Here is a 55,014-nt window from a genome sequence, read left to right on the forward strand (position 1 = left end):
TTTCTCTATAAGAGCATCAACGTTAATGGCATGAAAAATACCCGGCACCTCTTTGGCAACACAGGAAGCACCACCAGAACTACCATTAAAGGATATTTTCTTGAGGAGAATACCTCCCCCCTCTGGAGCATTGTGTAAAAGAAAAAAATACTTTCCCGCTATCTATATCCTGATATTTGTAGTCCGTGCAGGAAGTTGGAACGAGATATCCCCAGAGTTTAGTCTCTTTTGTCTCAAATTTTGCACGTTGCACTTTTATCCAGTCGGGATCAAGTTTCACCGTCGCTTTGCGATAACATATATATTCAAACTGAATCATGCCGATAATTCGATCAAAAAACAATACAAAAAATATGCCAAAAAAGACTCCTGCGCGCAAAAGAAATAATTTATTGGGTGACAGCGACCAACCGAAAATCTTGACTAGCCGGTTGCTGATCATCACGGCAATCAAGATGAATCCGCCCAGAATGGCGTATGCAATCATTCCTATCATGCACCGATTCCTTATTTAGATAATATACATATTGGCAAACTTGTTCTGGTTGACGAGCTTTGCTCACGCCAAAGACTCTGCCGCTTCACGTCATGTGGACAACCAGCAACATTGCGATTTGCTCTCAACGGAATGCTTTATACACCCGGTTTTTGCTTCTGCTGGCCCTTATTTCATGAAAAGCGTGAACGATTTCCGCTTTTCAGGCCCAATATCCGATAAGGGGCGACATGGAGATGATGAACGGCATATCCGGCTGATGACGAAGAATTGGCATTGATGCCGGATCGGGCCGCGCCGGTGTATTCAGGCAGTCGCAGTCCCCAAAACGCGCCGCCGCCCTGGGAGAGGTCTTGTTTCAGTCTCTTTCCATGTGCCGCGTCAGAAAAATTTGCGTATTTCTTCCAATGGCGCATGCGGTCTGATAAACGTTTTGTTTTTAATGATCCGCTCGCATGCCTGGTGGCGAAGCTTTCAGTTCTTTCAGTTATGCGGTTCTTGTCTTTGAACCAGCGTTTGCCTGCGCGTCGTTGGCTCACGCGCTGGCCGTCAGGCGCGGCGCGGCGGCCAGCCAGCGAGTACAGTCACGAGTTTTTTGTTCTGCCCGTGCATATGGACACAACTTTTTATTCGTTTGAAAACGCAAGGCCGTGCGCCATGATCGCGGCCCTGGTGGTTGAATGACCCATGTCTGACGCTGACTTTTCTTTTTTGCATTCCTTTCGCGATGCCCAGCCTGCCGCGCCCGCCTTGCCAGCGGGCGCTTTTGATGGGGCGGGCACGCCCATGATTGCGCTGGATGACATCACGCTGGATTACCCCGGCCCCGGCGGGCAGACCGTGCGGGCGCTGCACGGGGTGAGCCTGCGCATCCAGCCTGGGGAAGTGTTCGGCATCATTGGGCGCAGCGGGGCGGGCAAAAGCTCGCTGGTGCGCTGCATCAATTTGCTCAACCGGCCCACGCAGGGGCGGGTGGCCGTGGCGGGCACGGATTTGATGGCGCTGCCGCCAGCCAGCCTGCGCGCGGCGCGGCGTGAGATTGGCATGGTGTTCCAGCATTTCAATTTGCTGTCTTCGCGCACGGTGTTTGACAACGCGGCGCTGCCGCTGGAGCTGGCGGGCATGGGCCGCAGCGAAATCCGCGAGCGCGTGACGCCGCTGCTGGAGCTGGTGGGGCTTTCGGCGCTGGCTGACCGCTATCCGGCGCAGATCAGCGGCGGGCAAAAGCAGCGCGTGGGCATTGCGCGCGCGCTGGCCAGCCGCCCGAAGGTGCTGCTCTCGGACGAGGCGACTTCGGCGCTCGATCCCGAAACCACGCGTTCCATCCTGGCGCTGCTGCAGCAAATCAACCGCGAGCTGGGGCTGACGGTGGTGCTGATCACGCACCAGATGCAAGTCATCCGCCAAATCGCGCACCGCGTGGCAGTGATGGATGCGGGCCGCGTGGTGGAGCAAGGCAGCGTGCTGGACGTGTTCACGCGCCCGCAGCAGCCCATCACGCGCAGCCTGATTGACGAGGTGATGCCGCAGACGCTGCCCGCCAGCGTGCGCGCGCACATGGCCGCGCTGCATGCGGCGCTGCCCGCCGGGCACGCAGGAAGGCTGCTGCGGCTGATTTACGCGGGCGAGCGGGCCGAGCAGCCGGTGCTTTCGCGCCTGATTCGCGAGCACGGGGTAGATGTGAGCATCCTGCACGGGCAGATGGATGAAATCCAGGGCCAGACTTTTGGCTCGCTGGCCATTTACGCCAGCGGCCCCGCTGGCAGCGTGCAGGCGGTGGCTGCCGCGCTGGCAGCCAGCGGCGTGCAGGTGCAGGATGTGACCGATGAAATGAAAGCGGCAAGAGCAAGCGACGAGATGAAAGGCCCGGGCCATGTTTGAACACTTCACCGCTGCCATGCTGGAGCTGTTTGCCACTTCGCTGTGGGAGACGGTGCTGATGGTGGCCATTTCGGGCCTGGCTGGCGCGCTGCTGGGCGTGCCGCTGGGCGTGTTTCTGCGGCTGACGGATCGCGGCGGCGTGCTGGAAAACCGGGCGGTCAATGCCGTCACGGGCGCCATCGTGAACGCGGTGCGCTCCACGCCTTTCATCATCTTGCTGGTGGCCATCATTCCGTTCACGCGCTTTGTCGTCGGCTCGTCCATTGGCACGGCGGCGGCCATCGTGCCGCTGACCATTTCGGCCATTCCCTTTGTGGCGCGGCTGGTGGAGACGGCGCTGCGCGAGGTGGATTCGGGCCTGGTGGAAGCCGCGCAGGCCATGGGCGCCAGCACGCGGCAAATCGTCTTCAAAGTGCTGCTGCCCGAGGCGCTGCCGGGCATCGTGGCGGGGCTGACCATCATGCTGGTGAGCCTGACGGGCTATTCGGCCATGGCGGGCGCCATTGGCGGCGGCGGCCTGGGCGATCTGGGCATCCGCTACGGCTACCAGCGCTTTTTGCCAGACGTGATGCTGGCCGTGGTGGTGATCCTCATCGTCTTTGTGCAGCTGCTGCAAAGCCTGGGCGACTGGGCGGTGCGCAAGCTCAGTCACAAATAACGCGCTGGCTTTCCATCCCATTGATTCAAAAGGAAAACACATGAAAACACGCACTTTTCTCCGCACTCTGCTGGCTGCGGCTTCAACCGCCGCGCTGCTGGCTCACGCGCCGCTGGCGCTGGCTGGCGGCCAAACCACGCTCAAGGTGGGCGTGACCGCCGGCCCGCACGCCGAAATCATGGAGCAGGTGAAAAAGCAGGCCGCCGCGCAAGGGCTGGACATTCAGGTCGTCGAGTTCAGCGACTACGTGCAGCCCAACGCCGCGCTGGCCTCGGGCGACTTGCAGGCCAACAGCTACCAGCACCAGCCCTATCTGGACCAGCAAGTGGCCGACCGGGGCTACAAGATCGTGAGCGTGGCCAAGACGGTGGCCTTTCCGATGGGCGTTTATTCCAAAAAGCACGCCAGCCTGAAAGACCTGCCCGAAGGCGCGCGCATCGGCATTCCCAATGACCCTTCCAATGGCGGCCGCACGCTGCTGCTGCTGGAGGGGCAGGGCCTGATCAAGCTCAAGCCCGGCGCGGGCCTGCGCGCCTCGCCGCTGGACGTAGTGGAAAACCCGAAGAAGTTCAAGTTCGTGGAGCTGGACGCCGCGCAGCTTGCGCGCTCGCTGGCTGACCTGGACGCCGCCTCGGTGCCCACCAACTACGCCCTGCCCGCCGGGCTGGATCCGAAAAAGCAGGCGCTGGCGCTGGAAAAGGCCGACACGCCCTACACCGGCGTGCTGGCCGTGCGCGAGCAAGACAAAAACCAGCCCTGGGTGCAGGCGCTCATCAAGTCTTACCAAAGCGCGCCGGTGCGCGACTTCATCAACGAGCACTTCAAGGGCGCACTGCTGCCCGCGTTTTGAAGGCACTGAATTTGCTCTTTAATCCATAGCAATACGTCCCCGCAAAATGGGCGACAACGCCCTTTTTGAAGGCCCTGAATTTGCTCTTCTTTTTGAAGAGTCTGGCGTCTCTCCCCTCCTTCTTCCACCCTGCCCTTCAAAGGAAACCCCGCCATGATCAAGCTGCAAAAACGCGCTTTCATCCGCACCCTGCTGGCCGCCGCCTGCGCCTTCGCCTTCGCTGGCGCGGCCCAGGCCGAGAACGTCAAGCTCAAAGTCGGCGTCACGCCCGGCTCCCACGCGCTGGTGATGGAGCAAGTCAAGCCCCTGGCCGCCAAGGAAGGCATCGACCTGCAAGTGATCGAATTCAACGACTACGTGCAGCCCAACGCCGCGCTGGCGGCGGGCGATCTGGACCTGAACTCCATGCAGCACAAGCCTTACCTTGACCAGCAAATCAAAGACCGTGGCTACAAGTTCGCCATCGTCGGCACCACGCTGACCGAGCCGATCGGCATCTACTCCAAAAAAGTGAAATCGCTGGCCGAGCTGCAAGAAGGCGCGCGCTTTGGCATTCCCAGCGACCCCTCCAACGGCGGCCGCGTGCTGCTGCTCTTGCAGGAAAAGGGCCTCATCAAAATCAAGCCCGGCACGGGCCTGACGCCCTCGCCGCTGGACGTGGTGGACAACCCAAAAAAGCTCAAGTTCGTGGAGCTGGACGCCCCCCAGCTGCCCCGCTCCCTGCCTGACCTGGACGCCGCCGGCATCAACACCAACTTCGCGCTCGAAGCGGGCCTGAACCCCAAAACCGACGCCATCACGCAAGAAGGCCCCAACGGCCCCTACGCCAACATCCTCGTCGTACGCGCAGAAGACCAAGCCAAACCCTGGGTGGCCAAGCTGCTCAAGGCCTACCAGAACGACACCATCCGCAAATACATCGACGAAAAATTCAAAGGCGCCGTCATCCCCAGCTTCTGAGCGCCTGCCCAGAAGCTGGCCGTGAGGGGCAAAAGCGTGAATTGAAATGGGCGGCAAAGCGCAGACCGCCCGAATCCGCGCCTTGCGCATCCACGGACAAACCTTGAACAGGCCCCAACGCCTCTCCGCACAGGGCATGACCGCGCCGCCATGCCCTGTGCCCCTGCTGCCCCTTGCCTGCCCACAGAAAGCTCTCCCATGCCCAAACTCACCTTCTTGCGCGCCCTCTCGCGCGCGCTCTCGCCCGCCCTGCTGGCCCTGGCCGCCGCGTGCCTGCCCCCTGCCCTGGCGGCTGAAGAAATCAAGGTCGGCGTCACTGCCGGCCCGCACGCGCAAATCATGGAAGCCGTGAAAAAAGCCGCCGCCCAAGACGGCCTGCAAATCAAAATCATCGAATTCGGCGACTACGTGCAGCCCAACGCCGCGCTGGCCTCCGGCGACCTGCACGCCAACAGCTACCAGCACAAACCCTATCTGGAGCAGCAAATCAAAGACCGTGGCTACAAACTCGTCAGCGTGGCCGACACCGTCACCTTCCCCATCGGCCTGTATTCCAAAAAAGTGAAATCGCTAGGCGAGCTGAAAGAAGGCGCGCGCTTTGGCATTCCCAACGACCCCACCAACGGCGGCCGCGCGCTCCTGCTGCTGCAAGAAAAAGGCCTCATCAAGCTCAAGCCCGATGCCGGCCTGAAAGCCACCCCGCTTGACATCACTGAAAACCCGAAAAAACTCAAATTCGTAGAACTGGACGCCGCCCAGCTGCCCCGCTCGCTCGACGACCTGGACGCCTCCGCCATCAACACCAACTTCGCCCTCTCCGCCGGGCTGGACCCCAAGCGCGACGCCATCGCGCAGGAAAGCCCCAAAGGCCCCTACGTGAACATCCTCGTCGTGCGCGAACAAGACCAGAGCCAGCCCTGGGTGCGGCAGCTCATCAGCGCCTACCACAGCAACGCCGTGCGCCAATACATCGACCAGGCATTCAAAGGCTCTGTCACAGCCGGCTTCTGAGCGCCTGCTCAAAGCGCGGCTTTGCTTGGCGGCAGCCGCGTTTCCCCTTCCGGCAGGCGGAAAGCAAAGCGGGCTTTCCGCCAAAAAACCGCGCCCGCCGATAACCCCTTCCTTGCAGGCGGCTCTCCTTGCGAGAGAAAACAAAACGCTCAGACAAGCGAACTGGGCCGGTTCGTGCGCCCCCTTGAAACCGGCCTTTTCCGGCAAGCCAGACGCCCGCGCTGGCAAAGCATGAAAGCAGCCAGAAGGCCTTGCATGCCCTTCATGCCTTCTCGGGAAAATTGCTCCTATATCAATAGCAAGAGGTCCTAGTGGAACCTGCGCAGAGCGGCATTTTCACCCCTTCAAATTTGCTCCGTTTTTGATACGGTTTGGCAGCAGGCCGTCCAGGCCGCGCCTGCTACGGGGGAGGGAGCGCCTGGCTAGCCGCTGCGGCCTGTCAGACCGTTTGTGTAGGCCGGTCGGAGTGCAGGGCGCCGCCCAGCGCCACTTCGATCTTGCTGCGCAGGTCGGCGGCCTTGTCGTCTTTGGGGAAGCGGATGCCAATGCCCTGCGTGCGGTTGGCCGAGGAGCGCGCGGGCGTGATCCAGGCCACTTTGCCGGCGATGGGGTAGCGCTGCGTGTCGTGCGGCAGGGTGATGAGCACGTAGATGTCATCGCCCAGGTGGTATTCGCGCGTGCTGGGAATGAAGATGCCGCCTTCGGCAAAGATGGAGATGTAGGCGGCGTAGAGAGCGGCTTTTTCCTTGATGGCCAGCTGGATGACGCTGGGGCGGGGCGTGTGGAGGGAAGCGGGAACGGTGCTCATGAGATGTGAATGGCGTATCAGTTTGTTGCCTTGGCCGAGTTTAGGGCCTGCCGGGCGCTGCTGGCAAGGTATTCGAGGGTGAGGCCCGCGTTGAGCGGGTGTTCGGCGCTGCGGGCGGCTTGCGCGAGCTGGCCCCACCACTTGGCCAGCGCGGGCAGGGGCAAGGGGCGCGCGGGCAGGTCGGCGGCGGCGAAAAAGCGCGGGGGCGCGCCGGTTTGCGCGGCCATGAGATCGGCGCAAAGCTTTTGCAGGCGGGCCACGATCTCGGCCGTGGGCAGGCTGGCCAGGGCGCTGGCGTCGCCCTGGGCCAGCGCTTTGGGCAGGCGCGCCCATGCGGCGGCGGCTTGCTGGCCGTCGTCGAAGGCGGCCTTGGCTTTTCTGGCCGTGGTCCGGGCTTCAGCCTGGCTTTCGGCGCTGCGGGCCAGTTGCAAGGCTGCGGCGGGGCGCCCGCCTGCGGCTTGCAAGAGGGCGGCTGCGGCGGCTTCGTGCACGCCGCAGGCGGCCAGCCACGGCAGGACTTCGGCGGCATCGGGCCAGCGCAGGGTGTGGGTCAGGCAGCGGCTGCGGATGGTGGGCAGCAGCAGGTGGGCGGCTTCGGTGGCGAGCACAAAGCGCATGTCGCCTGGCGGCTCTTCCAGCGTTTTGAGCAGGGCGTTGGCGGTGACGGCGTTCATGCGCTCGGCCGGGTAGATGAGCATGGCCTTGCCGCGCCCGCGCGCGCTGGTGCGCTGGGCGAATTCGATGGCGTCGCGCATGGCGTCCACACGGATTTCCTTGCTGGGCTTGCGCTTTTTCTCGTCGATTTCGGCCTGCGCTTTTTCGGGCAGGGGCCAGCCGCGCTCCAGCATGTGCGTCTCGGGCATGAGCATGACGAAATCGGCATGGGCATGCACGTGCAGGCTATGGCAGCCGGGGCACTGCCCGCAAGCGCCCTGGGGCGTGGGCGCGTCGCACAGCCAGGCGGCGGCCAGCGCCAGCGCCAGCTCGAACTGCCCCAGGCCGGAAGGGCCTTGCAGCAGCCAGGCGTGGCCGGGGCGGGCCAGCAGTTCAGCGGCCTGGCGGGCAATCCACGGGGGCAGATGGACAGAAGGCATGGGCAGTCAGTTCAACAAAAGGAGCGGATTTGAGGGGGTGCAAAGCGGCGCCCGCGCAGTTTCCACTAGGACCTATTGCTATTGGAAAAGGAGCGAAAATCAAGGTGCTAGACCCTAGCCGCAAGGCGCAAAAGGCGGGTCAGCCCGCTGGCCCGATCCACCCGCGCTCTTGCAGGGCGGCCAGGGCGGCGCGGCGCACGGCGGGCGCGGGCTGGGCGGCGTCAATGCGGACAAAGCGGCGGGCGTCTTCGGCCATGCGGCGGGCGTAGGCGCTGCGCACGGCTTCAAAAAAGGCCAGGGGCTGGGCTTCAAAGCGGTCGGGCAGGCGCGCGCCTTGCAGGCGGCGGGCGGCTTGCGGCGGGGGCAGGTCAAACCAGAGGGTGAGGTCGGGCCGGGGCGCCTGCCCGCAATCGGCCGGTTCGGCGCCCCTTTCGTTGTTTGCTTTGTGGCTTGCCCCGTTGTTCATCTCGCCGTGGATGAGGTCATGGCCCAGCGCGATTTGCTCCAGCTGCGCCAGCGCCTGCCATGAAACGCCCCGGCCGCCGCCCTGATAGGCGAAGGTGGCGTCGGTGAAGCGGTCGCACAGCACGGTGCGGCCTTGTGCCAGCGCGGGGGCGATGACGGCGCGCACATGGTCGCGCCGGGCGGCAAACATGAGCAGCGCCTCGGTCATGCCGTCCATTTCTTGCCCTTGCTCGAGCGCCAGGCCGCGCAGGCGCTCGGCCAGCGGCGTGCCGCCCGGCTCGCGCGTGCGCACCAGCGCGTGGCCTGCGGCCTGCAAGGCTTCGGCCAGGGCTTGGGCGTGGGTGGATTTGCCCGCGCCGTCGATGCCTTCCAGCGTGATGAACAGCCCTTGTTTCATGGCGCGGTGTTTGCCGGAATGGATGCAGGCGCGGCTGCGGGCGGGCGGGCCGCCGCGTCCTTGCCCTTGTCTTTACCGTTTCCATCGCTGTTGCGGGAGCCTGGGCGCTGGTATTGATGGACCGCGCGGTTGTGCTCGCCCAGCGTCTGGCTGAAGTGGCTGCTGCCGTCGCCGCGCGCTACGAAATACAGCGCCTGCGTGCTGGCCGGCTGCACGGCGGCCATGAGAGCGGCGCGCCCCGGCATGGCGATGGGCGTGGGCGGCAGGCCCTCGCGGGTGTAGGTGTTGTAGGGGGTGTCGGTGAGCAAATCGCGCTTTTTCAGATCGCCGTCAAAGGCTTCGCCCAGGCCGTAGATGACGGTGGGGTCGGTTTGCAGCTTCATGCCCGCTTTGAGGCGGTTGATGAACACGCCGGCCACTTGCGCGCGGTCGTCGGCATGGCCGGTTTCTTTTTCAACGATGCTGGCCAAAATGAGCGCTTCGTCTGCCGATTGCAGCGGCAGGCCCGGCGCGCGCGCGGCCCAGGCGGCTTGCAGGCGCTCGTCCATCAGCTTCAGCGCCTGACGCAGCACGTCCAGATCGCTGCTGCCGCGCGCGTAGTGGTAGGTGTCGGGGAAAAAACGCCCTTCCGCCGCCACGCCGGGCTGGCCCAGCGCGGCCATGATGGCCTCGGGCGTCATGGCGCGCGTGTCGCCCTTCAGGTACGCGGCCTTGGCCAGCGCGGCGCGCATCTGGCGGAAAGTCCAGCCTTCAACGAAGGTGATGCTTTGCACGATGCGCTCGCCGCGCAGCAGCTTGCCCAGCAGCTGTCCGGGCGTCATGCCTTGCGTGATGGCGTAGTCGCCCGGCTTGATCACGCCGCGCGGCTCTTGCGGGCGTTGCCACTGCCGCCACAGCAGCGCCGCGCGGAAAAAGCCGTGCAGCAAAGGCGCCGGGGCGCGCACGCCCGCCGCCTGCGCCTGCTGCGCCGCCACTTTCAGCGAAGCGCCGGGCGGCACGCTCATCTCCACCCGGGGCGCAGCCAGCGCCAGCGGCTGCTGCGCCCACCAGGCCAGCGCGCCTGCTGCCGATGCGGCCAGCGCGGCCAGCAGCAGCAGCCATTTCAGCAGTTTCTTCAATGCCCGCACTGGCCCTACCCGAATCCTGAATCAAAACGGGCCATGATAATTCAGCGCATGACCGCCCCAGCCCCCCAGATTCCCTCTGCGCCGCCCGCCCGCCTGNGATCACCTGGCGCAAGCGCTGCAAAGGCCGCCCATTGCCATTTACGGGCCGCCTGCGCCCATTCGCAAGCTGGCCTGGTGCAGCGGCGGCGCGCAAGGCTTTTTTGAAGGCGCCATTGCGGCGGGGGGCGATGCCCTCATCACGGGGGAAATCTCCCAACCCCAGGCCCATCTGGCGCGCGAGGGCGGCGGGGCCCTTTTCGCCCGCGGGCCCCCCCCCCCCCCGCGCCACGGCGCCCCCCCCCCCCCCGTCCACGGCGTGCTGCGCGCCAGCGGCGAAGACGCCGCCAAATTCCTGCAAGCGCAACTCACGCAAGACGTGCTTGAAATGCGCCCCGGCGGCCCCGCCCGCCTGGCTGCCTTCTGCACCCCGAAGGGGCGCATGAGCGCCAGCTTCATCATCACCCGCCCCGCCGAAAACGAATTCCTGCTGGTCTGCTCGCGCGAACTCATCGCGGGCCTGGTCAAGCGCCTGTCGCTGTTCGTGATGCGCGCCAAGGTGAAGATCACCGACGCCAGCAGCGCCATCGCCTGCCACGGCCTGATTGGCGCGGCCGCCATCGCCGCCGCCCAAACAACGATTCAGGCTGCCGCGCCTGCCGATGCGGCTTCGCCCGAAGGCCAGGCGGCAAGCGGCCTGCCGCCCTTGCCCCAGCTGGCCGAGCTGCCCCCTGCATGCGGCCTGCCCCGCGCCCTCTGGCTGGCCCCCGCTGGCGCGAGCGCCCCGGCTGCCTCGGCCCTGTCTGAAAACGACTGGCTGGCCGCCGAAGTGCTGGCGGGCGTGGCCCGCATCACCAGCGCCACGGCAGGCGCTTTCGTGCCGCAAATGCTCAATTACGAAAGCGTGGGCGGCGTGCACTTTCACAAAGGCTGCTACCCGGGGCAGGAAGTGGTGGCCCGCAGCCAGTTTCGCGGCGTCATCAAGCGCCGCGCCTTCGTCGCCCATTGCGCCGCCGCCGTGCAGACGGGGCAGGAAATCTTCGTCGGCAGCGACGATCAGCCCGCCGGCCTGATCGCCCTGGCCGCTGCCGCGCCTGGCGGCGGCAGCCTCGTCATCGCGGGCCTGCAAATCGCCGCCGCCCTGGGCAGCGAGCCGCTGCACGCCGGCAGCCCCGGCGGCCCCCGGCTCGAGGGCCTGCACATTCCCTATGAGCTGGCGCACGATATTTGATTGAGGGAAGGGAGCCAGCCCCGGCCAGCCCATGAGCAGCCGCAGGCGCACCTGAACGGATAAAACCGCGCCTTCGGGTTGGCCCCACCAGCCAGAACGCATTAAAAGAGGAGCAAATCCAAAGGGGTTGGAATGCCTCTCTGCGCAGTTTCCACTAGGACGCAGCGCTATGGATTAAGGAGCGAAATTGCTGAACGCCCGGTTTTGGTTTTATTAACGTTCGGCCCGCGTGCAAGGTCCATGGCGGCGTCTGAAATCGGCAGGGCGCTCGGGTTCAGCGGCGTGGGCGAAAACACCCTGGCGCGCTTGGCGTGCGGCGGCTTCTTGCTCGGCATAGGGGCCTCGGCCTCGTCCATAAGACCAGGCCCAGCCTTGGCGCGCCATGCGGGCGGCCACGTCTTCACCGCCTTTGTCGCGCAGGCGCACGGTGGCAAGCGAGCGGCCCCAGCCATCGCGCGCATGGGTTTGCACGCTCACGCGCTGGTTCAGCGCCAGGGCGATGAGCGCCTGCCGTGCTTGCGCACCACCGCTTTGGCAGCTTTCGGGCGCATCTACGCCTTGCAGGCGCAGCTTTCGAGCACGTTCGCCCGCATCGGGGCGCACCCAAAGCGTGTCGCCATCCGTCACCCACATGACCGTGCCTTGCCAGACATCGGCTCGGGCGCAAGTGGCAGCCAGCAGCAGAAAGGCAGCGGCAAGAAAGCGAGGGAGAGAAAAAGGCAAGAGGAAAGGGCGCGGCAAAAGCATCATGGCGTGAGGCGGGCAATGAAAACATGCGCTGCGAACAACGCCCCCGCATTGTCTGAGGCCATGAGGCGCTTGCGCCCTTTGGCTCATATCCGCGCCGCCCCTTTTGAAACGCTCTTCAAGAACCTGTTCGCAATCTGTCCGTGGGCGCAAACAGCGCGGACTCGGGTGGGCTGCGGCGTTGCAAACGCCTCGCCGGGCTGCAAGACCCGCCTGCGGTTTGCGCCTGACAGTTCATCCCGGTTCCCGATCTTGTGCTCCTCACGGCCAGATCATGAACAGGTTCTAACCACTCGCCACGCTCCGCCACGCAGACAGTGGCCTTCAGACTGGCTCCTTCTGCATCAGAAACAGAAGCAAATTTGAGGGGGATCAAAATGCCGTTTCCGCTGGTTTTACCAGGACATCCTGCTATTGATACAGAAGCAAGAAAACGCCCTGCCCTCTTTTCCCTGTGCAGTCCGGCCTTGTGCATCGCTCCCTTCGTTTAGTGCGGAATCCACAGTCATCGCGGCAAGTGCGTCAGCGGCAGGTAAAAAAAGCGGGCGCCTGCTGCGCCCGCGTGTCACTTTTCAGGCGGCCCGGAATCTGCGGCGGGCCGCCGTTTGCCGTTTCAGTGCCGCAAATCGGCTGGCAGCAGGCGCACGCCAGGCAGCTCGGGCCGCTGGAAGTCCATATCGATGCCGCCTGCCGCAGCTTGCGGCAGCGGCTCTTGTGCGGCTTCGGCAGATTTGGCCGGGCAGCTTCCGGTCTGGATGTGGTGCAGCGCGGCGGCCAGCAGGCCCTCTGCCGCGTCGCCCCGCTCATGGCTCAAGTCATCCGCCACGGCGCAGGTGGGCGCAAAGCCGTCGGTGTAGCCGCCATAGCCCACTTCGTTGGCCATTTCGACTTCGATGGCGGCGATGGCCTTGCCGCAGTTCTTGCGTTCAATGAAGCCATAGGGCTTGCCGCAGGTGGTGGAGCCGATGAGCACCACTTCCACGCCAGCGCCGCGCAGGCCGTTGATGGTGGCTTCGCTGGCCGAACACGTCCAGCCCGTGGCCAGCACGTACACGCGCGGCAGGCTCAGCTGCGGCAGGGCGCTGCCAACAGCGTGAGTGCCGCCATCCGAATTGGCGCCCACTTGGGTGGTGAAGGGCACCACGCCCTGACGCGTGGCTTCCTGGCGCTTGTCGTTGTATTTCATGCGCACGAATGCCTTGCCTTGCACGCGGCTGCCGCCCAGCATGGAAGCCAGCGACCAGGCCTGATACATCCACCCGCCACCGTTGTAGCGCAGATCCAGCACCACGTCGCTGATGCCTTGCCGCTGCAAGGCTGAGAGGGTGTCGATGAGGCGGTCCTGCCCGTTGTCAATCTCATAGGTGTTGAACTGCACGTAGCCCACCTGGCGGCCGCCCGCCTGCACCACTTTGGATAGCGGCAGCGGGTCTTCCACAACGTTTGCGGCGCGCAGCGTGATTTCGCGCTCGGCAGACGTTGGCGTATCGCGCACGGTGAAGGTCACGCTCGCTCCTGTGGGCGGCCTGTACCAGGAAAGGTAAGTGGCCGCCAGCACGTTCACCAGCTGCGCCCCACGCTTGAGGCCCGCGCGCTCGGCAGGCGAATCTTTGAGCACGTAGGCCACGCGCCGGGGCTGGCTCTCCGTCCAGTACACGCCGTAAGAAGGGCCGGAAGGAGAGCGCTTTTCGTTATCTTGCAGCGTGCGGATGTAGCTGAAGCGGTCCTTGGGCTTGCCGCTGTGGTCAAGCGTTGCGATCCGCAGGCTGTTGAAATAGTCTTCCACCGTGCCGGTGACGTTGGCAGCGCTGTCACGGATTTCGCTGTACCACAGATAAATCTCGTCCATGTGCGAGCGGATGAACCGGCGCTCGCCGTCGGCCGTGCATACGTTGGCCAAGGTTTCGGAGGGCGGAAATTGCTGCGTGCCGGGCGTCGGCGTTGTCGTGGGGGTTGGCGTCGGCGTAGGCCTTGGCGTTGGTGTTGGCCTTGGTGTAGGCGTGGATGTAGGGCCTGGCGCGGGGGCGTCGCCATCGCCGCCGCCACAGGCGGCCAGCGCCAAAGCCAGCACCAGCGGGCTTGCGAATCGCAATTGCATCTTCTTCTCCTTGAGTGCAAAAAAAGCGACTTTAACGGCAGATTTGCCGCTTTTCATGCCAAATGCATTGATTTCGCCAAGATTTGCAAATCATCAATCATCGTTACGAGGCGCCCTCACACTCGCCGCGCCTAGCTGCAGCAGCGCCAAATAAGTGAAACCGCTCAGATACGTGATGACAAGAAAGGTCTGCGCGCACATGCTGGTCAGTCGTTCTCATGCGCCAGACTGCGCGGAGCTGATCCGTTGCGCTACGGCTCTGTAGAGGATTTCATCGATCAGCATCAACCACGACACCAGCAGCTCCACGCTAAAAGCCCGCTCCCGGCCGCTGGCGCAAAAGCTCGCGCTCTCTGCCCCAAAGCCCGGTTCCGGGCAAAAAAATGCCCCGGCCAAAGGCGCGGGGCACAAGCAGAAAAACAGAGACGCAGGCTTCACGCGCGCTTTTTGCGCCGCCGCCAGGCTGCCGCACCGCCCAGCAGGCCGCCCAGCGCCGCCAGGCCCCAGCCGTGCAGCGTGGGCACAGGCGTGGCAGCGGCAGCAGGCGCGGGACGCCAGTCGCAGACCGATTGCGTCACGGACTGCACGCCCAGCCACATGCCGCCGCCGCCCGTGTCGTAAACAGCAAAAGCCAGTTCGTTTTCGCCCGTTTTCCACTGTTCATTCACATGGGCACCGCCGCCCAGCGTAAAGTCCCCGGCAGGCGTCACCATCATGCGCTTGCCGTTGAGATACACGCCCACCACCCTGTCGTCCGCCCGCAGATTGGTCTGGCCATGCCCAATAGCAGGGAACTGCAACTGGTAAGTAGCCGGATTCACCGTGGCGTCCAGCTTGAAGCGATAACGCATGTAGTACAGATGGTTGGCGGGCAGTTGCGGCTGGGCTGCTGGCAGATAGCTGCCAATGAAGATGCCCGGATAGTTCGCGTGCGGGGGAGAAAAAGTCAGGTAGCGGTCAATCTCGTGTCCATTAAAAAAGGCCCAGGTCAATGTGCTGGGTAGCGGATCGGAACCCGTTGACTGCAATGCAAAAGAAGCCGTCGCGCGCTCCCAGCGCGGCTGGTTGCCCCGGTCGGCATCTGTCGCGCTGCCATTTTTGGCTCGGGTATTGAGCTGCGCTTCAACCGTATCGGCGTTGGCGGGTCGGTTGGCGTCGCAATAAAAAGTGGGCGGCGTGCCAGGGGGCGTGATGGCGCTGGCTGGCGCTGCGACGAACAGACCGGCTAGCGCGCCCAGCGCCAGGGCGGTCTGGCATGAAATTCGGTGTTTCATGTCAATCTCCTGAAGCAAATAAAAAACAAGAGGGAATATTACCTGCGTTTACCTATGTTGATCAAGCCGCAAACGCAAGGTGCGCCGCCGTTTCCCCAAAATGTTTCTCAAAACCTGTTCATGATTTGGCCGTGAGGGCGCAAGTGTGTGGATCGGAATAAGCGGCAAAGCGCAAACAGCTCTTGCGACCCAGCGAGAATTTGCAGCGCCCACGAGCGCCCCAAGCCGCTTCCACGGACAGATTGCAAACAGGCTCTCAATAGTCCGGCTGCCAATCCACGGTGATGCGGCCTGCTGCCAGGTCCACCTCGTCCACATAGGCGGAGACGAAAGGAATCAGGCGCTCTTGCGGTTTGCCGTCTGCGCCCTCAAAGGCCAGCGCCAGCGTGGTTTGCGGCCCGGCAGGCAGCAGCTCGCACACCTGGCCCAGCGGCACGCCTTCGCGGTTGAAAACGGCCAGCCCGATCAGATCAACCCAGTAGTACTCGCCCTCGGCAGGCGTGGGAAAGGATGAGCGGGCAATGAAAATGCGCGCGCCCTTGAGCAAATCGGCGGCATCGCGGTCATCCACGCCCTGCGCGCTGGCCACCACGGCATCGCCATGCGCCTTGACTTGCCGCACGGGCAGGCGCTGCGGGCCGTCGAAATGGCGCGCGCCGCGCGCGGGCGGCAGCAAAAACCAGCGTTTGGATGAAAAAAGCGCCTCTGGCGAGGCGCTGTAGGGCTGGACCTTGAACCAGCCTTTGATGCCCCAGGCGTCCTGCACGCGGCCCACTTCCACCGCGTCATCAGGCAGCTCGGCTGCTTGCAGGGGCCAGGTGGCGCCAGGCACGGCTTGCAGGCCTGTGCTCAGGCGGCGGGCTGGGCCTTGGCAGCCTGGCGGGCCAGGCGCTCGACGGTGGGAGAAGCCTGCGCGCCCACGCTCTTCCAGTACGTCAGACGGTCTTGCGCCAGACGCAAGCCCTCTTCGCCTTCAACGGCGCGGGGGTTGTAAAAGCCAATGCGCTCGATGAAGCGGCCATCGCGGCGCACGCGCTTGTCAGCCACGACGATGCTGTAGAAGGGGCGGGCCTTGGAGCCACCACGGGAAAGACGGATAACGACCATTGAAAATTTGCCTTGAAAAGGTGTTGCGGCGCGCGGCCCGTGGGGTCATTGGGCCAGGCTCCGCGAGGGGACTTCTCCGGCCCGCGAGACACACGACATGACCACCCGGCCAGCGGCGAACCGAAAAACGGCGGATTATATGAGGCGCGCCTCTCCTTCGCGCGGGCTGCTGCCATCGCGGCGCAGTCACAATTCGGGCTTTTGCTTTTGCCCTTCGCTTCAGGCTTTCGCGCCTCTCCCCTTTCTTTTCTTTCACATCCGCCATGCAGCGCGACTACGCTCCCGCACCGCCTCCGCAAGACATCACCGTCCACACCGCCTCCCGCGTGCTGGAGTTGCGCTACGCCAGCGGCCAGACGCTGCGCATTCCCTTTGAGCTGCTGCGCGTGTATTCGCCTTCGGCGCAAGTCAAGGGCCACGGGCCGGGGCAGGAGGTGCTGCAAACCGGCAAGCGCGACGTGCTCGTCACCGGCATGGCCCCCGTGGGCCACTACGCCATCCAGCCCACGTTTTCAGACGGGCACGACAGCGGCATCTACACCTGGGACTACCTCTACTTTCTTGGCTCGCGCCAGCAGGCGCTGTGGCAGGAATACGAGCAGCGCCTGGCCGCCGCTGGCGCGCACCGCGACGACGCCATGCCCGAAACAGCGGGCCGCAGCTGCGGCAGCCACTGAAATTCCTCTTCACTCCAACAGAAAGCCCCTCATGGCCAGCACCCATTTCGGTTACGAATCCGTTGATGAAGCCGACAAGGCCCGCCGCGTGCGCGGCGTCTTTGACTCCGTCGCCAGCAAATACGACCTCATGAACGACCTCATGTCCGGCGGCCTGCACCGGCTCTGGAAGGCTTACGCCGTCATGGTGGCCAACGTGCAGCCCGGCCAGCGCGTGCTCGACATCGCGGGCGGCACGGGCGATCTGGCGCGCGCCTTCGCCAAAAAGGCCGGTGATGGCGGGCAAGTCGTGCTCACCGACATCAACGAAGCCATGCTCCGCACGGGGCGCGACCGCCTGCTCGACGCCGGTCTGGCCCTGCCCACCGTGGCGTGCGACGCCGAAGCGCTGCCTTTTGCCAGCGGCCAGTTCGACCTCGTCAGCGTCGCTTTCGGGCTGCGCAACATGACGCACAAAGACCGCGCCCTGCGCGAAATGGCCCGCGTGCTCAAGCCCGGCGGGCGGCTGCTCGTGCTGGAGTTCTCGCAAGTGGCCCCGCCGCTGCGCAAGCTCTATGACCTGTACTCCTTCAACGTGCTGCCCCGCCTGGGCAAGCTCGTCACGGGCGATGAAGCCAGCTACCGCTACCTGGCCGAATCCATCCGCATGCACCCCGCGCAAGAAGAACTCAAATCGCTCATGAAGGAATGCGGCTTCGGCCACGTGGACTACCACAACATGACCGGCGGCGTGGTGGCCCTGCACGTGGGCGTCAAGTGCGAATAAGCCTGTCTTTTCGCTCCTGGATCCATAGCATGAGGTCCTGGTCGAAACTGCGCGCAAGCCATTTTTGACCCCCTTGAATTTGCTCCGCTTTTTAATGATGGAGCCGGGAGCTGTCCGCCGCCATGTCGCTCAAAAGCCTGCCCCCTGACGCCCGCCCGCGCGAAAAGCTCCTGGCGCGCGGCCCCGCCGCCCTGGGCGACGCCGAGCTGCTCGCCATCTTGCTGCGCACCGGCACCGCCGGGCGCGGCGTGCTGCAAATGGCGCAGGAAGTGCTCAGCGCCTTTGGCGGCCTGCACGGCCTGCTTCAGGCCAGCGGCGAAGACCTGCGGCGCATCAAGGGCCTGGGCGGCAGCGCCAAGCGCGCCGAACTGCTGGCCGTGCTGGAGCTGGCCCGCCGCGCCCTGGCCGGGCAGTTGCGCCAGCGCCCCGTGTTGCAAAACCCCGCCACCGTGCGCGACTACCTCCAGCTGCACCTGGCCAGCCGCCCGCAAGAAATCTTCGCCGTGCTGTTTCTTGATGCGCAGCTGCACCTCATCGCCTTTGAAGAAATGTTCCAGGGCACGCTCACGCGCAGCAGCGTCTATCCGCGCGAAGTCGTGCGCCGCACCCTGCACCACAACGCCGACGCGCTCATCCTCGCCCACAACCACCCCAGCGGCCACGTGCAGCCTTCGGCGGCAGACGAAGCCATCACCCGCGAACTCACGGCCGCCCTGGGCCTGATCGACGTGCGCGTGATCGACCACTGGATCGTCGGCCCCGGCGGCGCGGCCTGCTCCCTGGCCGAGCGCGGCTTTTTTCTGGCCTGAAAGCCCGGCATGAAAGCCCGCAGCCTGAAAGAGCTGAAAAAACTGCGCCAGCAATTTGCCGCCGCCCAGGCACAGGCAGCGAAAGAGGCGCAAGCAGCCCAAACGCGCCAGCAAGCCCAGGCCCGCCAGCGGCAAAGCGACCACGCCCTTTTCTTGCGCGCCATCGGCGCCGTGCAGCCGCTCCAAGCCAGCGCCCGGCATGAAAAAGCCGGCCAGGCCGCGCGCCCCGCCCCGCTGCCCCGCCAGCGCCAGCAAGACGAGCGCGCCGCCCTGCGCGAAACCCTGTCCGACGAATTCGACGCCAGCACCCTGCTGCACGTGGACGAACACCTGAGCTACTTGCGAGCCGGCATCGGCCCCGACGTGCCCGCCCGCCTGCGCCGTGGCCAGTGGGCCGTGCAGCGCCAGATCGACCTGCACGGCCTGCGCGTGGACCAGGCCCGCCAGGCGCTGGCCGCCTTCATCGCCGCCGCCTGCCGCAGCGGCGTGCGCTGCGTGCGCGTGGTGCACGGCAAAGGCCACGGCTCGCCCGGCAAAACCTCCGTGCTGCGCGCCAAGGTGCCCGGCTGGCTCATCCAAAAGCATGAAGTGCTCGCCTTCGTGCAGGCCCGCCCGCCTGACGGCGGCGCTGGCGCGCTGCTGGTGCTGCTGCGCGCGGCGTGATAGACGCCGCCCGCGCAACCCGCGCGCAGGCGCAGGCCATGATGAATCCACTCCGCCATTTCGCTCCTTTATCAATAGCATGAGGTCCTAGTGGAAATTGCGCTGAACGGTATTTTCAGCCCATCAAATTTGCTCCTGTTTCTGATACTCGTCTTGTAGCCGCCCGCCAGCGCTGTCCCCGGGGCGCTAGCTGGGCTGCACCAGGCCCTGTTGAGAATTACCAAGACTGAATCACACGCTTGTCCGTGCTTCTTCGCCCTGCTTCGCCAGGCTTGCCCAGGCAGTGCGGGGCCATCAGTGCCCACTGCTTGTCGCTCATGCTCTTTTTTCCATGGCGGGATTGCTGCACAAGAGCAGGATTCTCAAAAGGCCCAAGGACATGGGGCTGGCCCAGAAAATGAGCGCAGCGGATCGCGCTATGAACAGGCTCCTACTTCAGACTGCGCGTGGCGCGCTGGCAGATGCGGCGGGTGGCAGCGGCGTCGCTCGACTCCAGCCACTGGGCGCAAAGGGCGCGCACCCAGGCGGGCTGGTCTTTGGCTGCATCGTTGAGCCAGTTGCTGACGGAATCCTGCACGTAGGCGCTGGGGTCGGCGCGCAGGGGCGCAAGCAAAGGCAGAGCGCGGGCCGGGTCGGCCTTGAGTGCGGCAATGTGCGCGCACCACACGCCGCGCGGGCGCAGGGCTTCGCTGGCAAAGCGGCGCAGGCGCTCGGAAGGGCTGGCAGTCCATTCAGCCAGCAGGGCAATGGCCGCGTCCAGCTCGCGGGCGAGGTGGGGGCGCTGCGCCAGCCAGGCCCATTCACGCACGCCAAAGTGCGGGTCATCGGCCAGGGAGCGTGTGGCTTGCAGGCGCTCGCGCAGCGGCAGCTCTTGCGCACCGATGGCAAAGCAGGCCCAGCCGCGCACGGTGTCGCTGGCGTGCGCCTGGCAGGCAGAGATGGCGCCGGGGCCCAGCGCTTGCAGCAGCAACGCGCCCATGCGCGCCATGCGCGCGGCGATGCCCAGCTGACAGGCGGCGCGCGCCTGTTCATCAATGGCGGCGGGCAAGCCGGGAAAGGCGGCGCGCAACAGGCGGGCCTGGTCGATGGCCAGAATTTCAGGCAGCGTGGCGCTGGCGATGTGGCCTTCATTGAGGGCTGCGAGCGTCTCCGGCGGCAGATCAGCGGCGCGGCGCGCGCCTTTGCGGGGAGCGGGAGCAGTCATGGCTGGGTCAGAAAGTGGTCAGGCAGCTAGCTTATCCAGCGGGCTGACCAAGTGTTGGCGCTTGTCTGGCATGCGTGGAGCGGCACAAGAGGCGATCCAGCGGTTGTGCTCGTCAAAAACCGCCTGGCCAACACGCACCTCCTATGGAGCGGAATCAATGCGCTGGAGGCGACGGCCGCTGCTATCGGCTTGGCGTTCGATAAAGGCCTGCACTCCAAGGCAACCAGCAGACCGGTGGGAGGGGCGCAGCTCACGCCCGCTTGTTCAGCCGGTTGGTGCAGGGCAGCCCTTCTGGCTGCGCGCATTCAACAGAAAAACAGCATGAAGTCCCCCTTCGAAGAGGCCGCACGCCCAGCCGTGTGGCGCGGCCGCTCTTCAGCACGGCGGCCAGCGCAAACACTTGCAGGACAAGCTCTTAAAGGGCATTCCTGCCATGCCCCAGCCTCACACCGCAGTCGGATCAGCCCCATGCGGCACAGCCAGCAATGAAGCGCCGCCCGCAGTCCGGCCTGCTGAATCACACCAGAAACAAGAGCGAATTCAAGGGTATCGAAATGCCATTCTGCGCAGATTCCACTAGGACACCATGCTATAGATAGCAGAGCAAAAACGCAGTGCTTGCACCCTGTCCATTCGTTGCCTGCGCCCTGCTCCTCGTGCAGGCCGGAGTGTGAACGGCTCGCAAGAAACGAAAGCCAGCCAGCGCGCAGCAAACCCGCGCGCCATTTTTCGCGGATGCCCATGAACAAAAGGCACAAAAGGCGGCTTTGCAGGCGGTCAGCGCGCTTGCTGATCGCGTTTTCTGGCTGCGTTTCCCGGCCACGGGCAGGCTCCAGACTGCGCCGTTTTTCACGGAATCGGGCAGCAAGCGCGCCGCTTCCCTACCCAAGGGTCACTCTTTGAGGCATCATGCAAATACGCTTTTTCATGGTTTGAATTTCGTGCCCGTGCAAAGCCGCTTTCCTGAAGCACAGCCTCAGCTTTCCGCTCCTTGCTTGGCCTTAAAAAGAAATCACGGCACGAAGCGCGCCAGCTTGCAGCACCTCCGGTGTTCTGCCAAGCTGGCCTGATGTGCGCGTTGAGAGACACGCCATCCCCCTGCAGGCGCCGGACGCATGCGCCGTAGGCGTTATCCGATTGAGAACCGCTTTGCCAAATTCAAGGAGTTCAGGCGTGGAGCCGTGCGGCGACCGCCGTCAAGCGGGGCAGAAGGCGCTGACTACCATCAGCGCCTTCTTTTTTCGCGCGCAGGCAGGCTCTGCGCGTTCTGCTTCCGGCTTGTTTTTTTCACACGTGATTTCTCTTCAAAACCTGACTTTGCGCCGTGGCGCCAAAGTGCTGCTCGACGGAGCCAGCGCCACCATTCACCCCGGCGAAAAAGTGGCCCTGGTGGGCCGCAATGGTGCGGGCAAATCCACCCTGTTTGCGCTGCTGAGCGGCGCGCTGCATGAAGACGGGGGCGACTTTTCCATGCCCGCCCACTGGCGCATCGCGCAAGTGGCGCAGCACATGCCCGAAACCGGCGAAGCGGCCACCGCCTTTGTGCTGGCGGGCGATGAACGCCTGACACGCCTGCGCGCCCAGCTGGCGCAAGCCGAAGCGGCAGGCGAAGGCATGGCCATCGCCCAGCTGCATGCCGATTTGCAAGACGCCAGCGCGCACGACGCCACGGCGCGCGCGCAGGCGCTCATCCTCGGGCTGGGCTTCAAACCCGGCCAATTGCAGCAGCCCGTCAACAGCTTCTCGGGCGGCTGGCGCATGCGGCTGCAACTGGCGCGCGCGCTCATGGCCCCGTCTGATCTGCTGCTGCTGGACGAGCCGACCAACCACCTGGACCTGGACGCGCTGGTGTGGCTGGAAGGATGGCTGGCGCGCTACGCCGGCACGCTCATCGTCATCAGCCACGACCGCGACTTTCTGGACGCCGTCACGCAAGCCACGCTGCACATCGAACACGGCCAGCTCACCCGCTACGGCGGCAGCTACAGCACCTTTGAAGAACTGCGCGCCCAGCAACTGGCCCTGCAACAAGCCGCCTGGGCCAAACAGCAGGAAAAGCGCGCGCACCTGCAAAAGTTCATCGACCGCTTCAAGGCCAAAGCCACCAAGGCGCGGCAGGCGCAAAGCCGCGTCAAGGCGCTGGAACGCATGGAAAAAATCGCCCCCGTGCTGGCCGAAAGCGAATTGCAATTCAGCTTTCGCGAGCCGCCCGCGCTGCCCAACCCCATGCTCGCCATCAAGGAAGCCGCCTTCGGCTACCGCAGCGATGCGGGCGACAAACTCATCTTGCAAAGCGTCAGCCGCACCGTGCTGGCAGGCCAGCGCATCGGCATCCTGGGCGCCAACGGGCAAGGCAAATCCACCTTCGTCAAAACCATCGCGCACCAGCTGCCCCTGCTGGCAGGGCGCGTCACCGAAGGCAAGGGCCTGGCCATCGGCTACTTCGCCCAACAAGAGCTGGACGTGCTGCACCCGCAAAGCACGCCGCTGGAACATATGGTGCGCCTGGCGCGCGAAACCGGCCGCGAAAACGCCGAAGAAGCGCGCGAACAGCCGCTGCGCAACTTTCTGGGCGGCTTCAACTTCGCGGGCGACATGGCCGCGCAGCCCGTCGGCCAGTTCTCCGGCGGCGAAAAAGCGCGGCTGGTGCTGGCCATGCTGGTCTGGCAGCGCCCCAACCTGCTGCTGCTGGACGAACCCACCAACCACCTGGACCTGGCCACGCGCGAAGCCCTGGCCGTGGCCCTGAACAGCTTTGAAGGCACGCTCATGCTCGTCAGCCACGACCGCGCGCTCTTGCGCAGCGTATGCGACGAGTTCTGGCTGGTCGCGCGCGGCCATGTGCAGCCGTTTGAAGGCGACTTGCGCGACTACCAGCGCTACCTGCTGGACGAAGCCAAACGCCAGCGCGAAGCCGCCGCCCAGGAGGCATCCGCCGCCGCCCCCAAAACCAGCCCGCTAACTGCCAACAGCATCAACCCCGCCGAACAGCGCCGCCAGCAAGCCCGCCTGCGCGCCCAGCTGGCCGAAAAAACCAAACCGCTCAAACGCCAGCTGGCCGCCGCCGACGCACGCATGGCCGCCATTGCCACACGCCGCACCGAACTCGAAACCCAACTGGCCACCCCGCAGCCGCCCGCCGCCATCGCCAACGCAGGCCGCGAACTCAAAGCCCTTGAAAATGAATTGACCGCGCTGGAAGAGCAATGGCTCGAGCTTTCCACGCAAATTGAAGAAATTGAAAATGGGCAGGCGTGACAGCTCCGGTTTTTCAGGCCCTCATCTCGCGAAAAGACAAATGAAAAGACATAGCCCGGCTGCATCTGGAACAATTTTCGCGTTCAGGAAATTGAGAAAACCGCCAAAACAGGATCACCAGGCGTGGCTTCGGCAATTGCTGGAACCCATATTTCCGTTCCTGTGGAAGGCCATTTTGGGAACCGGTGGACTGATTTTGCTCCTGTTTTTCATGCAAATCAGATTCATGCCGGAAATCGGCCTTGTCGATGCCATGGCCATGATGGTTGCCATCGCATTGAGCGGTCTGGTTTTTGTTGTGCCTGCCGGAGCTGCGATGTTTCCTGCCATCATGCTTTCATGTGAGCCAGAAATAAAAAACAGTTTCAAGACTAAAGAAATCAAGCGCTGGAAAGTTTTCTTCAAAAATCCTGCTTGTTTCTTTATCTGGAATACATTTTTATTCTTGTTGCTGTTTTTATTTCTGTGGTGGTTGGCAAGCGAGCCTCATTCCAGCCATAAGGAAGGCTGGACGGTGGCGATTATTTACGCTTTGTCTTTGTATATAGCTGTTGCATTCTTCTCCTCTTTCGCCAGGATTGATCCTGGTTCCATGCACAAGATGATAAGAGCAACCCATCTGCACATACGGCATTTCTTCGTGAAAAAGAAATCAAAGAAAGACAGAAAGAGACGATTGCTTCTTCTTGTCAAAAAATACAATAGTCAGGCTTTCGCCGCCCTGAAGGCCAAATTCATGTCTATTTTCATCGATGCTGTCGCATGGTCATTTTGTCCGCTCTTTCTGTTTGCTTTATTCTATAGTTATGAAGGATTCCGTCAGGATACATGGCTGGTAATTTCTCTGTTGGCATCATGGTTTATGATCTCATACTCAATCAGTTATATTATTATCATTTATGAGGGCAAACAGAAAACTGTTTTATATTCTATTGGAGCTTTCTTTTCCATTCTAATGTTATTAACCATGACGGGCAGTATAACCAAGATTCCATCTGCGGCCATCAGACTGATTGGCCTTGGGGCCATTCCAAATGCCAGTGTTTTCCTGAAAGATGAAGGTTGTGCCACATTCAATGCCATTCCAATGCCTGTCGGACAAAATCCACTTTGTCAGGGAAATATCGTGCGCTCCGTCCATCTAATATCCAGAATCGCCTCACCCTATGTTTTCGAGGTGACAGGAAGGGATAATCTGGCATGGAGAATCACCATCCCGAAGGAACAGGTTATTTCTTTGATGATTCCAGATCAACGAGGCGGTGACAAACGCAGCGGCGAACCCGCCCAAGGCTCTCGATGAGCATTCAGAAACCTGTGCTGGCGCGCCTGCGAGCCTTGTTGAAGGCGCTGGCTTCTGAATGACTCGCCAGCCCTTCATCCAGAAAGCGGCGGCCCGCTTCCGTTATGCCGCACGAAAGCGGGCCGCTGCTGTTCGAGTCGCAATAAAAACAGGAGCGAATTCAGGGGGCGTCAAATACCCTTCAGCGCACTATTCACTAGGACGTATTGCTATGCATAAAGGAGCGAAATAGCGTGGCGTATCCAGCCTTGCCATTTCGCTTCTCGCATTTGCTGGCCCGTGTCTTGCGTTTCATCCGGGCCGGGCCTCTTATGGCCAAGCCGGGCGCTCAGTGATCATGGCCGCCGCCTGCGGCTTCAAACGTGAGGGTGAACAAGGTGATGTCCTTGTCGGCCTTTTTCGGATCGGGGTAGGCCACGGCGTGATTGACGCTGATGACATTCAGGCCGCTGCGGGCCACGGTGAGCGTGGCGCGGCCCTGGGCGTCGGTGGTGGCTTTCTGGGCTTCGTGGTCGAAGGCGTTGCTGGTGACTTTGGCATCGGCCAAGGGCTGGCCCCGGTAGATCACCTGCACGGGCAGTTTTTCGCCGGGCAGCAGTTTGGCGGGGTTGGTCTCGGGCACGATTTCAAGCTCGTAGCCCAGTTTGGTGACTGGCTCGCGCTTGTTCAGGTAGGCGGCGGAAAAGCCCCGGGCATGCATGGAGCGTTCGGCGTCAGCCGGGTTGGGCAGCTGGTCTTTGGCCAGGTTGTGCCATTTGCCGTCTTTGGTTTTGCTCCAGATGCCGCCTTCCTTGGTGAAGGTCAGCAGGCCGGGCGCTTCGGCCTTGAGCGTGGCAAAGCGCTGGGTGTAGTGGCGCACGATGGTGACTTCTTCCGGCTTGCCGTTTTTGTAGGCGCGCGCTTCGCTGATGGTGATGGGGTCGTAGGGGTCGGTGTCTGATTCTTCGTGCCCGTACATCACGGTGGGCTGGCCGTGGATGCGGGCCAGCCAGATTTCATGCGCCTGCGCGGCCGCCGGGGCAAGCAGGCTGCCAGCCAGGGCCAGCAACAGGGCGTTCAGATGGCGTTGTTTCATGAGACTTCTCCTGATGGTGCAAAGTGAAAAGGGTTGATTGTTGGGCTTTGTTGCGAAAAATTCGCGTTTGTTATTATTCCACGCTTGATTTTTCCGGAGTTTCGCCATGTCCCGTTTTCCGTTTTCCGCTTGTCTGGCCGCCGCTTTGCTGCTGGCGGGCGCTGCCGCGCAGGCGCATTCAGTCAAGTTCAAGTGCCAGGCCGATGGCGCGCAGCATGTGCTTTGCACGGGCGGTTTTTCAGATGGCAGCGACGCCAAGGGCGTGGAAATCCGCGTGATGTCGTACGAAGACAAGGTGCTGCTCAAGGGCGCGCTGGATGACAAGTCGCAAATCCGCTTCGAGCGCCCGAAGCAGGACTTTTTTGTGCAGTTTGACGGCGGCGAGGGCCACTCCGCCGAGGTGGATCACGCCGACATCCGATGAGCGAAGCCGCCACGCAAGCGCCCCTGCCGCCCTCGCCGCCTGCCGCCGGGGCGGCTGCGCTGCCTGCGGGCTGCGTGCAGCAGGTGCCGCCAGCCGGGGCGGGGCGCGAAACGCGCTGGGTGCTCGTGACGGTGGCGCTGGTGCTGGCGCTGTCGGCCACGGTGGCGCTTTGGCAGCGGCACATGCAGACCGAAATGGCCTTGCAGGCGCACCAGATTGACCTGGCCACGGGCCTGACGGCGGCCGAGCAAGGCATCTACACCGATTTGCAGGCCGTGCACGACGAGTGGCGCGCCGAAGGCCGCCCGCTGCCACCGCCCGCGCCCGATGTCTGGGCCAGCGATGGCTGGTCGCCTTTCGAGCAAGACCTGGCGGCGCAGCGCCGGGGCGCCCGCCAGTGGCGCGTGGTGCAGGCCGAAGGGCGCTACGCCTATCTGGGCGAGCCGGATGAAGCGCAGAGCAGCGGGCCAGGCGAACAAGGCGGCCAGGCCGCCCGCCTCATGCTCTGGCGCCTGCCCGCCGCGCAAGACGCCGAGGCCCGCTTTGATGTCTGGCTGCGCACGGCTTCCGGCCCGGCCCGCGCGGCAGAGGCCTTGCCCGGCCTGCACGATGACGATTTGGCGGCCCACGGCTGGCGGCAAGTGGCCGCGCACCTGGATGACGTCAAGCCCAAAGACCAGCACTGAAGCACTGAAACACCGAAATACAGGCGCCGAACATGACTTCCCCTCTTTCCGAACCTTCCGAACGCACCGCCTTTTTCAGCCGCCGGGCGGCCCTGATGGCGCTGGGCGCGCTGGCCGCCAGCGCGCTGCCCCCGGGCCGCATCCGCGCAGCGGATGCGGCCCCAAAGCTCAAGGTCGGCATCACGCTGCACCCCTACTACAGCTTTGTGGCCAACATCGTGGGCGACCGCGCCGAAGTGATGCCCTTCATTGACGCGGGCTTCAACCCCCATGCCTACGAGCCGCGCTCTGAAGACATCAAGCGCATCGGCCAGATGGATGTGGCCGTGCTCAACGACGTGGGGCACGACGACTTTGCCCGCCGCATGATTGCCGCCAGCGAAAAACCCCATCTGCCCGTCATCAACGCCAATGCCGATGTGCCGCTGCTGTCCACCATGGCGCTGGGCACTCCGCAAGGGCGGGCGGTGAACCCGCACACCTTCATCTCCATCAGCGCCTCCATGCTGCAAGTGGGCACCATCGCGCGCGGGCTGGGCAAGATTTCGCCCGAAAACGCGCCGTTTTTTGAAGACAACGCCCGCGCCTACAACAAGCGCCTGCGCAAGCTGCGCGCCCAGGCGCTGGCCAAGGTGAAAGAAGGGCCGGATGCCAACTTCCGCGTGGCCACCATTCACGGCGCTTATGACTACCTGCTGCGCGAATTCGGGCTGGAAGTCAGCGCCGTGGTAGAGCCTGCGCACGGCATGGAACCCAGCGCCGCGCAACTCAAAAGCATGGTGGACCGCCTGCGCTCGCAAAACATCCGCGTGCTCTTTGCCGAGCAAGACAACCCCACGGGTTTTGTGCAAACGCTGGTGCGCGAGACGGGCGTGCGCGTCTATCCGCTCACGCACATCTCGCACGGCCCCTACACGGCCGACAAGTTCGAGAAAGACATGGCCTTCAATCTGGATGCTGTGGTGCGCGCCATTGAAGAGTCGCGGAAAGCGCGCGCATGAGCGCCGCCCCCGCCAGCCCCGGCCCCGGCTTCATCCCCGGCCCGGCCCTGCGCTTGCAGGGCGTGAACCTGCAACTGGGCGCCACGCGCATCCTGCAAGACATGAACTGGCAGGTGAACGCGGGTGAAATCCACGCCCTCGTCGGCCCCAATGGCTGCGGCAAAAGCAGCCTGATGAAAACCGTGCTGGGCATGATGCCGCACACCGGCCAAATCACCCTGCACTGGCCGCTGCCCGCGCCGGGCGTGCTGGCCTACGTGCCCCAGGCCATCGAGGCCGACCGCACGCTGCCCATGACGGTGCAGGACTTCATGGGCTGCATGCTCCAGCAGCAGCGCCCGCTGTATCTGGGCCTGCGCCGCGCCGTGCGCGAGCGCATCTTGCAAGGGCTGGAGCGCGTGGGCATGGCGCACAAGGCCAGCCGCCGCATGGGCGACCTCTCCGGCGGCGAGCGCCAGCGCGTGCTGCTGGCCCAAAGCCTGCTGCCGCCCGCGCAATTCGTGCTGCTGGACGAACCCATGGCCGCGCTCGACCGCGCGGGCATGCAAGTCTTTGAATCGCTGCTGGCCCAATGGCGGCAAAGCCGCGCCACCGTGCTGTGGGTGGAGCACGACCTGGCCGCCGTGCGCCGCCTGGCCGACCGCGTCACGGCCCTCAGCCGGGGCCGCCTGCTCTGGACGCGCGAACCGGCCGCGCTGGGCGACGCGAACATGCTCTTGCAGCTCTTCGCCCACACGGCCAGCCCCGAAAACACCCGCCCGGAACCTCAACAGGAGGCCGCATGAGCGCCGCCGCCCCTTCGCTGCTGGACAGCCTGCACCAGTTCATGCAATCCGGCGTGGCCGCCGGCTGGCTGCCCGCCATGCTGCAATACGGCTTCGTCATCAACGCCCTCGTGGCCGGCCTGCTGCTGGGGCCGCTGCTGGGCGGGCTGGGCACGCTGGTCGTCGTCAAGCGTTTTGCCTTCTTTTCGGAAGCCGTGGGCCACGCCGCGCTCACCGGCACGGCCATCGGCATCCTGATGGGCGAACCCATCGCCAGCCCCTACAGCAGCCTGTTCGGCTTTTGCATCCTGTTCGGGCTGCTGCTCAATTACCTGCGCGGGCGCACGGGCCTGTCGCCCGACACGCTCATCGGCGTGTTTCTGGCCGTCTCGCTCGCGCTCGGCTCCAGCTTGCTGATGGTGCTGGCCGCGCGCATCAACATCCACATTCTGGAAAACGTGCTCTTTGGCTCCGTGCTCACCGTCAATGGCCGCGATCTGGCCGTGCTCGCCATCGTCACCGCCTTCACTCTGGCGGCGCTGCACCGCACCTACAACCGCGCCATGCTCGCCAGCTTTCACGCCCCGCTGGCGCAGGCGCGCAAGCTGCCCGTGCAGTGGCTGGACTACGTGTTCGTCATGCTCGTCACGCTCATCACCGTGGCCGCCGTCAAGGTCATCGGCGCGCTGCTCGTGGGGGCGCTGCTGGTCATACCCGCCGCCACGGCGCGGCTGCTGGCTGGCTCCATGCGCAGCTTTTTCTGGCTCACCGTCATCTTCGCCACCGTCTGCACGCTCACCGGCATTGCCGTGCCCGTGGCACTGGACATTCCCGTGCCTTCGGGCGCGGCCATCATCTTGTGCGCCGGCGCGCTGTTTCTCGCGGCCGTGGCCATCAGCGCGCGGCGCTCGCAGGCAGTGCATTGAGCGCAGGCTGGCCAACATGCTTCAAAAAGGATAGCTGCCCGCGCTTGTTCCACTAGGACTTGAGGCCGGTTTGATGCCTGAAATCCAGCCCCCTTCCGTTTTTGTTCCCCCTTTTCTTGCAGCCATGAACCGTCCCGCCCTTCTTTCCGCTTTCGCCCTGGCCGCCGCGCTGCTGGCGCCCGCCCCGGCCCATGCCGCCGGGCCGGCGGCCACGCCGTCCGCCGAAACGCCCTCCGTCCAGCCAGCGGGGCAGGCTGCGCCCCTGCGCGTGATCGCCGCCCACCCCGTGGTGCTGGGGCTGGCGCGGCAAATCGTCAAGGGAACGCCCATTGAGCTGGTGCAGGCCGCCCCCGCGCGGCTGCCAGCCAGCCGCCAGCCCGGCTACCTGGCAGGCGGCAAGGGGCTGGACGAGCTGCTGGCCGCCGCGCGCCAGGCGCAGGCCGTGCTCACGCTGCGCTCCGTCTGGCCGGACGACCAGCTCTACCCGCTCGCGCGCCGCGCCAACATCCACATCGTCGAAATCGACGCGGCCAACCCCATCGAGGGCGAGCTGCCCGGCATCGCCCTGACCGAATCCACTCTGCGCGAAGCCAAAGGCAGCGCCACCGTGCTCATCAACCAGCCCTGGCAAGACAGCGCCAACCTCGCGCGCATGGCCATGATCATGGCCGACTCCCTCTCGCGCCTGGCGCCGCCGCAGCGCGAGCGCCTGCAAGCCAACCTCGCCGCCATCAGCCAGCGCCTGCAACAGGCCCAATCCGAAGCCAGCCGCCAGCTGGCCCAGGCTGATGAGCTACCCGTGCTGCTGCTCACTCCCCGCGTGCAAGCGCTGGCCACCGCGCTGCAACTGGAGCCTGTGCCCTGGCAAGCGCCTGAAAAAGACGAAGACCTGCCCGCCGCGCTGCAAAAAGCCATTCAGGCCCATCGCCCCCGCGCCATCCTCAGCCACACCGCGCCTGACGAAGCCGCCGCCCAGGCCATCGCCGCCGCAGGCGTGCCCCTCATCGTGCTGCGCGACAACGCCCCTGACCCCGTGCAGGCCCTGACCGACGCCATGCTGGCCGTGGCGCAGGCCATGGCGCGCAAGCCATGATGCGAAAGCGGCTCAGCCAGGAGGTGCCATGGCGAAGGCAAAGAGTGCCTGTGCAAAGGCACCATTCCTCTATTAGCATCTGGCCTTTTTGCAGTTGGCTGGCCCCATTCAGCTAGTTAGGCTGCCGTTCGCTTGACAGAAAAAATAGGAACTTTTTTATGCTCCGTTCCCGCTTGTCCCTTTGCATTTCTGCCGCATTGGCCGCTTTGCTAACCGTGCCGCAGACAGTCTTTGCGGCGCCCTATGCCTGCGGAGACGACATCCGCATCTTCAACACGGGTGTGGATGCTTCGCTGGCCCGCATCACCACCCTGGGCACGCCCGACCCGCGCTGGAAGGTGGCCAACAAACCCGTGGACGACGTTACCACGCTAGGCGTTATCGCGGCCTGGGATACACCCGTGACGGCCCGGCTAGGTCCTCCGAATACCTGGACTTGGGCTGACGTACCCACGGCAGCCTGGCTGGCCCGCAATACTGAAATGAGCGCCGCCAAATACACCTACTACAAGCTGGATGTGGATCTGGCCGCCAGTGTGAATCCGGCTACCTTCCAAGTGCATACCACCATGCATGCTGACGATCAGGTTGTGGCTGTTTTCCTCAATGGTCAGCTCCTGCCCGGCTCCCAGCTGGCTAATTCATGGGCAGGCGGCGTATATGTTTCCGTGCCTTCCACGTTTACGATTGCCAATCAGTGGCGGACCGGCGCAAACGAACTGGTTGTGCAAGTGTTCAACAACTCTGCCACAGTGAACCCCGCCTCAGCCAGAAAGTGGGGCGGCTTCGCACTGGAAGCCTCCACTGCTTCTTGCACAACACGTCCGGTGGCTGCCACTGTGGCGCCTGTGCCAGCCACTCATCCGCTGGCACTGGTGATTGGCGGCTTGCTTGTGGCTGGCATTGGCATGCGTGTCGCGCGCCGCCAGGCTGGTTGAACACAACGCCATGACCCATTTCGCAAAAAAACGTGGTTTCGGGTGGCCTGTGGCTCAGTGAATCCTCCGCAGGTTATCCAGCCCGTTTGCGCCTTGCCGCCCATCCTGATTCCCGCCCTACGCAGGCGCAAGCTGCCTGTCAAACGGCATGAGATGAATCAGAAACAGGAGCAAATAAAAGGGGGCTGAAATGCCATTTCGCGCCCGTTTCACTAGGACATCATGCTATTGATTCAGTAGCTAAATAGCATGACTGGCTCAGCGCCATCCATTCAGCGCCGCTTGCCTGCGCAGGGCTTTCACGGCTTGCGTCTTGTCCGTTCGGAACCGCTTTTTTCGCGCCTGCGGGCCAGGCTGCGGAAGAGGCAGGGAGTCGTCAGTCCTCGCCAGCGGTGATGCGCACGGCCTTGAGCACGGCGCTGGCGCGGCGCAGCTGGCGCAAGGCCGCTTCCAGGTGGGCGGTGTCGCGCACGGCGATGATGAAGTTCAGATCGACCGTGCCTTCGGCGGCCAGGCCATCCATTTCGACGCGGGCGATGTCAACGCCTGCGGCGGCCAGCTCGCCGGTGACGCGGGCGAGCACGCCCTTGCCATTGGTGACGGTGACGCAGATGCCGGTTTCAAACGGGCGGGCGGGTTCGTCGGCCCAGTCCACGGCGATGAATTGCTCGCTGTCATGCGCTTGCAGGCGGCGGGCGACGGCGCAGCCATTGGCGTGGACGACCAGCCCTTTGCCTCGCTCCAGGTAGCCCAGCAGGGCGTCGCCCGGCACGGGCAGGCAGCAGGGGGCGTATTGCACGGCGGGGCCTTCGGTGCCATCAAGCAGCACGGTGCCTTGCGAGAGCTGTTCATGCGCGGTGTAGCGCTCGCGCGAGAGCAGCAGAGCGTCGCGCCGCTGGCCGGCGGCGGCCAGCTGGCTGGCCATGTGGCGGGCGGCCACGCTGGCAATGCGCTTGCCTTGCCCAATGTCGGCCAGCAGCTCTTCGCGCGAGGCGCTGGCGCCGAAGGCCAGCAGGTTGGCCCAGGCGGGGTGTTCAGGCGCAGGCAGGCTGGGCACGCCTTCGGCGCGAAGGGCCTGCGCGAGCAGTTTTTCGCCCAGCGCCTGCGAGTCGCTTTGCGCCAGGGTTTTCAGGTGGTGGCGGATGCGCGAGCGCGCGCGCCCCGTGCGCACGAAGGCGAGCCAGGCAGGGTTGGGGGCGGCTTGCGGGTTGGTGATGACTTCGATGACGTCGCCATTTTTGAGCACGGCGCGCAGCGGGGCGGGGTCGCCGTTGATGGTGGCGCCCGTGGCGCGGTCGCCAATGCCGCTGTGGATGGCGTAGGCGAAATCGACCACCGTGGCGCCTTGCGGCAGGGAGATGACTTTGCCGTGGGGGGTGAAGACGTAAACGGCGTCAGGGGCGAGGTCCACCTTCACGTTGTCCCAGAACTCGGCGGCATCGCGCGTTTCGTTCTGGATGTCGAGCAGCGATTGCAGCCAGTGCGCGCCGGCTTCGCCCGCGTCGGCCTTGGCGCCGCCGCTGTAGAGCCAGTGGGCGGCCACGCCGCTTTCGGCAACCTGGTCCATCTGCTCGGTGCGTATCTGGAATTCGATGCTGACGTTGGCCGGGCCGACCAGCGTGGTGTGCAGGGACTGGTAGCCGTTGGTTTTGGGGTTGGCGATGAAGTCGTTGAACTGACCAGGCACGGGCTTGTAGAGCTGGTGCAGGTAGCCCAGCGCGGTGTAGCAGGCAGCGCGGCTGGGCATGACGATGCGCACGCTGTAGAAGTCGCTCACCTGTGCAAATGACAGGCGCTTGCTGTTCATGCGGCTGTAGATGGAGTAGAGCGTTTTCTCGCGGTCGCTCACGCGCGCGTTCAGCCCGGCGTTGTTGAGGCTGGACTGCACTTCCTGCATCACTTTCTGGATGAGGTCGCGCCGGCGCTGCTGGGCGCGTTTGACGGCTTTGGCCAGCACGCCGTAACGCCAGGGCATGAGGTGGCGGAAGGCCAGGTCTTGCAGCTCGCGGAACACATGGTGCAGGCCCAGGCGGTAGGCGATGGGGGCATAGATGTCCAGTGTTTCTGACGAAATGCGGCCCCATTTGCTGCGCGGCATGTCGCTCATGGTGCGCATGTTGTGCAGGCGGTCCGCGAGCTTGATGAGGATGACGCGCACGTCGTGCGACATGGCCAGCAGCATCTTGCGGAAGGACTCGGCCTGGTTTTCCTCGCGGGTGGTGAATTGCAGCTTGTCGAGCTTGGTCAGGCCATCCACCAAATCGGCCACGGTGGGGTCGAAGGCGCGGGCAATGTCGTCTTTGGTGACGCCGCAGTCTTCCATGGCGTCGTGCAGCAGCGCGGCCATGAGGGCGCGCGCATCCAGCTTCCATTGCGCGCACTGCACGGTGACGGCGATGGGGTGGGTGATGTACGGCTCGCCGCTTTGGCGCATTTGCCCCTCATGCGCGCGGTTGGCAAAGCGGTAGGCGCGGCGCAGCTGGGCCAGATCGTTTTCGGGCAGATAAACGGCATGCGTCTCCAGCGCGGCCAGGCGCGCCTGGGCGGCCTGATCCAGCGGCGCATTGGCAAAGTCTTGACAGCTGGCGCGGCGGTCTGGCGACAAATCGCCTTTTTTGTTGTTCATGGCGTCAGATTTAATCACCCGCATCGAATGTGTGCAAATAAAAAAAGCGCCCTGAAGGCGCTTGTGCCGGGCTGCGGGGTTCAGGAAACCTTTTTCAGCATCTCCAGCCCCACGTGGCCCGCCGCAATTTCGCGCAGCGCCGTCACATTAGGCCGGTTGGACGACTCCAGCTTGGGCGCATGCCCCTGATGCAGCATGCGGGCGCGGTAAGTGGCTGCCAGCACGAGCTGAAAGCGGTTGGGAATTTGTTGCAGGCAGTCTTCAACAGTAATGCGGGCCATGAATCACCAAAATCAGGAAATATCAAAAAGAAAACAAATCGGAATATCAGCCCATATTCAGCGCCCTGAAAACATCGGCATGAATATATTGCTGGCAGCGATAGCGCATGCGCTGGGCGTGCACGATGGATTGCAAGTCCTTCAATGCGCTGGAAAAAACGGCGTTAATTATAACGAAATCAAAGTTTTTCGCCTGCGCCAGCTCCGCGCGGGCATTTTCCAGGCGCATTTCAATCACGTCGGGTGCATCTTCACCGCGCCGCTGCAACCGGGCGCGCAGCTCGCCCCAGCTGGGCGGCAGCACGAATGTCAGCACGGCCTGCGCAAAGCGCCGCTTGATTTGCAAGGCCCCTTGCCAGTCAATTTCAAGCAGCACGTCCTGCCCTGCCTGCAAGAGCGACTCGACGTTCTGGCGCGATGTACCGTAGCGCTTGCCATGCACGTGCGCCCACTCCACGAAAGCGTCTTGCTCCACCAGGGCGCTGAATTCGGCATCATCCACAAAAAAATACTCCCGGCCATGCGTCTCCTGCCCGCGCGGCGCGCGCGTGGTGTGCGACACCGAAGGCACGATGCGGCCATCCGCCTCGCGCAAGGCGCGCACCAGACTCGACTTGCCCGCCCCGCTGGGCGCGGAAACCACGAAAAGATTGCCGGGAAAATCCATGTGTTTCATGACAGCATTTCTGCCGCAAAGAAAAACGGCCCAGACAGGGCCGCCAATTTGTGAAAGCGTGTGAAAGCGCTCATTTTATGGGCCTTGGCACAATGCCCCTCTGACCCAAGCCCCATTCACATTCTGAAAGGAAAACCGCCATGAGCGAACAGCCCGAAGCCATTGAAATTGAAGTGGTCGAATCCACGCGCGCCGCGCGGGGCGACGCACAGCCGCCCGACCTGGGCGCTTGCGCCCGCAGCGCCGTGCGCCAGTGCGAGCAGGCGCTGGGCGGCCTTGCCCGGCAGGCGTGCCTGCAAGCGCAGGTCTATGCCGACCGCGCCAGCGCCTGCGTGGTCAAGCAGCCCATCAAATCCATGGCCGTGGCTGCTGCCGCAGGCGCCGTGCTGGCCTTGCTGCTGAGCGGGCGGCGGCGCTGAGAGCCTGTTCAAAAACGTGCGCGTTCTTGGGCCTTTGCAGTCCACACAGCCCATCACGGCCAGACTCTGAACAGGTTTCAACGCCGAATATCGCCCGCGCAAAGGCTGCCCGTCTGCCTGCTGCGCAAGCCAGCTCTGGCCTGATGGGAGGCGCAAAGATGAAGCCCGCCGGGTGACGCCCGCCTCAACCCGCGCTTGCTTTCCATCACGGCCACGCCGTGAACAGGCCCTGCGGCTTTCATCGTCCATGCACCCGCGCACGCGTGATCAACCGGTTGAATTGGCTTTGAAGACAGGTTCCTACACAGGCCGCTTCGCCCCCTCGCCTACCGGCTTGCTGCATGCAGGCTCGCTGGTGGCGGCCCTGGCCAGCTGGCTGGACGCGCGCGCGCACCAAGGCCGCTGGCTGGTGCGCATTGAAGATGTAGACGCGCCGCGCTGCATTCCCGGCGCAGGGCAGGCCATCTTGCGCCAGCTGGCCGCCTGCCAGCTGCTGCCTGATGAAGAACCAGCATGGCAGTCCCGCCGGGGCGCACTCTACGCCCGCGCGCTCGCGCAGCTGGAACGCGCGGACCTGGCCTACCCCTGCTCCTGCACACGCAAAGACATCGCCAGCTGGCACGCCGCCCGAGGCCACGCTCCTGTGCGCGGCCAGGCCTTGCCCTATCCCGGCCTTTGCCGCCCGGAGCGCGGCGGCCCGCGCGCCCAAGCCCCCTGCGCCTGGCGGCTGCACACCCTGCGCTGCGAGCAAAAAGCGCCTGCCGAACCAAACGCCCGCGCCTTCATGACCAATGGCGTGCTGCACTGGCATGACCGCCGCCTGGGCGCGCAACAGCAAAGCGTCTCCGATGCCGTGGGCGACTTCATCCTGCGCCGCGCTGACGGCCTGTGGGCCTACCAGCTCGCCGTGGTGGTGGACGACGCCGCGCAAGGCATCACCCACGTCGTGCGCGGAGCCGACCTGGCTGACAACACGCCCCGCCAGATCCTCCTTCAATCCGCCCTCGGCGCGCCCACGCCCCTTTATCTGCACACGCCGCTGGTTCTGGCAGCCAATGGCGAAAAGCTCAGCAAGCAAAACCACGCTGCCCCGCTGGATTTATCCAACCCCATGCGCGCGCTGAACGCCGCCGCGCAGGCGCTGGGCCTGCCCGCTCACAACACGGACGATCCTGACAGCATCCCCGGCGCACTCGCAGCCTGGGTGCGCGCCTGGCGGCAAATGGACTGGGCAGCTACGTAGAAGCTAGCGCAAAGCCATTTTTCATCAAAATCAGGAGCAAATTCAAGGGGGTCGAAAGACCGATCTGCGCTGTTTCCACTAGGACGTTTTGCTATTGAAAAAAAAGCAAAATTAGGCCACTGCCGAAGCTGCGCGCAAACAAGCTGTGAACAGTTTAGGAATGAGCGGGCACGTATGAAGGCTAAGGCCCCAACTCCCATCAGGGAAGCCGTCTTGTCCGCAGGCGCGAGCGCATCCGCGCATTTCCCGGACTGGCTTGATGAACAAAGCCCCTCGCCAGCAAGGAGAGAAAACTGCCGGGCCGCGCCTCTGCCATTGAAAGGAGGGAAAGCCTGAATCAGCTCCTGGATTCATAGCGAGGCGTCTTAGAACAGACTGCGGGGATGCCGTTTTTCCGTCCTATTCATTTGCTCCTCTTTTCATACTGATGGAAGCCATTTCCGAACGCGGGGCGCAATGCGGCGCAGGCTGGCGGCAGGCGCTTTGCGCCGCGTTGTTGAGTACGATAGAAAACTTTTGCCACATCTCAAGGAAAGCCCACCCATGTTCAACAAAGGACAACTCGCCGGCCTCATGAAGCAGGCTCAGGCCATGCAGGACAACCTCAAGAAAGCGCAGGAAGAGCTGGCCCATATTGAAGTCGAAGGCGAATCGGGCGCGGGCCTGGTCAAAGTGCTGATGACGGCCAAGCACGACGTCAAGCGCGTGACGATTGACCCCAGCCTGCTGGCTGACGACAAGGACATGCTCGAAGACCTCGTGGCCGCCGCCTTCAACGCCGCCGTGCGCAAGGCCGAGGAAGTGAGCGCCGAGAAAATGGGCAAAGTCATGCCTGCTGGCATGCCCGGTCTGCCCGGCGGCATGAAATTCCCATTCTGAAAAACGCGCTGCCTTGCCGCGCGCTTTTGCCTGTCTGCCAGGCGCTGTTGGCCTGCGCGCGCCGCATCACAGAATGAACAAGCGCCAAGGCTGGCTACCTGTCAGCCCGTGGGGCGCCAAGCCGCCGCATCATCCTGCCCCGTGCGTCATGCCGCTGCCTGCGGGCGCTTTTGGACCACTCATTTTCAATGCCCGATACAGCAGCAACGGCCAGACTTGGGGGGAACTGGAACCCCATGCGGGCCGGGGGCCTTCTGCCGCCCGATGCCTTCACTCGCCCGCCGTGCGGCATGACGCGCAGCTGAACCTGTTCTGACGCCATCCCGGCCCGCTGCCATCCATCATCTTCTCCATCCCATGAGCGATACCCATAGCCTGGATGCCCTGGTGCAAGCCCTGCGCCGCCTGCCCGGCGTGGGCGTGCGCTCGGCCCAGCGCATGGCCTTTCACCTGCTCCAGCACGACCGCGAAGGCGCGCAGCAACTGGCCCGCGCGCTGGATGCCGCCACCAGCCGCATGCGCCACTGCGCGCGCTGCCACACCTTCACCGAGCAAGAAATTTGCGCCACTTGCGCCGATCCCCGGCGCGATGCCTCGCAGCTGGCCGTGGTGGAAACGCCCGCCGATCAGGCCGCGCTGGAGCGCACCGCCGCCTTCAATGGCCTGTATTTCGTGCTGATGGGGCGCTTGTCGCCGCTCGATGGCATCGGCCCCAGCCAGATCGGCATGCAAAAGCTGCTGGAGCGCGCCACGGATGGCACGGTGCGCGAAGTCATCCTGGCCACCAACTTCACCGCCGAAGGCGAGGCCACCGCCCACGTCATTGGGCAAGCCTTGCGTGCGCAGGGCCTGACCGTGACCCGCCTGGCGCGCGGCGTGCCTGCGGGCAGCGAGCTGGAATATGTGGATCTGGGCACCATCGCCCATGCCCTGGCCGACCGGCGCTGAAAGCGGTGCGCCTTGCGCCGCCAGTAGGCAGCGGCTTGCCCGCGCCTGCCCGGAGGCCGCAAGCTGCTTGGCCCCGCGCGGCAGGCTGGCAGCCTGAAAATGAAGCGGCCGTTCCGGAATTTGTAGCGGCCAGTCCACGCCAGCGCTGCATCTGAAGCTATGAAACTGCTAGCAAAAAGCCGAATTCGGCTATCATGCCCGCCACTTGCGCCGCACGCCTGCAACCAACTGTTTACTGCGGCCTTTTTCAGGAGAAACCCGTCATGAGTTCCAAGGAAACCGCCGCCACCAATCAGCTGCTGACCTTGCTGGAGTCGCGCTACGCCATCCGCGTGATATGGGCGCTGCGCGACGGACACGCCCAGACCTTCCGCCTGCTGCAAGACAGCGTCGGCAGCATCACCCCCAACACGCTCAACACCCGTCTCAGGGATTTGCGCGCGGCGGGCTTCATCACCCACGGCTCCGATGGCTACAGCCTCACGCCCAGCGGGCAGGATCTGTTCAAGCGCCTGTCGGACTTGCAGGCTTTCGCGGTGCGCTGGGTTGCATCGCAATCCAAGAAGAAGTGAATCACTCACCTGTACGCGCCCGGCAGGGCGCTTTTTTTTGGCCTTTGCCTTTTTCTCTTTAAGGAAGCCATTCATGCCCACGACTTCCAGCGGCCTTCAATATGAAGACATCACCCCCGGCACAGGCGCCGAGGCGCTCTCCGGCCGGACCGTGCAGGTGCACTACACCGGCTGGCTGCATGAACAGGGCCGGACGGGCGCGCCGTTTGACTCCAGCCGCAACCGGGGCCAGCCCTTCACTTTCGTGCTAGGCCAGGGCATGGTGATCGCCGGCTGGGACGAAGGCGTGGCGGGCATGAAGGCTGGCGGCCGCCGCAGGCTCATCATTCCGCCTGCGCTTGGCTATGGCGTGCACGGCATTCGCGGAGTGATTCCACCCAATGCCACGCTTGAATTCGATGTGGAGCTGCTCGCCGCGCAAGACTGAATCCCCCTGCCCTGCATGCATCAACGCGCCAGCTGGAATCCCGCCCGCCGCAACCGCCGCACAGGCACGGCAGCCAGCGGCTACAAGCGGCGCGCGCCATTCGCAATGCCCGCTCCGTTCGGCCGCCAGCGGGAGCCGCGCGCCTTCCATGAACAGCTGCATTCGCCCGTCATCGTGTGGCGGCAAGTGGCGGGCCATTCACTGTGTTTCGCCGTGGAGCCACCCCATCTGCCGGGCGGTTTTTTTCATCCCTGCACGGTAGATGACCTCTGCGCCGTCCTGGCAGGCTGCCCGCCGCATGACGTGGCCCGCGTGCGCATGATCGTGCTGCGCCAGCCCACACGCAAGCAGCGCATTTTCAGCCGGGCGTGGGGCCGCGCATTGTTCGTGCGCCACGGCACGCCTGTCATCGTGCTGGAAGCGCAAAGCCTGGCCAGCTGGCGCTGGCCTTTGGCGCTCACGCCTGAATGGGCGCGCGAACTGGCCCGCCTGCGCGCTGACGGCCACACCGCGCAGCGCACCCGCCGCCACTGGCTTATCACGCCCTCACCCGACGCATTGCGTTGCACGCTGCTTTGGCGCACCTTGCTGCACGAATTGGGGCATATCGTCGATCACGCCCGCTGCCTGTCCGGCAAAGAGCAAGAGGTTTGGAAAACCCGCTGCTCCAGCGCCAAAGAGGACTTCGCCCACCGTTACGTCCAGGAGCGCATGGCGGCGCTCCAAGCCAGCGGACAAGCGCCTTTTCCCGCAAAAAACGATTCCTTCCGTCTGTTGGGCGATGGCTTGCGGCCTGAATGGTTTCAGCCCGTGTTTTCATTCGCCGCAGCCCCTGAACGCAAGAGCTGCCATTCCGACTGAGAGGCCGTTCGCGCCTTTCAGCGCGGCGCGGGCTGTCCGCTTTCGCTTCCGCCCGTTTTTTCTGGCGCCATGCCGCCGGTGGCGGCGTGGTTGCGGGCCTGCAGGGCGGGAGCGTGGGCGGCTTGTTCGTGGCGGGCGGCACCGGGGGCGGTTTGGCGCTGCTCGTCGGTGTAGAGGTAGTCGGGGTTGGCAATGGCCAGGTAGAGGGTGAAAAAGCCCGCGATGACGACAAGCGCCGGGCCGCCGACGACCAGCCACATGATGCGGTAGCGCCACCAGGGGCCGGAGTGCGGCTCTTGCAGGCGCGGGCCAGGGCGTGATGGCTGGGCGGCTAGCGGTGCGGCTGATGGTGTTGGCGGCGTGTTCATGGGCTTTACCTTGGCAGCATGAAGATGGTTTTTTCGGTGACTTCGCCCAGCTGCGGCGCGCTGATGCGCAGTGTGACGGGGTGCGCGCCGGGCGCGGCGGCGTCATAGGGCGTTTGCAGACGCACGGAGACCCATTTGGCCTGGGCGGCGGGCACTTCGACGGTGCGTCCGGCGGCCACTTCCAGGCCGGGCAGGCCCTGGGCTTGCAGGGTGAAGGTGTGGGCGGCTTCGGCGGCGTTCATGATTTGCACGCGGTAGATGTTTTCGATGCGGCCGCCGGCCACGATGCGGGCGAGCGCGGCGCGGTCGCGCACGATGTCCACTTTGAACGGGGTGCGCAGCGCGATGCTGGCGAGCAGCGCGATGGTGACGGCGGCCAGGATGGCGGTGTAGACCAGCACGCGCGGGCGCAGCACGCGGCGCAGCAGCTGCTGGCGGCTCCAGCCGTTGGCCACGCCGTTTTCGGTGGAGTAGCGGATGAGGCCGCGCGGGTAGCCCATCTTGTCCATCACGCTGTCGCAGGCGTCGATGCAGGCGGCGCAGCTGATGCATTCGTATTGCAGACCGTTGCGGATGTCGATGCCCACGGGGCAGACTTGCACGCACAGGGTGCAGTTGATGCATTCGCCCAGGCCCTGCGCCTTGTAGTCGGCTTTTTTGGCGCGTGCGCCGCGCGGCTCGCCACGGGCGGCGTCGTAGGTGACGATGAGGGTGTCTTTGTCGAACATGGCGCTTTGAAAGCGCGCGTAGGGGCACATGTATTTGCAGACTTGCTCGCGCATGTGCCCGGCGTTGCCGTAGGTGGCGAAGGCGTAGAAAAAGACCCAGAAGGTTTCCCAGGGGCCGGGCGTGCCGTGCGCCAGGCTGGTCAGCAGCTCGCGGATGGGCGTGAAGTAGCCCACGAGGGTGATGCCGCACCACAGCGCAAAGGCAATCCACAGGGCCTGCTTGGCGAGCTTGCGGCCCAGTTTGCGGGCGGACATGGGGGCGGCGTCCAGTTTCATGCGGGCGTTGCGCTCGCCTTCGGCCAGGCGCTCCATCCACATGTAGATCTCGGTGTAGACGGTTTGCGGGCAGGCGTAGCCGCACCACTGGCGGCCCGCGACGGCGGTGAACAAAAACAGCGCCATCGCGGAGATGATGAGGATGGCCGTGAGGTAAATCACGTCCTGCGGGTAGAGGATGAGGCTGAAGACGTAAAAGCGCCGGCCTTCCAGATCAAGCCAGACGGCGGGCCGCCCGCCCCAGGTGAGCCAGGGCAGGCCGAAGAAGATGATTTGCGTGAACCACACCAGCGCCCAGCGCCATTTGGCAAACAGGCCCGTGACGCTGCGGGCATAGACCTTTTTGGCGGCAGCGAAAAGCGGCGTGGCGGCGGCGCTGGCGGGGGCGGGCGGGGTGTTCATGACGTGGGAGCGGTGGATGAAATGGCGTCACGCGCCCGGCTTGCGCGCCGTGCGTGCGGCAGGCGGCCAGGCAAACGCCTGCCCGGCGTTTGGCTTGTGCGCCGTTCATGAGTCAAAAACAGGAGCAAATTCAAGGTGCCAGAAAATGGCTTCTGCGCAATTTCCACTAAGACCTCTTGCTATGAATCAAGGAGCTAATTTATCCCCTTCCGGCAAGCGTGCAGGCGGCTGAAGCCAGCGCCTGCCTGCCAGCCGCAGGCTGCCGGAGCTGCCCGTAGCGCGTGGCCCGGCCCGCCGCGTCACTGCGCGGCCGCTGCGCCGCCTTCGGCTTCGCCCTTGTGCGACAGGCTCCAGACATAGGCGGCCAGCACCTTGATTTGCTCGGGCGTGAACTTGGCGCCCCAGGCGGGCATGACGTTGGTCATGCCTTTGTTGATGCGCTCGACGATGGCGTTTTCGCCCCAGCCGTGCAGCCACACTTCGTCGGTGAGGTTGGGCGCGCCCAGGGCGGTGTTGCCCTTGCCGTCTTCGCCGTGGCAGGCGGCGCAGGCGGCGAATTTTTCCTGGCCCCGGCTGGCGCGGGCGGCGTCATGCGGGCTGCCCGAGAGGCTGAGCACGTATTGGGCCAGGTCGCGCACGTCTTGCGGCTCGCCCACGGCTTCGGCCATGGGCGGCATGTTGCCCATGCGGCCTTCGGTGATGGTTTCGACGATTTGCTCCGGCTCGCCGCCCCAAAGCCAGTCGCCATCGGTCAGGCTGGGAAAGCCTTTGCTGCCGCCGGCGTCCGAGCCGTGGCACTGGGCGCAGTTGTTCATGAACAGGCGGTCGCCAATGGCCACGGCCTGCCCGTTTTGCGCCAGCTCGGGGATGGTTTTGTCCTTGAAGGCGGCGTAGATGGGCGCGGCCTGCTCGTTGCCGCGCGCCACTTCTTTTTCAAACTGGCCTGTTTGTGTCCACTGGAGCGCGCCCGGGTAAGTGCCCAGGCCGGGGTAGAGGTACAGGTAGGCCAGCGCAAAGGCCACGGTGATGAGAAACAGGCCCATCCACCAGCGCGGCATGGGGTTGTTCATTTCGCGCAAGTCGCCGTCCCAGACGTGGCCGGTGGTGTTGTCGCTGTCTGGCTGCACCTTGGCGCGCAGGGCCAGCCAAAGCAGCCACACGCAGCCAAAGATGCCGCCCAGGGAAATGGCCGTGATGTAAACGGGCCAGAAGCTGCTGGTGAAGTCGCTCATTTTTTTAGGGTGTCAGGCGTGGGTTGTTTCCGGTTCAGTCCTGCTCGAAGGGCAGGCGGGCGGCTTCTTCAAAGCCGGCCTGGTTGCGGCGCGACCAGGCCCAGGCGACGATGCCGATGAAGGCCGCGAAGGCCAGCACGGTGGAGATGCTGCGCAAGGTGTTGATGTCCATGACGGGCCTGCCTTTCACTTGCGGTGCAGGCCCAGCGATTGCAGGTAGGCAATCAGGGCATCCAGCTCGCTTTTGTCTTTCAGCTCTGCGGGGGCCTGTTCGATTTCTTCGTCGGTGTAGGGCGCGCCCAGGGCGCGCAGGCCGCGCATGTGCGCCTGGATGGTGGCGGCCGGCGCAGGCGTTTTTTCCAGCCAGGGATAGGCGGGCATGTTCGACTCGGGCACCACATCGCGCGGGTTGTGCAGGTGCAGGCGGTGCCATTCGTCGCTGTAGCGGCCGCCCACGCGGGCCAGGTCCGGCCCGGTGCGCTTGCTGCCCCAGAGGAAGGGGCGGTCATAGACGAATTCGCCCGCCACCGAGTAGGGGCCGTAGCGCAGGGCTTCGGCGCGGAAGGGGCGGATCATTTGCGAGTGGCAGTTGTTGCAGCCTTCGCGGATGTACACGTCGCGCCCGGCCACCTGCAAGGCGGTGTAGGGCTTCAGGCCCTCGATGGGCTGCGTGGTGGAGTGCTGGAAAAACAGGGGCACGATTTCCACCAGCCCGCCCATCGACACGACGATGAAGATGAGCACGATCATCAAAAAGTTGCTGGTCTCGACGCGGGCATGCCCGGTGGCTTTTTCTTCTTCAGCCATTTGGTGTTGTCCTCGGGGTGATTTCTTCAGGCATGCGCCGGGGCTGCGGCTTGCGCGGCAGCAGGCGCGGCGTGGGCGGCCAGGGCCGGGATTTCGACCGGCGCGGCCTTGCCGGCGGCGGCGGTCTTGACGGTGTTCCACAGCATGATGCACATGCCGCCCAGATAGAGCAGCCCGCCCAGCAGGCGCAGCACGTAGAACGGGAAGGTGGCCTTGACGGATTCGACAAAGGTGTAGGTGAGCGTGCCGTCGGAATTGACCGCGCGCCACATCAGGCCCTGCATCACGCCCGCAATCCACATGGCAGCGATGTAGATGACGATGCCGATGGTGGCCACCCAGAAGTGCACTTCAATGGCCTTGACGCTGTACATACGCGTCTGCCCGAACAGGCGCGGAATCATGTAGTAGAGCGATCCCATCGTGATCAGCCCCACCCAGCCCAGCGCGCCCGCGTGCACGTGGCCCACCGTCCAGTCGGTGTAGTGCGAAAGGGCATTGACGGTCTTGATGGACATCATCGGCCCCTCGAAGGTGGACATGCCGTAAAACGACAGCGCCACGATGAGAAAGCGCAAGATGGGGTCGTCGCGCAGCTTGTGCCATGCCCCCGAGAGGGTCATGATGCCGTTGATCATGCCGCCCCAGCTGGGCGCCAGCAGGATGAGCGAAAACACCATGCCCACGCTCTGCGTCCAGTCCGGCAGCGCCGTGTAGTGCAGGTGGTGCGGGCCGGCCCACATGTAGGTGAAGATGAGCGCCCAGAAGTGAACGATGGACAGGCGGTAGCTGTAAACGGGGCGCCCGGCCTGCTTGGGGATGTAGTAATACATCATGCCCAGAAAGCCCGCCGTAAGGAAAAAGCCCACGGCGTTATGCCCGTACCACCACTGCACCATCGCATCCTGCACGCCCGCGTAGGCCGAGTAGGACTTGAACCAGCCCACGGGCAGCTCGGCGTTGTTCACCACGTGCAGCAGCGCGATGGCGATGATGTAAGCGCCATAGAACCAGTTGGCCACGTAGATGTGGCGCACGCGGCGCGTGCCCACGGTGCCGAAAAACACCACGGCAAAGGCCAGCCACACCAGGGTGATGAGCACGTCAATCGGCCACTCCAGCTCGGCGTACTCCTTGCTGCTGTTCAGGCCCAGCGGCAAGGTGATGGCGGCGGCCACGATCACCGCCTGCCAGCCCCAGAAGGTGAAGGCGGCCAGCTTGTCGGAAAACAGCCGCACCTGGCAGGTGCGCTGCACGATGTAGTAGGCCGTGGCAAACAGCGCCGAGCCGCCAAAGGCAAAGATCACCGCGTTGGTGTGCAGCGGGCGCAGCCGCCCGTAGCTCAGCCACGCAATGCCCAGGTTCAGCTCCGGCCAGGTCAGCTGGGCCGCGCAAATCACGCCCACCAGCATGCCCACCACGCCCCAGATGACGGACATGATGGCAAATTGCCTGACCACCTTGTCGTTATAGACAGTGGATTGTGTGTTCAGGGATTTCACTTACACCTCTTTGTTTCGGATTTTTGATATTAACCATGCGTGTAGTCAGGGCATGATTGATTGCCATCAAGCCCTTCAGTCCTGCTCAAGAATGCGTTCGCCCTCGCGCTCCACGTCGTCAAACTGGCCGCTGTAAATGGCCCAGCCCAGCGCCGCCAGAATGAAAAACGCCAGTCCGACGGACAGGGGAATGAGGAGAAAAAGAATGTCCATCGCTCAGTCTCTTGACAGGCGCAGCGCATTGAGCGCCACCAGCAGCGAGCTGGCCGCCATGCCCAGCCCGGCGGCCCAGGCGGGCATCAGCCCGGCCACGGCCAGCGGCACGCCCACGGCGTTGTAGGCGGCGGCCCAGGCCAGGTTCTGCCGCACCACGCGCAGCGTGCGGCGCGCCTGCGCCAGGGCGCCGGCAATGACCGACAGGCGGTCGCCCAGCGCCACGAAATCAGCTTGCGCTTGCGCCAGCGGCACGGCGCGGCCAAAGGCGAAAGACACATGCGCCGCCGCCAGCGTGGGGGCGTCGTTCAGCCCGTCGCCCACCATGGCCACGCGGCGGCCCGCCTGCTGCCACTGGCGCACGGCGCGCAGCTTGTCATCGGGCGTCAAGCCGCCTTGCGCCTCTTCAATGCCCGCCTGCCACGCCAGCCTTTGCGCGGCAAGCGGCCTGTCGCCCGAGAGCAGCGCCACGCGCGCGCCTGCCGCATGCAGCGCCGCCACGGCGGCGGCGGCATCGGGCCGCAAGTCTTCGTCAAACACGAAGGTCGCCAGCCAGCGCGCGCCGCCGTCATCAACACGGCTCAAGTGGCAGGCCAGCGCGCCCGCTGCTTCATCACGCACGGCTTCGTCGCCCGCCACGCCGCAAAAACGCGCCGAACCCAGCCGGAAACCGCCCGCTTCAATGCCCTGTCCAGCCACTTCACGCCAGCCTGGCAGCGGCTCTTGCGGCGCGACCAGCCCTGCTTTTTCAGCTTGCGCGGCCAGCGCCCGCGCCACGGGGTGCAGGCTGCCGCGTGCCATCTGCGCCGCCAGCGCCAGCGCCTGCGTTTCGCCCATGTCTTCACTCACCCGCAGCTGCCGCAGCGCGAAGGCATCGCGCGTGAGCGTGCCGGTTTTGTCGAAAACCACCGTGTCCACGCCAGCCAGCGCCTCCAGCGCCTGCAAGCGGCGCACCAGCACGCCGCGCCGCGCCATCCAGCCCGCGCTGGCCAGCAGGGCCGCTGGCGTGGCCAGCGACAGGGCGCAAGGGCAGGTCACCACCAGAATGGAAACGGCCACCATCAGCGCCCGCGCCGGGTCTTGCGGCCACCACCCGGCGCAAGCCGCGCCCGCCGCCAGCAGCACGGCCAGCAAAAAGGGCCGCGCCATCTTGTCGGCCAGGCGCGCCACGCCCGGCTTGCTGCTGGCCGCCTGCTCCATCAGCGCCACGATTTGCGCGTAGCGCGTGCCAGCGCCCGCCTGCTGCACGCGCACCTCGACGGCGGCGGACAGGTTGTGGCTGCCCGCCACCACCTGGCTGCCCTCGCCGCGCTCCAGCGGGGTGGATTCGCCCGTGAGCAGCGCCTCATCCACCAGCGTGCGGCCTTTGAGCACCTGGCCATCGGCCGGAAAAACCTCGCCCGGCCACACCCGCAGCACGTCGCCCGCGCGCAAGCGGCGCGCCGCCACGCGCTGCCAGCCCCCCGGCGCGCCTTTTTCGCCCGCCTGCCAGCGCTCCACGCTTTGCGGCAAGCGGTGCATGAGCTTTTCCAGCGCGCCTGCCGTGCGCTCGCGCAGGCGCAGCTCCAGCCAGCGGCCCGTGAGCAAGAAGAACACGAACATGGTAAGCGAGTCGAAATACACCTCGCGCCCGAAAGGCCCGGCCGGCTCGAACGTGCCCAGCGAACTCACGCCAAAGGCCACCAGCATCGCCAGCGCCACCGGCAAATCCATGCTGATGCGGCGCAGCTTCAAATCCAGCCACGCGTTTTTGAAAAACGGCCCGCACGAAAACAGCACCACGGGCATGGCCAGCACCCACTGCGCCCAGCGCAGCAGGTATTGCGTCTGCGCATCCATTTCGCCCGGCGCGGTGAAGTAGGCGGGCGCCGCATACATCATCACTTGCATCATGCAAACGCCGGCCACGCCCAGGCGCCACAGCATGCGGCGCGTTTCGGCCTGCCGGCGCGCGCTGCCTGCCGCGTCATGCGCGGGCACGGGCCGGTAGCCGGCGGCCAGCGCGGCCTGCATCCAGGCGGAAGGCCGCGTGGCGCTTTCGTCCCACACCACGCGGCCGCGATGGCTGGCGGCGCTCACTTGCGCGTCGCGCACGCCCGGCACGGCGCGCAAGGCGTCTTCAATCGTGCCCGCGCAAGCTGCGCAATACATGCCCTCAAACGCCACGCTGGATTCCCACAGCCGCGCGCCTTCGCCCGCCGCTGCGGCAACCGGATGGCTGAACGCCGCCCATTCATCGGCTTCGTCCAGCAGTGCGAAATCCGCGCCCTGCCCTGCCCGGGCGCGCACCCGGCCTGCATCCGGCGCATCCGGCAGCGCGGCAGGCAATGAAAGCGCGGAAGAAGCGGTCATGGCGAAATAGAAAAAATCAATGAACTATTGATAACTCATATTTCAGACAATGTATTGTTTTGCGCCTTCCCTTGCGCGCCCGCCCCGCAATCCATGGTTTTTTAGTGCGGCATTGCAGTGCCCGCTTGTGCGAAAGCGCTTTTCCTGGCCCGCTTTTTTCGCCACGCCAACGCGCGCGCCTGACGGAACCCGGCGCAAGAAAGGCGCGCCCTGCCCCGGCGGCCGTTCAGCGGCAGGCCATGAACAGAAACAGGACATTAAAAAGAGGAGCTGATTTGGCAGGGCCAAAACCCCGTCCAGCGCAGTTTCCACTAGGACATCTTGCTATTGAACAAGGAGCGAAAGGCGGCCTTTCCAGGCATGCGCAAGACGCCGCCTGGAGCGGGCTGGCCGCGCGCGGCGGCAAAAGCGGTCTGGCCTGGGGCGCAAACGCCAAAAAGACAAACGCCCAAAAGACGCAAACCGCAAGCAGGCCGCGCGCGCAAGCCCTTCAGCGGCCCTTCAGCGGCCTTTCAGTGCGTGACGGCTTTTTTCCATGCGCCGTAGCCTTGCGCATCCATCTGCTCCAGCGGCACAAAGCGCAGGCTGGCGCCGTTGATGCAGTAGCGCAGGCCGCCTTGGTCTTTGGGGCCGTCGTCGAACACGTGGCCCAGGTGCGAGTCGGCGGCGCGGCTGCGCACTTCGGTGCGCAGCATGTTGTAGCTGCGGTCTTCACGCTCGGTGACGGCGGCTGGCTCAATGGGGCGGGTGAAGCTGGGCCAGCCACAGCCGGAGTTGAATTTGTCGGCGGAGCTGAACAGCGGCTCGCCGCTGACGACATCGACATAAATGCCCGGCTCGAACAGGTGGTCGTATGCGTGGCTGAAGGCGCGTTCGGTGCCGCTTTGCTGGGTGACGCGGTATTGCTCGGCGCTGAGCTGCCGGCGCAGCGTGGCCTCGTCGGGCTTGCGCCATTGGGCTGCTGGCTGGGCTGCTGACTGGGCTGCTGACTGGGCTGCTGACTGGGCTGCCGGTTGGGCGTCTGATTTGCCGCTCAAGGGTTCGTCCGCCTTGCGGATGTCAATGTGGCAATAGCCGTTGGGGTTTTTGAGCAGGTAGTCTTGGTGGTATGCCTCGGCTTCGTGAAAGTGGGCCAGCGGCAGGTTTTCCACGACGACGGGCTGCTGGTGCTTTTTCTGCTCTTGCGCCAGGGCGGCGGCGATCACGGGCTGGTCGGCCGCGTCGGTGTAGTACACGCCGCTGCGGTATTGCTCGCCCCGGTCGTTGCCCTGCTTGTTCAGGCTGGTGGGATCGACCACGCGCAAGTAGTACTGGAGGATGTCTTGCAGGCTCAGGCGGTCGGCATCCCAGGTCACGCGCACGGTTTCGGCGTGGCCGCTGTGGCGATAGGAAACGTCTTCATAGCTGGGCTTGGCGCTGCTTTTGCCGTTGGCATAGCCGGAAACGGCGTCAATCACGCCGGGCACGCGCTGGAAATAGGCTTCCAGCCCCCAGAAGCAGCCGCCTGCAAGGTAAATGGTGCGAGTGTTCATGGCTTGAGCTTTCTTTGAATGGCCGGATTGGGTGCCGGGTTTGTAGAAGGCCGTTTGCAGTTTGCCCAGATCGGCATCGGGGTTGGCCATCAGGGCCAGGGCCTGCTGCTCATTGAGACTGCCTTTGACCACGCGCGCCAGCTGGCCGTTGGCGTCCAGCACGGCCCAGGAGGGATAGACGCTCACGCCCAGCGCGCGCGCCAGGCCGCCGCCGTTGTCAATCAGCACGGGCAGCGCCGGGTAGTCCAGGCCCCGGTACCACTGCTCGAACTGGCCGGGTTTTTTCTCGCCCAGATGGCCGGGCGAAGCCAGGGTGACGAGGTTGGCGCCGGCAAAGCGCGCGTCTTTGGCCCAGCCCTCGGTTTCCTGCAATTGCGACAGGCACAGCGGGCACCAGCTGGCCCAGAACTTGATGAGCGTGGGCCGCCCCGCTTTCAGATGGGCGGCGGCAGGCTGGCCCGCCACGTCATGCAGCGCGGCCAGCCTGGCCTGCAAAGAGGCGGCGGCGGAAGCGGCAGGAGCGGCGGAAGCGGCGCTCGCCATCGCCGGTTGGAGGCGGGGCCAGGCCAGCGCGGCCAGGCAGGCCAGCGAGGCCAGCGAAACCAGCGTTTTGCGCGGCCAACTTGAATGCGACATCGAATAACTCCTTTCACATGAATGCGGCGCGGGCGGCCGGGTGCCAGCGCTGAACGCCGCACGGAAAACGGCCCGGCGGCGCATCAGCGCAAGAGCCTGCTCAAAGGCGGCCGGCCCGCGCCTGCCTCAACAGTCGTTCAGACCGGCCCCATCCTGACAACGGCGGCTGAAGAAATACCGGCAAGCGCAGCCCTTTCGCCTGCCGCATGGCCCGCAAAAGCCTGTTTTTCGCTCCTTGTTTCATAGCGATACCTCCCCGCCAAACGGGCGCAAAAGCCCTTTTGGTGGCGCTGAATTCGCTCCTGTTTTTAATGCCATCAGCCACGCTGGCCCGTTTCGCCCAGGCGGGGCGGCCTCTTGCTTTCGCGCAAGCCAGGGCGGGCGCAGACAGGCATGTCTGCCATTCTGGCGATGAAACTTGCCAAAAATAAATCACCATCAAAAAACGCTTGCCATTTATCAAATCGCACCATCATGATTATCAATAAATGTTCATTTGCATCATCGTTGCACCGATTATGGATTCTTGAGGCAAATCAATTTCACGGCTGCTTTGCGCCAGGGCACTCTAAAATGCGTCAACCCGGATAAAACGGCCTGCGTTATCCGGGCAAGGGGTCCAACCTGATTTCCCATGATGAAAGGAAACAATCGTGAAATACCATATTCTGCTTATTCTGGCCTGCCTGACCGCCCCGGCCATGGCTGACGAAAGCCTGGCAAAAGCCAAAAACTGCTTGGTCTGCCACGCGACAGACAAAAAAGTGATGGGCCCCGCCTTCAAAGACGTAGCCGCCAAATACGATGACGCCTCCACCGTGGTTGCGAGCATCAAAAACGGCAGCAAAGGCAAATGGGGCGCCATTCCCATGCCGCCCAACAAGGTGTCGGACGAAGAGGCACAAAAACTGGCGCAGTGGATTCTGTCGCTGAAATAACATGGAGCCACAGGCAGCGCCATTGCAGCCTTTTCGCCAGGCCGGTGAAACTCATGAGCTGGCCTGCAATGGCTTCAATGCGCGCGCCTTCTTTTTTGAATTCTCGAATGCACGCCTGAATGGCTGAATCATCAAGGCAAGCGCGCGGAATGCGCCGCTGAAACAAAAAAAATGGAAAACGCCTGACCGGCCAAAACCACAAGGCGCAAAATCAATGGCATTGAAGAAACGCCCGCCCGTTTGAAACAAGCCTTCCGGCGCACCGCCTTGCGCCACGCAGCCCGCGCAGCGGCCAGATAATGCGGGGCTTTGAACGCCAAACTGCCTCCGTCTGCCGCCCGCGCCATGCCTTTTGTGTCTTTCCGCCCTGCCCTGCCCCTCATCGCCGCCGCCGCGCTGGCTGCCTGCGCGGGCGGCCCGCCCGTGCCGGACTGGCAGGTCAAAAGCGTGGCCCACGCCAGCCGCTACACCCAGGCCTATCTGCTGGGCAACGAGCGCGTGGCCCGGCGCGAATTCGAGCAGGCCCGGCAGCAAGCGGCCAGCACCGGCCAGCCCGAGCAAGTCGCCCGCGTGGAACTCACCCGCTGCGCCTTGCAGGCGGCCAGCCTGGACTTCGCCCCCTGCACCGGCTTTGAAGCCCTGCGCGAAGACGCGCCGCCTGCCGAAGCCGCCTATGCCGACTGGCTTGCGGGCCAGGCCAGCGCCGCGCAGGCCGCCCTGCTGCCCGCCGCCTACCGGGCCATCGCCGCCGCAAATGCCGCCGCGCCCGCCGCAGCCGATGCCGCCGCCGCGCTCAAAGCCATTGAAGACCCCGCCTCCCGCCTGATTGCCGCTGGCGTGCTCATGCGAAGCCAGCGCGCCAGCCCCGCCGTCGCCGCACTGGCTGTCGAAACAGCCTCGGCCCAAGGCTGGCGGCGCCCCCTGCTCGCCTGGCTGGGCGTGCAGCAGCGCCTGGCGCAGCAAAGCGGCCAGGCCGAAGAAGCCGCCCGCCTGCGCCGCCGCATGGACCTGGCGGCCCCGCTGCCCGCCGCTGCGCCAAAAGGCCAAGACGCTCCAGACGCTCCGGGCGCTGCCAGCGCCGCCAAACCGCTTTGAGCCGCGCTTTGAGCCGGGCGGCCGCATCCGCCTTCGCTTCCGGTTTCATGGCGGCGAATCCAGCCCGCATCACAGCTTGCGGCTGCCTTCGCGCCTGAAGCTTCACCCCTTTTCGCGCATGACCGCCCGCCGCATCGCCCAGCAGCCCGCCTACGTGCTGCACCACTATGACTGGAGCGAGTCCAGCCTGATTCTGGAAACCTTCACCCGCCAGCACGGGCGCGTGGCGCTGGTGGCCAAGGGGGCCAAGCGGCCCAGCTCCAGCCTGCGGCCCGTGCTGCTGCCTTTGCAGCCGCTGCTGCTGGGCTGGGGGGGCGACGCCGAAATCCGCACCCTCAAAAGCGCCGAGTGGGCAGGCGGGCACGTCATGCCCACAGGGCAGGCGCTGCTGTCGGGCTATTACGCCAATGAACTGCTGATGCGCCTGCTGGCGCGCGACGACGCGCACCCCGCCTTGTTTGACGCCTACGCCGCGCTGGTGCACACCCTGGCCCTGCACTCGGGCGCTGCCGGGCAGGCCGATGTGCTGCACGCCGCCTTGCGCGCCTTTGAGCTGCTGCTGCTGCGCGAAACCGGCCACCTGCCCGCGCTGAACGCGCAAACGCTCACCCTCGCGCCCGTGCAGGCAGGCGCGCGCTACTGCCTCGTGCCCGAAGGCGGCCTGCGCCAGGCAACCGATGGCGACGGCGCCTGGCTGGATGGCGCGCACTGGCTCGCGCTGCACCATGCCTTGCAAGAAAGAGGCAGCGCACGCGCGCCCTTTGCCGCCGTGCTGGCCGCCTGCGCCGCGCTGGGCGCCGCCCGCAGCCGCCTGCTGGCGCAACTGCGCGGCCTGCTTCACTACCATTGCGGGCGCAGCTTGCGCACGCGGCAAATGATGGCCGAGCTGCAACAGCTGCAAAGCGCCGCCGCCGCGCTTTCCCCGCTTTCCCCATCTTCCGCGCCTTTCCCGGCTGACCCCGAATCCGAATGAACACCCGGCTTTCCGTCAATGTCAACAAGGTCGCCCTCGTGCGCAACACGCGCCATCTGGGCATTCCGTCCGTCACCCGCGCCGCTTTGCTTTGCCTGCAAGCGGGCGCGCACGGCATCACCATCCACCCCCGGCCCGATGGCCGCCACATCCGCGCCCATGACGTGGGCGAACTCGCCGCCCTGCTGCGCCAGTGGCCGGGGCGCGAATTCAACATCGAAGGCAACCCGCTGCAAAACCTCATGCCCCACATCGAAGCCGCACGCCCGCAGCAAGCCACCTTCGTGCCCGACGCCGAAGACCAATTCACCAGCGACCACGGCTTTGACCTGACCGACGCCGCCACCCGCGAGCGCCTGGCCCCGCTCATCGCCCAGTGCCGCGCCTGGGGCGTGCGCGTGAGCCTGTTCATGGACCCGCTGCCGCAGCAAATGCCCCTGGCCCGCGCCCTGGGCGCCAGCCGCGTGGAGCTGTACACCGAGCCTTACGCCCTGGCTTTTGCCCGCCATGCCGGACAGGGCACGGCTGAAACCGCGCAAGCGCTGCAAGCCGAAGCCGCCCGCTATGCCGCTGCCGCCCAGGCCGCGCAAGCCGAAGGGCTGCAAGTGAACGCGGGGCACGATTTGAACCAGCACAACCTCACGCCTTTTTTGCAGGCCGTGCCCGGCGTGGCCGAAGTCAGCATCGGCCACGCCTTCATGGCTGATGCGCTCGAAGCCGGCTATGCCGCCACCGTGCGCGGCTATCTGGCCTGCATTGCGGCGGCGTGACAGTTGCTCTGCCGCCTAAGCGCGTCTGCAAATCGGATATGTCTGCCGCTTGATTTCAAACAGGCGCCCCGGCGGCAAGCTGCCGGATGACGGCATCTACGCCATGAGGCAAAAAGCACCACGCCGAAGGCTGGCCCGTCAGCAAAAAACAGGAGCAAATTCAAGGGGGCCTAAACACCATTGTGCGCAGTTTCCACTAGGACATATCGCTATGAATAAAGGAGCTGAAATGAGCCAGTCAAGGCCGCCTGCTCAGCTCCGGACGCGCCGCTTTGCCCAGACCGCCCAATCCGCCCTGTTCATCGCCTGTCTCATCGCTGTCTTCCCGCTTGCGCTGCCGCTGGCTGGTGAAAACGCCCTTACCGGCCCATATCCGTCTGGCCCCTATCAGCTCTACCGGCCCGCGCTTTTTCAAATCCGGGGGCCGGGCG

At 64.6% G+C, this 55,014-nt stretch carries 57 protein-coding genes and 2 pseudogenes; 33 read left to right on the forward strand and 26 right to left on the reverse strand.

Going from position 1 to position 55,014, the window contains the following annotated elements:
- Positions 1–85: 85 nt before the first annotated feature.
- Together C1720_RS13400 and C1720_RS13405 are read right to left on the reverse strand one after the other, a co-directional pair.
- Positions 86–496 carry a hypothetical protein gene (locus tag C1720_RS13400; protein ID WP_146007040.1) on the reverse strand — a complete coding sequence of 137 codons (411 nt, stop codon included), beginning with the start codon at positions 494–496 and terminating at the stop codon, positions 86–88.
- Between the two features lie 173 nt (positions 497–669).
- Positions 670–1,035, reverse strand: a complete 366-nt coding sequence (locus tag C1720_RS13405) for a hypothetical protein (protein WP_146007041.1) — start codon at positions 1,033–1,035, stop codon at positions 670–672.
- A gap of 247 nt (positions 1,036–1,282) precedes the next feature.
- On the opposite strand from C1720_RS13405, the gene C1720_RS12040 reads away from it, so the two are divergent.
- The 5 genes from C1720_RS12040 (at position 1,283) to C1720_RS12060 (ending at position 5,856) form a co-directional block, all read left to right on the forward strand.
- Positions 1,283–2,377: a methionine ABC transporter ATP-binding protein gene (locus tag C1720_RS12040; protein WP_102284674.1), complete on the forward strand. Its 1,095-nt coding sequence runs from the start codon at positions 1,283–1,285 to the stop codon at positions 2,375–2,377.
- Complete coding sequence (locus C1720_RS12045) at positions 2,370–3,035, forward strand: methionine ABC transporter permease (RefSeq protein ID WP_050716195.1); 666 nt, start codon at positions 2,370–2,372, stop codon at positions 3,033–3,035. The genes C1720_RS12040 and C1720_RS12045 overlap by 8 nt, the downstream gene beginning before the upstream one ends.
- A 40-nt stretch (positions 3,036–3,075) precedes the next feature.
- On the forward strand, positions 3,076–3,885 hold the full coding sequence (locus tag C1720_RS12050) for a MetQ/NlpA family ABC transporter substrate-binding protein (RefSeq protein ID WP_050716194.1): 810 nt from the start codon (positions 3,076–3,078) through the stop codon (positions 3,883–3,885).
- 153 nt (positions 3,886–4,038) lie between these two features.
- Positions 4,039–4,845, forward strand: a complete 807-nt coding sequence (locus tag C1720_RS12055) for a MetQ/NlpA family ABC transporter substrate-binding protein (RefSeq protein ID WP_102284363.1) — start codon at positions 4,039–4,041, stop codon at positions 4,843–4,845.
- A 198-nt stretch (positions 4,846–5,043) separates the two neighbouring features.
- Entirely contained in the window at positions 5,044–5,856 is an 813-nt protein-coding gene (locus C1720_RS12060) for a MetQ/NlpA family ABC transporter substrate-binding protein (RefSeq protein ID WP_102284364.1), read from the forward strand.
- 439 nt (positions 5,857–6,295) lie between these two features.
- On the opposite strand, the gene C1720_RS12065 is transcribed toward C1720_RS12060, so the two are convergent.
- The 4 genes from C1720_RS12065 to mltG all read right to left on the reverse strand — a co-directional run bounded on the left by C1720_RS12065 (position 6,296) and on the right by mltG (position 9,747).
- Entirely contained in the window at positions 6,296–6,664 is a 369-nt protein-coding gene (locus C1720_RS12065) for a PilZ domain-containing protein (protein ID WP_102284365.1), read from the reverse strand.
- Between the two features lie 17 nt (positions 6,665–6,681).
- On the reverse strand, positions 6,682–7,758 hold the full coding sequence (locus tag C1720_RS12070) for a DNA polymerase III delta subunit-related protein (protein ID WP_102284366.1): 1,077 nt from the start codon (positions 7,756–7,758) through the stop codon (positions 6,682–6,684).
- 139 nt (positions 7,759–7,897) lie between these two features.
- Positions 7,898–8,620: a dTMP kinase gene (gene tmk / locus C1720_RS12075; protein WP_102284367.1), complete on the reverse strand. Its 723-nt coding sequence runs from the start codon at positions 8,618–8,620 to the stop codon at positions 7,898–7,900.
- Positions 8,617–9,747: an endolytic transglycosylase MltG gene (mltG, locus tag C1720_RS12080; RefSeq protein WP_102284368.1), complete on the reverse strand. Its 1,131-nt coding sequence runs from the start codon at positions 9,745–9,747 to the stop codon at positions 8,617–8,619. The genes tmk and mltG overlap by 4 nt, the downstream gene beginning before the upstream one ends.
- A gap of 103 nt (positions 9,748–9,850) precedes the next feature.
- Here mltG and C1720_RS14665 point away from each other — a divergent pair.
- Together C1720_RS14665 and ygfZ are read left to right on the forward strand one after the other, a co-directional pair.
- Positions 9,851–10,033: pseudogene (locus C1720_RS14665) on the forward strand (Nif3-like dinuclear metal center hexameric protein); the annotation flags it as partial.
- Between the two features lie 69 nt (positions 10,034–10,102).
- Entirely contained in the window at positions 10,103–11,014 is a 912-nt protein-coding gene (gene ygfZ / locus C1720_RS12090) for a CAF17-like 4Fe-4S cluster assembly/insertion protein YgfZ (RefSeq protein WP_233199961.1), read from the forward strand.
- A gap of 213 nt (positions 11,015–11,227) precedes the next feature.
- On the opposite strand, the gene C1720_RS12095 is transcribed toward ygfZ, so the two are convergent.
- The 5 genes from C1720_RS12095 to rpsP form a co-directional block, all read right to left on the reverse strand.
- Positions 11,228–11,737 carry a thermonuclease family protein gene (locus C1720_RS12095; RefSeq protein ID WP_158241736.1) on the reverse strand — a complete coding sequence of 170 codons (510 nt, stop codon included), beginning with the start codon at positions 11,735–11,737 and terminating at the stop codon, positions 11,228–11,230.
- Between the two features lie 637 nt (positions 11,738–12,374).
- Positions 12,375–13,859, reverse strand: a complete 1,485-nt coding sequence (locus tag C1720_RS12100) for a S41 family peptidase (protein ID WP_158241737.1) — start codon at positions 13,857–13,859, stop codon at positions 12,375–12,377.
- A gap of 434 nt (positions 13,860–14,293) precedes the next feature.
- Positions 14,294–15,133 carry an IPTL-CTERM sorting domain-containing protein gene (locus C1720_RS12115; RefSeq protein WP_102284373.1) on the reverse strand — a complete coding sequence of 280 codons (840 nt, stop codon included), beginning with the start codon at positions 15,131–15,133 and terminating at the stop codon, positions 14,294–14,296.
- A 256-nt stretch (positions 15,134–15,389) separates the two neighbouring features.
- Positions 15,390–15,965, reverse strand: coding sequence for a ribosome maturation factor RimM (gene rimM, locus C1720_RS12120; protein ID WP_199171009.1), 576 nt, complete (start codon positions 15,963–15,965; stop codon positions 15,390–15,392).
- Between the two features lie 17 nt (positions 15,966–15,982).
- A complete protein-coding gene (rpsP, locus tag C1720_RS12125) occupies positions 15,983–16,240 on the reverse strand; it encodes a 30S ribosomal protein S16 (protein WP_050716185.1) in 258 nt (85 codons plus the stop codon).
- A 263-nt stretch (positions 16,241–16,503) separates the two neighbouring features.
- Here rpsP and C1720_RS12130 point away from each other — a divergent pair, with 263 nt between their 5' ends.
- From C1720_RS12130 to C1720_RS12145, 4 genes are all read left to right on the forward strand, one after another.
- The gene (locus C1720_RS12130) at positions 16,504–16,917 is read left to right on the forward strand and encodes a gamma-butyrobetaine hydroxylase family protein (RefSeq protein WP_050716184.1); all 414 of its coding nucleotides are present in this window, start codon (positions 16,504–16,506) and stop codon (positions 16,915–16,917) included.
- A gap of 31 nt (positions 16,918–16,948) precedes the next feature.
- Complete coding sequence (ubiE, locus tag C1720_RS12135) at positions 16,949–17,683, forward strand: bifunctional demethylmenaquinone methyltransferase/2-methoxy-6-polyprenyl-1,4-benzoquinol methylase UbiE (RefSeq protein ID WP_102284374.1); 735 nt, start codon at positions 16,949–16,951, stop codon at positions 17,681–17,683.
- A gap of 122 nt (positions 17,684–17,805) precedes the next feature.
- A complete protein-coding gene (gene radC, locus C1720_RS12140) occupies positions 17,806–18,492 on the forward strand; it encodes a RadC family protein (protein WP_102284375.1) in 687 nt (228 codons plus the stop codon).
- Positions 18,493–18,501: 9 nt separating this feature from the next.
- On the forward strand, positions 18,502–19,155 hold the full coding sequence (locus C1720_RS12145) for a Smr/MutS family protein (RefSeq protein ID WP_102284376.1): 654 nt from the start codon (positions 18,502–18,504) through the stop codon (positions 19,153–19,155).
- A 430-nt stretch (positions 19,156–19,585) separates the two neighbouring features.
- On the opposite strand, the gene C1720_RS12150 is transcribed toward C1720_RS12145, so the two are convergent.
- Positions 19,586–20,359, reverse strand: coding sequence for a DNA alkylation repair protein (locus C1720_RS12150; RefSeq protein WP_102284377.1), 774 nt, complete (start codon positions 20,357–20,359; stop codon positions 19,586–19,588).
- 1,293 nt (positions 20,360–21,652) lie between these two features.
- Here C1720_RS12150 and C1720_RS12155 point away from each other — a divergent pair.
- Entirely contained in the window at positions 21,653–23,617 is a 1,965-nt protein-coding gene (locus tag C1720_RS12155; protein ID WP_102284676.1) for an ABC-F family ATP-binding cassette domain-containing protein, read from the forward strand.
- Positions 23,589–24,920, forward strand: a complete 1,332-nt coding sequence (locus C1720_RS12160; protein ID WP_146007043.1) for a hypothetical protein — start codon at positions 23,589–23,591, stop codon at positions 24,918–24,920. The genes C1720_RS12155 and C1720_RS12160 overlap by 29 nt, the downstream gene beginning before the upstream one ends.
- A 328-nt stretch (positions 24,921–25,248) precedes the next feature.
- Here the strand turns inward: C1720_RS12160 and C1720_RS12165 are convergent, their stop codons facing one another.
- The gene (locus C1720_RS12165; RefSeq protein WP_050716174.1) at positions 25,249–25,995 is read right to left on the reverse strand and encodes a DUF4198 domain-containing protein; all 747 of its coding nucleotides are present in this window, start codon (positions 25,993–25,995) and stop codon (positions 25,249–25,251) included.
- A 106-nt stretch (positions 25,996–26,101) separates the two neighbouring features.
- Here C1720_RS12165 and C1720_RS12170 point away from each other — a divergent pair, with 106 nt between their 5' ends.
- From C1720_RS12170 to C1720_RS12200, 7 genes are all read left to right on the forward strand, one after another.
- Entirely contained in the window at positions 26,102–26,419 is a 318-nt protein-coding gene (locus C1720_RS12170; protein ID WP_050716173.1) for a hypothetical protein, read from the forward strand.
- Positions 26,416–27,105: a DUF6162 family protein gene (locus C1720_RS12175; RefSeq protein WP_102284379.1), complete on the forward strand. Its 690-nt coding sequence runs from the start codon at positions 26,416–26,418 to the stop codon at positions 27,103–27,105. Before C1720_RS12170 ends, C1720_RS12175 begins: the two co-directional genes overlap by 4 nt.
- Positions 27,106–27,137: 32 nt before the next feature.
- A complete protein-coding gene (locus C1720_RS12180; protein ID WP_233199963.1) occupies positions 27,138–28,106 on the forward strand; it encodes a metal ABC transporter solute-binding protein, Zn/Mn family in 969 nt (322 codons plus the stop codon).
- Positions 28,103–28,891 (forward strand): metal ABC transporter ATP-binding protein, encoded by a 789-nt coding sequence (locus C1720_RS12185; RefSeq protein ID WP_102284381.1) that lies wholly within the window; start codon positions 28,103–28,105, stop codon positions 28,889–28,891. The genes C1720_RS12180 and C1720_RS12185 overlap by 4 nt, the downstream gene beginning before the upstream one ends.
- Complete coding sequence (locus C1720_RS12190; protein ID WP_233199965.1) at positions 28,888–29,796, forward strand: metal ABC transporter permease; 909 nt, start codon at positions 28,888–28,890, stop codon at positions 29,794–29,796. The genes C1720_RS12185 and C1720_RS12190 overlap by 4 nt, the downstream gene beginning before the upstream one ends.
- A gap of 124 nt (positions 29,797–29,920) precedes the next feature.
- Positions 29,921–30,889 carry a metal ABC transporter solute-binding protein, Zn/Mn family gene (locus C1720_RS12195; RefSeq protein WP_102284382.1) on the forward strand — a complete coding sequence of 323 codons (969 nt, stop codon included), beginning with the start codon at positions 29,921–29,923 and terminating at the stop codon, positions 30,887–30,889.
- Positions 30,890–31,104: 215 nt separating this feature from the next.
- Positions 31,105–31,827: a hypothetical protein gene (locus C1720_RS12200; RefSeq protein ID WP_158241738.1), complete on the forward strand. Its 723-nt coding sequence runs from the start codon at positions 31,105–31,107 to the stop codon at positions 31,825–31,827.
- Between the two features lie 376 nt (positions 31,828–32,203).
- Here C1720_RS12200 and C1720_RS12205 read toward each other — a convergent pair whose 3' ends face one another.
- From C1720_RS12205 to gmk, 3 genes are all read right to left on the reverse strand, one after another.
- Positions 32,204–34,453: a RelA/SpoT family protein gene (locus C1720_RS12205; RefSeq protein ID WP_102284678.1), complete on the reverse strand. Its 2,250-nt coding sequence runs from the start codon at positions 34,451–34,453 to the stop codon at positions 32,204–32,206.
- Positions 34,454–34,533: 80 nt separating this feature from the next.
- Positions 34,534–34,734, reverse strand: coding sequence for a DNA-directed RNA polymerase subunit omega (gene rpoZ, locus C1720_RS12210; RefSeq protein ID WP_050716167.1), 201 nt, complete (start codon positions 34,732–34,734; stop codon positions 34,534–34,536).
- Between the two features lie 46 nt (positions 34,735–34,780).
- A complete protein-coding gene (gene gmk, locus C1720_RS12215) occupies positions 34,781–35,401 on the reverse strand; it encodes a guanylate kinase (RefSeq protein ID WP_102284679.1) in 621 nt (206 codons plus the stop codon).
- 149 nt (positions 35,402–35,550) lie between these two features.
- Here gmk and C1720_RS12220 point away from each other — a divergent pair, with 149 nt between their 5' ends.
- The 7 genes from C1720_RS12220 (at position 35,551) to C1720_RS12250 (ending at position 40,759) form a co-directional block, all read left to right on the forward strand.
- Complete coding sequence (locus C1720_RS12220) at positions 35,551–35,829, forward strand: hypothetical protein (protein ID WP_102284384.1); 279 nt, start codon at positions 35,551–35,553, stop codon at positions 35,827–35,829.
- Positions 35,830–36,076: 247 nt separating this feature from the next.
- On the forward strand, positions 36,077–37,072 hold the full coding sequence (gene gluQRS, locus C1720_RS12225; RefSeq protein WP_102284385.1) for a tRNA glutamyl-Q(34) synthetase GluQRS: 996 nt from the start codon (positions 36,077–36,079) through the stop codon (positions 37,070–37,072).
- A gap of 543 nt (positions 37,073–37,615) precedes the next feature.
- On the forward strand, positions 37,616–37,951 hold the full coding sequence (locus tag C1720_RS12230; protein ID WP_050716164.1) for a YbaB/EbfC family nucleoid-associated protein: 336 nt from the start codon (positions 37,616–37,618) through the stop codon (positions 37,949–37,951).
- A gap of 357 nt (positions 37,952–38,308) precedes the next feature.
- Positions 38,309–38,899, forward strand: coding sequence for a recombination mediator RecR (gene recR / locus C1720_RS12235; protein WP_102284386.1), 591 nt, complete (start codon positions 38,309–38,311; stop codon positions 38,897–38,899).
- 263 nt (positions 38,900–39,162) lie between these two features.
- A complete protein-coding gene (locus tag C1720_RS12240; protein ID WP_050716162.1) occupies positions 39,163–39,471 on the forward strand; it encodes a winged helix-turn-helix transcriptional regulator in 309 nt (102 codons plus the stop codon).
- Between the two features lie 73 nt (positions 39,472–39,544).
- Positions 39,545–39,898 carry an FKBP-type peptidyl-prolyl cis-trans isomerase gene (locus C1720_RS12245; RefSeq protein ID WP_050716161.1) on the forward strand — a complete coding sequence of 118 codons (354 nt, stop codon included), beginning with the start codon at positions 39,545–39,547 and terminating at the stop codon, positions 39,896–39,898.
- 15 nt (positions 39,899–39,913) lie between these two features.
- Positions 39,914–40,759 carry a hypothetical protein gene (locus C1720_RS12250; protein WP_102284387.1) on the forward strand — a complete coding sequence of 282 codons (846 nt, stop codon included), beginning with the start codon at positions 39,914–39,916 and terminating at the stop codon, positions 40,757–40,759.
- Positions 40,760–40,776: 17 nt separating this feature from the next.
- Here C1720_RS12250 and C1720_RS12255 read toward each other — a convergent pair whose 3' ends face one another.
- From C1720_RS12255 to msrAB, 9 genes are all read right to left on the reverse strand, one after another.
- A complete protein-coding gene (locus C1720_RS12255; RefSeq protein ID WP_233199969.1) occupies positions 40,777–41,127 on the reverse strand; it encodes a FixH family protein in 351 nt (116 codons plus the stop codon).
- A gap of 5 nt (positions 41,128–41,132) precedes the next feature.
- Positions 41,133–42,533, reverse strand: a complete 1,401-nt coding sequence (ccoG, locus tag C1720_RS12260; RefSeq protein ID WP_102284388.1) for a cytochrome c oxidase accessory protein CcoG — start codon at positions 42,531–42,533, stop codon at positions 41,133–41,135.
- A gap of 299 nt (positions 42,534–42,832) precedes the next feature.
- Positions 42,833–43,765, reverse strand: coding sequence for a cytochrome-c oxidase, cbb3-type subunit III (gene ccoP / locus C1720_RS12265; protein ID WP_102284389.1), 933 nt, complete (start codon positions 43,763–43,765; stop codon positions 42,833–42,835).
- Between the two features lie 34 nt (positions 43,766–43,799).
- Entirely contained in the window at positions 43,800–43,937 is a 138-nt protein-coding gene (locus C1720_RS12270) for a CcoQ/FixQ family Cbb3-type cytochrome c oxidase assembly chaperone (RefSeq protein WP_050716606.1), read from the reverse strand.
- A gap of 14 nt (positions 43,938–43,951) precedes the next feature.
- The gene (gene ccoO, locus C1720_RS12275) at positions 43,952–44,572 is read right to left on the reverse strand and encodes a cytochrome-c oxidase, cbb3-type subunit II (RefSeq protein ID WP_102284390.1); all 621 of its coding nucleotides are present in this window, start codon (positions 44,570–44,572) and stop codon (positions 43,952–43,954) included.
- Between the two features lie 26 nt (positions 44,573–44,598).
- Positions 44,599–46,074: a cytochrome-c oxidase, cbb3-type subunit I gene (gene ccoN, locus C1720_RS12280; protein ID WP_102284391.1), complete on the reverse strand. Its 1,476-nt coding sequence runs from the start codon at positions 46,072–46,074 to the stop codon at positions 44,599–44,601.
- A 75-nt stretch (positions 46,075–46,149) separates the two neighbouring features.
- On the reverse strand, positions 46,150–46,287 hold the full coding sequence (gene ccoS / locus C1720_RS12285) for a cbb3-type cytochrome oxidase assembly protein CcoS (protein ID WP_050716155.1): 138 nt from the start codon (positions 46,285–46,287) through the stop codon (positions 46,150–46,152).
- 3 nt (positions 46,288–46,290) lie between these two features.
- Entirely contained in the window at positions 46,291–48,639 is a 2,349-nt protein-coding gene (locus C1720_RS12290; RefSeq protein WP_102284392.1) for a heavy metal translocating P-type ATPase, read from the reverse strand.
- Between the two features lie 512 nt (positions 48,640–49,151).
- The gene (gene msrAB, locus C1720_RS12300) at positions 49,152–50,807 is read right to left on the reverse strand and encodes a bifunctional peptide-methionine (S)-S-oxide reductase MsrA/peptide-methionine (R)-S-oxide reductase MsrB (protein ID WP_233199971.1); all 1,656 of its coding nucleotides are present in this window, start codon (positions 50,805–50,807) and stop codon (positions 49,152–49,154) included.
- Between the two features lie 393 nt (positions 50,808–51,200).
- On the opposite strand from msrAB, the gene C1720_RS13410 reads away from it, so the two are divergent.
- The 3 genes from C1720_RS13410 to C1720_RS14480 all read left to right on the forward strand — a co-directional run bounded on the left by C1720_RS13410 (position 51,201) and on the right by C1720_RS14480 (position 51,872).
- Positions 51,201–51,398, forward strand: a complete 198-nt coding sequence (locus C1720_RS13410) for a hypothetical protein (RefSeq protein WP_146007044.1) — start codon at positions 51,201–51,203, stop codon at positions 51,396–51,398.
- A 62-nt stretch (positions 51,399–51,460) separates the two neighbouring features.
- A complete protein-coding gene (locus C1720_RS12305; RefSeq protein WP_304528922.1) occupies positions 51,461–51,745 on the forward strand; it encodes a c-type cytochrome in 285 nt (94 codons plus the stop codon).
- A 1-nt stretch (position 51,746) separates the two neighbouring features.
- On the forward strand, positions 51,747–51,872 hold the full coding sequence (locus C1720_RS14480) for a hypothetical protein (RefSeq protein WP_255397825.1): 126 nt from the start codon (positions 51,747–51,749) through the stop codon (positions 51,870–51,872).
- Positions 51,873–51,876: 4 nt separating this feature from the next.
- On the opposite strand, the gene C1720_RS14055 is transcribed toward C1720_RS14480, so the two are convergent.
- Positions 51,877–52,065: a hypothetical protein gene (locus tag C1720_RS14055; RefSeq protein ID WP_199171010.1), complete on the reverse strand. Its 189-nt coding sequence runs from the start codon at positions 52,063–52,065 to the stop codon at positions 51,877–51,879.
- Between the two features lie 25 nt (positions 52,066–52,090).
- Between C1720_RS14055 and C1720_RS12310 the strand changes: the two genes are divergently transcribed.
- The 3 genes and pseudogenes from C1720_RS12310 to C1720_RS12320 all read left to right on the forward strand — a co-directional run bounded on the left by C1720_RS12310 (position 52,091) and on the right by C1720_RS12320 (position 54,583).
- Positions 52,091–52,840, forward strand: a complete 750-nt coding sequence (locus tag C1720_RS12310; RefSeq protein WP_233199973.1) for a hypothetical protein — start codon at positions 52,091–52,093, stop codon at positions 52,838–52,840.
- A 118-nt stretch (positions 52,841–52,958) separates the two neighbouring features.
- A pseudogene (recO, locus tag C1720_RS12315) lies at positions 52,959–53,738 on the forward strand (DNA repair protein RecO); the annotation flags it as partial.
- A 71-nt stretch (positions 53,739–53,809) separates the two neighbouring features.
- Positions 53,810–54,583, forward strand: a complete 774-nt coding sequence (locus tag C1720_RS12320; RefSeq protein WP_102284394.1) for a pyridoxine 5'-phosphate synthase — start codon at positions 53,810–53,812, stop codon at positions 54,581–54,583.
- Positions 54,584–55,014 lie beyond the last annotated feature (431 nt).

It is taken from the genome of Ottowia massiliensis (assembly GCF_900240305.1).
Taxonomy (GTDB): Bacteria; Pseudomonadota; Gammaproteobacteria; order Burkholderiales; family Burkholderiaceae_C; genus Ottowia; species Ottowia massiliensis.

Bases quoted from the DNA above. Each gene is read 5' to 3' on its own strand.
- C1720_RS13400 (WP_146007040.1), bottom strand. From the start codon at position 496: ATGATAGGAATGATTGCATACGCCATTCTGGGCGGATTCATCTTGATT.
- C1720_RS12040 (WP_102284674.1), top strand. From the start codon at position 1,283: ATGATTGCGCTGGATGACATCACGCTGGATTACCCCGGCCCCGGCGGG.
- C1720_RS12045 (WP_050716195.1), top strand. From the start codon at position 2,370: ATGTTTGAACACTTCACCGCTGCCATGCTGGAGCTGTTTGCCACTTCG.
- C1720_RS12050 (WP_050716194.1), top strand. From the start codon at position 3,076: ATGAAAACACGCACTTTTCTCCGCACTCTGCTGGCTGCGGCTTCAACC.
- C1720_RS12055 (WP_102284363.1), top strand. From the start codon at position 4,039: ATGATCAAGCTGCAAAAACGCGCTTTCATCCGCACCCTGCTGGCCGCC.
- C1720_RS12060 (WP_102284364.1), top strand. From the start codon at position 5,044: ATGCCCAAACTCACCTTCTTGCGCGCCCTCTCGCGCGCGCTCTCGCCC.
- C1720_RS12065 (WP_102284365.1), bottom strand. From the start codon at position 6,664: ATGAGCACCGTTCCCGCTTCCCTCCACACGCCCCGCCCCAGCGTCATC.
- C1720_RS12070 (WP_102284366.1), bottom strand. From the start codon at position 7,758: ATGCCTTCTGTCCATCTGCCCCCGTGGATTGCCCGCCAGGCCGCTGAA.
- tmk (WP_102284367.1), bottom strand. From the start codon at position 8,620: ATGAAACAAGGGCTGTTCATCACGCTGGAAGGCATCGACGGCGCGGGC.
- C1720_RS12100 (WP_158241737.1), bottom strand. From the start codon at position 13,859: ATGCAATTGCGATTCGCAAGCCCGCTGGTGCTGGCTTTGGCGCTGGCC.
- C1720_RS12115 (WP_102284373.1), bottom strand. From the start codon at position 15,133: ATGAAACACCGAATTTCATGCCAGACCGCCCTGGCGCTGGGCGCGCTA.
- rpsP (WP_050716185.1), bottom strand. From the start codon at position 16,240: ATGGTCGTTATCCGTCTTTCCCGTGGTGGCTCCAAGGCCCGCCCCTTC.
- C1720_RS12130 (WP_050716184.1), top strand. From the start codon at position 16,504: ATGCAGCGCGACTACGCTCCCGCACCGCCTCCGCAAGACATCACCGTC.
- ubiE (WP_102284374.1), top strand. From the start codon at position 16,949: ATGGCCAGCACCCATTTCGGTTACGAATCCGTTGATGAAGCCGACAAG.
- radC (WP_102284375.1), top strand. From the start codon at position 17,806: ATGTCGCTCAAAAGCCTGCCCCCTGACGCCCGCCCGCGCGAAAAGCTC.
- C1720_RS12145 (WP_102284376.1), top strand. From the start codon at position 18,502: ATGAAAGCCCGCAGCCTGAAAGAGCTGAAAAAACTGCGCCAGCAATTT.
- C1720_RS12150 (WP_102284377.1), bottom strand. From the start codon at position 20,359: ATGACTGCTCCCGCTCCCCGCAAAGGCGCGCGCCGCGCCGCTGATCTG.
- C1720_RS12165 (WP_050716174.1), bottom strand. From the start codon at position 25,995: ATGAAACAACGCCATCTGAACGCCCTGTTGCTGGCCCTGGCTGGCAGC.
- C1720_RS12170 (WP_050716173.1), top strand. From the start codon at position 26,102: ATGTCCCGTTTTCCGTTTTCCGCTTGTCTGGCCGCCGCTTTGCTGCTG.
- C1720_RS12175 (WP_102284379.1), top strand. From the start codon at position 26,416: ATGAGCGAAGCCGCCACGCAAGCGCCCCTGCCGCCCTCGCCGCCTGCC.
- C1720_RS12180 (WP_233199963.1), top strand. From the start codon at position 27,138: ATGACTTCCCCTCTTTCCGAACCTTCCGAACGCACCGCCTTTTTCAGC.
- C1720_RS12185 (WP_102284381.1), top strand. From the start codon at position 28,103: ATGAGCGCCGCCCCCGCCAGCCCCGGCCCCGGCTTCATCCCCGGCCCG.
- C1720_RS12190 (WP_233199965.1), top strand. From the start codon at position 28,888: ATGAGCGCCGCCGCCCCTTCGCTGCTGGACAGCCTGCACCAGTTCATG.
- C1720_RS12195 (WP_102284382.1), top strand. From the start codon at position 29,921: ATGAACCGTCCCGCCCTTCTTTCCGCTTTCGCCCTGGCCGCCGCGCTG.
- C1720_RS12205 (WP_102284678.1), bottom strand. From the start codon at position 34,453: ATGAACAACAAAAAAGGCGATTTGTCGCCAGACCGCCGCGCCAGCTGT.
- rpoZ (WP_050716167.1), bottom strand. From the start codon at position 34,734: ATGGCCCGCATTACTGTTGAAGACTGCCTGCAACAAATTCCCAACCGC.
- gmk (WP_102284679.1), bottom strand. From the start codon at position 35,401: ATGGATTTTCCCGGCAATCTTTTCGTGGTTTCCGCGCCCAGCGGGGCG.
- C1720_RS12220 (WP_102284384.1), top strand. From the start codon at position 35,551: ATGAGCGAACAGCCCGAAGCCATTGAAATTGAAGTGGTCGAATCCACG.
- gluQRS (WP_102284385.1), top strand. From the start codon at position 36,077: ATGCACCCGCGCACGCGTGATCAACCGGTTGAATTGGCTTTGAAGACA.
- C1720_RS12230 (WP_050716164.1), top strand. From the start codon at position 37,616: ATGTTCAACAAAGGACAACTCGCCGGCCTCATGAAGCAGGCTCAGGCC.
- recR (WP_102284386.1), top strand. From the start codon at position 38,309: ATGAGCGATACCCATAGCCTGGATGCCCTGGTGCAAGCCCTGCGCCGC.
- C1720_RS12240 (WP_050716162.1), top strand. From the start codon at position 39,163: ATGAGTTCCAAGGAAACCGCCGCCACCAATCAGCTGCTGACCTTGCTG.
- C1720_RS12245 (WP_050716161.1), top strand. From the start codon at position 39,545: ATGCCCACGACTTCCAGCGGCCTTCAATATGAAGACATCACCCCCGGC.
- C1720_RS12250 (WP_102284387.1), top strand. From the start codon at position 39,914: ATGCATCAACGCGCCAGCTGGAATCCCGCCCGCCGCAACCGCCGCACA.
- C1720_RS12255 (WP_233199969.1), bottom strand. From the start codon at position 41,127: ATGAACACGCCGCCAACACCATCAGCCGCACCGCTAGCCGCCCAGCCA.
- ccoG (WP_102284388.1), bottom strand. From the start codon at position 42,533: ATGAACACCCCGCCCGCCCCCGCCAGCGCCGCCGCCACGCCGCTTTTC.
- ccoP (WP_102284389.1), bottom strand. From the start codon at position 43,765: ATGAGCGACTTCACCAGCAGCTTCTGGCCCGTTTACATCACGGCCATT.
- C1720_RS12270 (WP_050716606.1), bottom strand. From the start codon at position 43,937: ATGGACATCAACACCTTGCGCAGCATCTCCACCGTGCTGGCCTTCGCG.
- ccoO (WP_102284390.1), bottom strand. From the start codon at position 44,572: ATGGCTGAAGAAGAAAAAGCCACCGGGCATGCCCGCGTCGAGACCAGC.
- ccoS (WP_050716155.1), bottom strand. From the start codon at position 46,287: ATGGACATTCTTTTTCTCCTCATTCCCCTGTCCGTCGGACTGGCGTTT.
- C1720_RS12290 (WP_102284392.1), bottom strand. From the start codon at position 48,639: ATGACCGCTTCTTCCGCGCTTTCATTGCCTGCCGCGCTGCCGGATGCG.
- msrAB (WP_233199971.1), bottom strand. From the start codon at position 50,807: ATGTCGCATTCAAGTTGGCCGCGCAAAACGCTGGTTTCGCTGGCCTCG.
- C1720_RS13410 (WP_146007044.1), top strand. From the start codon at position 51,201: ATGTCTGCCATTCTGGCGATGAAACTTGCCAAAAATAAATCACCATCA.
- C1720_RS14480 (WP_255397825.1), top strand. From the start codon at position 51,747: ATGGAGCCACAGGCAGCGCCATTGCAGCCTTTTCGCCAGGCCGGTGAA.
- C1720_RS12310 (WP_233199973.1), top strand. From the start codon at position 52,091: ATGCCTTTTGTGTCTTTCCGCCCTGCCCTGCCCCTCATCGCCGCCGCC.
- C1720_RS12320 (WP_102284394.1), top strand. From the start codon at position 53,810: ATGAACACCCGGCTTTCCGTCAATGTCAACAAGGTCGCCCTCGTGCGC.